This is a genomic window from Teichococcus globiformis, assembly GCF_042646265.1.
Taxonomy (GTDB): Bacteria; Pseudomonadota; Alphaproteobacteria; order Acetobacterales; family Acetobacteraceae; genus Pseudoroseomonas; species Pseudoroseomonas globiformis.
The window spans coordinates 1-57671 of sequence record NZ_JBHRTN010000011.1; the positions used below are offsets into that span (position 1 = coordinate 1).

Annotated in this window: 50 protein-coding genes (1 of these 50 running past the window's edge); 15 read left to right on the forward strand and 35 right to left on the reverse strand. The window is 64.9% G+C overall.

Annotated elements, in window-relative coordinates; genetic code table 11:
- The 4 genes from ACFOD4_RS12805 to ACFOD4_RS12820 all read left to right on the forward strand — a co-directional run.
- On the forward strand, window positions 1–1279 hold a 1279-nt coding region (locus tag ACFOD4_RS12805; protein WP_379596991.1), incomplete at its 5' end, for a glycosyltransferase family 4 protein.
- A complete protein-coding gene (locus ACFOD4_RS12810) occupies window positions 1276–2298 on the forward strand; it encodes a hypothetical protein (protein ID WP_379596993.1) in 1023 nt (340 codons plus the stop codon). The genes ACFOD4_RS12805 and ACFOD4_RS12810, both read left to right, overlap by 4 nt.
- Entirely contained in the window at window positions 2298–3443 is a 1146-nt protein-coding gene (locus ACFOD4_RS12815; protein ID WP_379596994.1) for a glycosyltransferase family protein, read from the forward strand. Before ACFOD4_RS12810 ends, ACFOD4_RS12815 begins: the two co-directional genes overlap by 1 nt.
- Window positions 3444–3487: 44 nt before the next feature.
- Entirely contained in the window at window positions 3488–4858 is a 1371-nt protein-coding gene (locus tag ACFOD4_RS12820; RefSeq protein ID WP_379596995.1) for a hypothetical protein, read from the forward strand.
- 91 nt (window positions 4859–4949) lie between these two features.
- Here the strand turns inward: ACFOD4_RS12820 and ACFOD4_RS12825 are convergent, their stop codons facing one another.
- The gene (locus tag ACFOD4_RS12825) at window positions 4950–5264 is read right to left on the reverse strand and encodes a hypothetical protein (protein ID WP_379596996.1); all 315 of its coding nucleotides are present in this window, start codon (window positions 5262–5264) and stop codon (window positions 4950–4952) included.
- Window positions 5265–5451: 187 nt separating this feature from the next.
- Here ACFOD4_RS12825 and ACFOD4_RS12830 point away from each other — a divergent pair, with 187 nt between their 5' ends.
- From ACFOD4_RS12830 to ACFOD4_RS12850, 5 genes are all read left to right on the forward strand, one after another.
- Entirely contained in the window at window positions 5452–5901 is a 450-nt protein-coding gene (locus ACFOD4_RS12830; protein WP_379596997.1) for a MarR family winged helix-turn-helix transcriptional regulator, read from the forward strand.
- Between the two features lie 276 nt (window positions 5902–6177).
- Window positions 6178–7335 carry an acyl-CoA dehydrogenase family protein gene (locus ACFOD4_RS12835; RefSeq protein ID WP_379596999.1) on the forward strand — a complete coding sequence of 386 codons (1158 nt, stop codon included), beginning with the start codon at window positions 6178–6180 and terminating at the stop codon, window positions 7333–7335.
- A complete protein-coding gene (locus tag ACFOD4_RS12840; RefSeq protein ID WP_379597000.1) occupies window positions 7332–7454 on the forward strand; it encodes a hypothetical protein in 123 nt (40 codons plus the stop codon). Before ACFOD4_RS12835 ends, ACFOD4_RS12840 begins: the two co-directional genes overlap by 4 nt.
- Window positions 7451–8440 (forward strand): Bug family tripartite tricarboxylate transporter substrate binding protein, encoded by a 990-nt coding sequence (locus tag ACFOD4_RS12845; protein ID WP_379597001.1) that lies wholly within the window; start codon window positions 7451–7453, stop codon window positions 8438–8440. The genes ACFOD4_RS12840 and ACFOD4_RS12845 overlap by 4 nt, the downstream gene beginning before the upstream one ends.
- A 26-nt stretch (window positions 8441–8466) precedes the next feature.
- Window positions 8467–9570: an LLM class flavin-dependent oxidoreductase gene (locus tag ACFOD4_RS12850; protein WP_379597002.1), complete on the forward strand. Its 1104-nt coding sequence runs from the start codon at window positions 8467–8469 to the stop codon at window positions 9568–9570.
- 7 nt (window positions 9571–9577) lie between these two features.
- On the opposite strand, the gene ACFOD4_RS12855 is transcribed toward ACFOD4_RS12850, so the two are convergent.
- Genes ACFOD4_RS12855 through coxB form a run of 3 tightly spaced genes read right to left on the reverse strand, consistent with a single transcriptional unit; the run spans window position 9578 to window position 12986 of the window.
- A complete protein-coding gene (locus ACFOD4_RS12855; RefSeq protein WP_379597003.1) occupies window positions 9578–9889 on the reverse strand; it encodes a hypothetical protein in 312 nt (103 codons plus the stop codon).
- Entirely contained in the window at window positions 9886–12378 is a 2493-nt protein-coding gene (gene ctaD / locus ACFOD4_RS12860; RefSeq protein WP_379597004.1) for a cytochrome c oxidase subunit I, read from the reverse strand. Before ctaD ends, ACFOD4_RS12855 begins: the two co-directional genes overlap by 4 nt.
- The gene (gene coxB / locus ACFOD4_RS12865) at window positions 12375–12986 is read right to left on the reverse strand and encodes a cytochrome c oxidase subunit II (protein WP_379597005.1); all 612 of its coding nucleotides are present in this window, start codon (window positions 12984–12986) and stop codon (window positions 12375–12377) included. Before coxB ends, ctaD begins: the two co-directional genes overlap by 4 nt.
- A gap of 66 nt (window positions 12987–13052) precedes the next feature.
- Here coxB and ACFOD4_RS12870 point away from each other — a divergent pair, with 66 nt between their 5' ends.
- Complete coding sequence (locus ACFOD4_RS12870) at window positions 13053–13586, forward strand: DUF2231 domain-containing protein (protein WP_379597006.1); 534 nt, start codon at window positions 13053–13055, stop codon at window positions 13584–13586.
- Here ACFOD4_RS12870 and ACFOD4_RS12875 read toward each other — a convergent pair.
- Genes ACFOD4_RS12875 through ACFOD4_RS12890 form a run of 4 tightly spaced genes read right to left on the reverse strand, consistent with a single transcriptional unit; the run spans window position 13553 to window position 17912 of the window.
- Entirely contained in the window at window positions 13553–14044 is a 492-nt protein-coding gene (locus ACFOD4_RS12875) for a CopD family protein (protein WP_379597007.1), read from the reverse strand. The two genes, ACFOD4_RS12870 and ACFOD4_RS12875, sit on opposite strands and share 34 nt — an antisense overlap.
- Entirely contained in the window at window positions 14041–14736 is a 696-nt protein-coding gene (locus ACFOD4_RS12880; protein WP_379597009.1) for a cytochrome c oxidase assembly protein, read from the reverse strand. The genes ACFOD4_RS12875 and ACFOD4_RS12880 overlap by 4 nt, the downstream gene beginning before the upstream one ends.
- 58 nt (window positions 14737–14794) lie before the next feature.
- The gene (locus ACFOD4_RS12885) at window positions 14795–15601 is read right to left on the reverse strand and encodes a formate/nitrite transporter family protein (RefSeq protein ID WP_379597011.1); all 807 of its coding nucleotides are present in this window, start codon (window positions 15599–15601) and stop codon (window positions 14795–14797) included.
- A gap of 40 nt (window positions 15602–15641) precedes the next feature.
- A complete protein-coding gene (locus ACFOD4_RS12890; protein ID WP_379597012.1) occupies window positions 15642–17912 on the reverse strand; it encodes an FdhF/YdeP family oxidoreductase in 2271 nt (756 codons plus the stop codon).
- Between the two features lie 310 nt (window positions 17913–18222).
- On the opposite strand from ACFOD4_RS12890, the gene ACFOD4_RS12895 reads away from it, so the two are divergent.
- Window positions 18223–18726, forward strand: a complete 504-nt coding sequence (locus ACFOD4_RS12895) for a hypothetical protein (RefSeq protein WP_379597014.1) — start codon at window positions 18223–18225, stop codon at window positions 18724–18726.
- 87 nt (window positions 18727–18813) lie between these two features.
- Here the strand turns inward: ACFOD4_RS12895 and ACFOD4_RS12900 are convergent, their stop codons facing one another.
- From ACFOD4_RS12900 to ACFOD4_RS12995, 20 genes are all read right to left on the reverse strand, one after another.
- Window positions 18814–19104, reverse strand: coding sequence for a hypothetical protein (locus tag ACFOD4_RS12900; protein ID WP_379597015.1), 291 nt, complete (start codon window positions 19102–19104; stop codon window positions 18814–18816).
- A gap of 4 nt (window positions 19105–19108) precedes the next feature.
- Window positions 19109–19744, reverse strand: coding sequence for an AAA family ATPase (locus ACFOD4_RS12905; protein ID WP_379597073.1), 636 nt, complete (start codon window positions 19742–19744; stop codon window positions 19109–19111).
- Between the two features lie 83 nt (window positions 19745–19827).
- On the reverse strand, window positions 19828–22914 hold the full coding sequence (locus tag ACFOD4_RS12910) for an efflux RND transporter permease subunit (protein ID WP_379597017.1): 3087 nt from the start codon (window positions 22912–22914) through the stop codon (window positions 19828–19830).
- 4 nt (window positions 22915–22918) lie between these two features.
- A complete protein-coding gene (locus ACFOD4_RS12915; protein WP_379597018.1) occupies window positions 22919–26017 on the reverse strand; it encodes an efflux RND transporter permease subunit in 3099 nt (1032 codons plus the stop codon).
- A complete protein-coding gene (locus ACFOD4_RS12920; protein WP_379597019.1) occupies window positions 26014–27291 on the reverse strand; it encodes an efflux RND transporter periplasmic adaptor subunit in 1278 nt (425 codons plus the stop codon). The genes ACFOD4_RS12915 and ACFOD4_RS12920 overlap by 4 nt, the downstream gene beginning before the upstream one ends.
- Window positions 27292–27309: 18 nt before the next feature.
- Window positions 27310–28719, reverse strand: coding sequence for an efflux transporter outer membrane subunit (locus ACFOD4_RS12925; RefSeq protein WP_379597020.1), 1410 nt, complete (start codon window positions 28717–28719; stop codon window positions 27310–27312).
- 4 nt (window positions 28720–28723) lie between these two features.
- The gene (locus ACFOD4_RS12930; protein ID WP_379597022.1) at window positions 28724–29191 is read right to left on the reverse strand and encodes a periplasmic heavy metal sensor; all 468 of its coding nucleotides are present in this window, start codon (window positions 29189–29191) and stop codon (window positions 28724–28726) included.
- The gene (locus ACFOD4_RS12935) at window positions 29191–29604 is read right to left on the reverse strand and encodes a hypothetical protein (RefSeq protein WP_379597023.1); all 414 of its coding nucleotides are present in this window, start codon (window positions 29602–29604) and stop codon (window positions 29191–29193) included. Before ACFOD4_RS12935 ends, ACFOD4_RS12930 begins: the two co-directional genes overlap by 1 nt.
- Window positions 29605–29609: 5 nt before the next feature.
- Window positions 29610–30260: a sigma-70 family RNA polymerase sigma factor gene (locus tag ACFOD4_RS12940; protein WP_379597024.1), complete on the reverse strand. Its 651-nt coding sequence runs from the start codon at window positions 30258–30260 to the stop codon at window positions 29610–29612.
- Window positions 30261–30416: 156 nt separating this feature from the next.
- Entirely contained in the window at window positions 30417–31739 is a 1323-nt protein-coding gene (locus tag ACFOD4_RS12945) for a hypothetical protein (RefSeq protein WP_379597026.1), read from the reverse strand.
- Window positions 31739–32863, reverse strand: a complete 1125-nt coding sequence (locus ACFOD4_RS12950; RefSeq protein WP_379597028.1) for a hypothetical protein — start codon at window positions 32861–32863, stop codon at window positions 31739–31741. The genes ACFOD4_RS12945 and ACFOD4_RS12950 overlap by 1 nt, the downstream gene beginning before the upstream one ends.
- 31 nt (window positions 32864–32894) lie before the next feature.
- The gene (locus tag ACFOD4_RS12955; RefSeq protein ID WP_379597030.1) at window positions 32895–33641 is read right to left on the reverse strand and encodes an HAD family hydrolase; all 747 of its coding nucleotides are present in this window, start codon (window positions 33639–33641) and stop codon (window positions 32895–32897) included.
- A gap of 12 nt (window positions 33642–33653) precedes the next feature.
- Complete coding sequence (locus tag ACFOD4_RS12960; protein ID WP_379597032.1) at window positions 33654–35780, reverse strand: phosphoribulokinase/uridine kinase; 2127 nt, start codon at window positions 35778–35780, stop codon at window positions 33654–33656.
- Entirely contained in the window at window positions 35771–36361 is a 591-nt protein-coding gene (locus tag ACFOD4_RS12965; protein ID WP_379597033.1) for a phosphatidylinositol-specific phospholipase C/glycerophosphodiester phosphodiesterase family protein, read from the reverse strand. The genes ACFOD4_RS12960 and ACFOD4_RS12965 overlap by 10 nt, the downstream gene beginning before the upstream one ends.
- Window positions 36362–36394: 33 nt before the next feature.
- On the reverse strand, window positions 36395–38062 hold the full coding sequence (locus ACFOD4_RS12970; RefSeq protein WP_379597035.1) for an NTP transferase domain-containing protein: 1668 nt from the start codon (window positions 38060–38062) through the stop codon (window positions 36395–36397).
- 14 nt (window positions 38063–38076) lie between these two features.
- A complete protein-coding gene (locus ACFOD4_RS12975; RefSeq protein ID WP_379597036.1) occupies window positions 38077–39180 on the reverse strand; it encodes a class II aldolase/adducin family protein in 1104 nt (367 codons plus the stop codon).
- 89 nt (window positions 39181–39269) lie between these two features.
- Window positions 39270–40502 (reverse strand): glycosyltransferase, encoded by a 1233-nt coding sequence (locus ACFOD4_RS12980; protein ID WP_379597037.1) that lies wholly within the window; start codon window positions 40500–40502, stop codon window positions 39270–39272.
- Window positions 40499–42211: a GMC oxidoreductase gene (locus tag ACFOD4_RS12985; protein ID WP_379597038.1), complete on the reverse strand. Its 1713-nt coding sequence runs from the start codon at window positions 42209–42211 to the stop codon at window positions 40499–40501. Before ACFOD4_RS12985 ends, ACFOD4_RS12980 begins: the two co-directional genes overlap by 4 nt.
- A complete protein-coding gene (locus ACFOD4_RS12990) occupies window positions 42208–43074 on the reverse strand; it encodes an aldo/keto reductase (protein ID WP_379597040.1) in 867 nt (288 codons plus the stop codon). Before ACFOD4_RS12990 ends, ACFOD4_RS12985 begins: the two co-directional genes overlap by 4 nt.
- Entirely contained in the window at window positions 43071–44360 is a 1290-nt protein-coding gene (locus ACFOD4_RS12995; protein WP_379597042.1) for a hypothetical protein, read from the reverse strand. Before ACFOD4_RS12995 ends, ACFOD4_RS12990 begins: the two co-directional genes overlap by 4 nt.
- A 475-nt stretch (window positions 44361–44835) precedes the next feature.
- On the opposite strand from ACFOD4_RS12995, the gene ACFOD4_RS13000 reads away from it, so the two are divergent.
- Complete coding sequence (locus tag ACFOD4_RS13000) at window positions 44836–47004, forward strand: GumC family protein (protein WP_379597043.1); 2169 nt, start codon at window positions 44836–44838, stop codon at window positions 47002–47004.
- 377 nt (window positions 47005–47381) lie between these two features.
- Here ACFOD4_RS13000 and ACFOD4_RS13005 read toward each other — a convergent pair whose 3' ends face one another.
- From ACFOD4_RS13005 to rfbF, 7 genes are all read right to left on the reverse strand, one after another.
- Window positions 47382–47972: a polysaccharide biosynthesis/export family protein gene (locus ACFOD4_RS13005; RefSeq protein WP_379597044.1), complete on the reverse strand. Its 591-nt coding sequence runs from the start codon at window positions 47970–47972 to the stop codon at window positions 47382–47384.
- 122 nt (window positions 47973–48094) lie between these two features.
- Window positions 48095–49570: an outer membrane beta-barrel protein gene (locus ACFOD4_RS13010; protein ID WP_379597046.1), complete on the reverse strand. Its 1476-nt coding sequence runs from the start codon at window positions 49568–49570 to the stop codon at window positions 48095–48097.
- A gap of 158 nt (window positions 49571–49728) precedes the next feature.
- Window positions 49729–50685 (reverse strand): replication protein RepA, encoded by a 957-nt coding sequence (locus tag ACFOD4_RS13015; protein WP_379597048.1) that lies wholly within the window; start codon window positions 50683–50685, stop codon window positions 49729–49731.
- 368 nt (window positions 50686–51053) lie between these two features.
- Window positions 51054–52340 carry an NAD(P)H-dependent oxidoreductase gene (locus tag ACFOD4_RS13020; RefSeq protein WP_379597049.1) on the reverse strand — a complete coding sequence of 429 codons (1287 nt, stop codon included), beginning with the start codon at window positions 52338–52340 and terminating at the stop codon, window positions 51054–51056.
- Between the two features lie 110 nt (window positions 52341–52450).
- Entirely contained in the window at window positions 52451–53017 is a 567-nt protein-coding gene (gene rfbC, locus ACFOD4_RS13025) for a dTDP-4-dehydrorhamnose 3,5-epimerase (RefSeq protein WP_379597050.1), read from the reverse strand.
- Window positions 53014–54099: an NAD-dependent epimerase/dehydratase family protein gene (locus tag ACFOD4_RS13030; protein ID WP_379597052.1), complete on the reverse strand. Its 1086-nt coding sequence runs from the start codon at window positions 54097–54099 to the stop codon at window positions 53014–53016. Before ACFOD4_RS13030 ends, rfbC begins: the two co-directional genes overlap by 4 nt.
- Window positions 54100–54104: 5 nt before the next feature.
- Entirely contained in the window at window positions 54105–54881 is a 777-nt protein-coding gene (gene rfbF, locus ACFOD4_RS13035) for a glucose-1-phosphate cytidylyltransferase (protein ID WP_379597054.1), read from the reverse strand.
- 383 nt (window positions 54882–55264) lie between these two features.
- Between rfbF and ACFOD4_RS13040 the strand changes: the two genes are divergently transcribed.
- From ACFOD4_RS13040 to ACFOD4_RS13050, 3 genes are all read left to right on the forward strand, one after another.
- Window positions 55265–56170, forward strand: a complete 906-nt coding sequence (locus ACFOD4_RS13040) for a glycosyltransferase family 2 protein (protein WP_379597056.1) — start codon at window positions 55265–55267, stop codon at window positions 56168–56170.
- Between the two features lie 214 nt (window positions 56171–56384).
- Window positions 56385–56654 (forward strand): hypothetical protein, encoded by a 270-nt coding sequence (locus tag ACFOD4_RS13045; protein ID WP_379597058.1) that lies wholly within the window; start codon window positions 56385–56387, stop codon window positions 56652–56654.
- A 108-nt stretch (window positions 56655–56762) separates the two neighbouring features.
- On the forward strand, window positions 56763–57671 hold the 5' portion of the coding sequence (locus ACFOD4_RS13050) for a glycosyltransferase family 2 protein (RefSeq protein ID WP_379597060.1). Its footprint extends 117 nt past the window's final position; 909 of the gene's 1026 nt are visible here — the first part of the coding sequence; it begins with the start codon at window positions 56763–56765; its stop codon lies beyond the right edge, outside the window.

Consider the following 57671-nt stretch of genomic DNA (forward strand, 5'->3'; position numbering starts at 1 on the left):
GCTGCGCGCCCTGCGGCAATTCCCCGGCCTGACCACCATCCACGACATCGGACTGTTCTATCTTTACGAGCTGGAGCGGCCCGGCATTGATGCCATGCTGGCCGAGATGGAGCGCGCCACGCCACGCCTCGCTCCCACCTATGGCCGCCACTGGAAGCAGCTCGGCATCAAGACCGGCGCCAACTACGCCCTGTTCGACATGCAACGGGAATTGCTGGCAGGCTCCAGCGGCGTCGTGGTGCATTCGCATTTCGCCAAGGCCAAGCTTTCCGCCATCTATGGCGAGGCGGCGACCCGCCATGTTTCTGTGATTCCGCATTTTGCACCGCCCCTCAACATGGCAGGGCAGCAGGAAGCACGGCAGAAGCTGGGTCTGCCGCAGGATGCCTTCATCGTCACCACCTCCGGCTTCGCCACCCAGGCCAAGCGCTTCGACTGGCTGATGCAGGCGCTGGAGGAGATCCTGGCCACCGGCACTGAGCTGATCTGGGTCCATGCCGGAGAGGAGCGCCCTTCCGAATACGCCCTATCGGCCGAACTGCGGCAATACCCGCTGCTGCGCGAGCGGGCGCGCTTCACCGGCTATATCGACGAGGACACGCTGAACGCGCAGATCTCGGCCTGCGATGTGCTGGTCAATCTGCGCTTCCCTTCGGTGGGCGAAAGCTCGGGCTCGTTGGCACGCGCCTTCTCGGCCGGGCGCTGCTGCCTGGTCACCGATACCGCCTCCTACCGCGAATTGCCGCGTGACGCGGTGGTGCATCTGCCGGTGCTCAACCCGGTGCCCGCTTTGGTGGCAGCGCTAACCGCGCTGCGCAGCGATCCAGAGTTGCTGCGCGGCATCGGCGAGAATGCCCGTCGGTTTGCCCATGGGCCGCTATCGCTGGAGGTGGTGGGCCGTCAGTATCGCGACGCCATCGAAGCGACCGCCGAGGCAGCGATGTCGCGTCCGGGTCTGTTGCCGCGGCCGAAGCCGCCCGCCACCCTGCCCTGCCTGACGGTGGATGGCACTGCCGGGCTGAACCGACAGGCGATCAGCCGGCTGCTGCATGGGCAGGATGGCTCCTGCCAGATCCTGCTACGCTTCGGCAGCCTGCAGGACATAGCCCATGCCAGCCAGCGGCAGGCCCCTCTGCTACGTGGCTTGCTGCCCGAACATGCAAGGCTGGTCGATATGCGGGTGCTTTCGGGAAGCGGCGGCGACACGCTGTTGCCGCCGGATATCGCCCGGCAATGTGGCATCTTGCTGCAATTGGATCTGAGCGGAGCCCGGGCATGAGCGACGTTCCGATCCCGGCCGCGACCTTCTCCGACACGCAGCTGCGGGTGCACGCGATTCGCCTGCTCGGACGATGGCTGGCGCAGGCCTGTCCCACCATGGCCGTGCTCGACCTGACTTTTCCACGTGCAGCCTTGGCCGGCGCCGTGCCGGGCGCGCTGCTCGGCATCGCCGATCCGGATGCACTGCCGGATGGGGAGCGGCGCTTCCTGGAACGTTTCCGCCCCGCAGGTGGGCGCTACGCGTTCAGCCTCGGCACGGTGCCGTGGGAGGCATCCGCGGAAAGCGGCTGGGACAAGCCCGGAGCGCTGCGCGTTGTTCATGCCGAGACCCCGCTTGCGCCTGTTCTGCTGCGCGACCTGCTGCTGCTGGCGCCCCGCCCCGCCTTTCTCGGCTGCGGTCGCTTCGACCCCGAGCCTTTGCGCCGCGAGGGCTACGCCACCCTGATGCTGAGCATCGGCATCGGCGGATGGACAGGCCATTTCGCTCTCATGCTGCCTGATGGCGGGGTGCAGGACATGGCCAGTGCCCTGGCCGAGGCGGGGCAGCGCCTGGGCATGGTCATGGCCGGGCCGGACCAAGTGCAACTGGCCGCCGATCCGCCCCGCGCATCAGCCGACATGCCGCTGCTGGCCGAGATCCCTGCTGCGGCCCTGGCGCATGACGGCGATTACCGAAGCGAGGCGGATGGCAGCTACACTTGGCTCTGGAGCGGCCCCGAACGGCATTTTCGCATGGCGCTGGGGAGCCTGCCGCCATTGGCGCGCTGGCTGAAGATCGCGGTGATCGGCGTGCCGGACAGTGCGCTGCTGGATGACCTGGCCGCCACGGTCAATGGCGCACGGGTGCCGCACCGGGTTGAGCGGTGGTCGGATACCAGTGGCGGCATCCTGGTGGATCTGCCGCGCGGACCGCCGGCCGACATGGTGCTGGGCCTCGCGGCCCGGCGGGTGATCCAGGAAAAGAACGGCGAGCGCCGTCTCGGCTTCTGCGTGCACAAGATCGAGGTGTTCTCCTGATGGCCGGCCCGCGCATCCTGGTTGTGTCGCCGATCCCGTCGCATCCGGCCGATCAGGGCAACTCCGCCCGCATCCAGGCCCTGGGCCATCAGCTGAAGCAACGCGGCGCGGTTGCCGACTTCTTCTACTACGGCATGGAAGGTCTCTCGGAGGGGCAGCGGGCAACCATGTCGGCCTTTTGGAACCGCTTCCACTTCATGCCGTCCCAGGCGTTGGCCAAGCAGCGTTTCGCGACCTGCTGGGGGCTCGATGACTGGTGCCCGGCCGAGTTGGTCGAAGCTGTGCGCAAGGTCTTTGTGGCCGGCCGCTACGATGCAGTGGTGGTCAACTACGTCTGGATGTCACGCATCCTGGAAGGGATCGAGGGCGCCGTTCGCATTCTCGACACGCATGACTTGTTCGGCGACCGGCACCTGATCTCGCAGCGCACCGGGTTGGAACCGCGCTGGTTCTTCACTTCCGCCACCGAGGAGGATCGCGGCTTCGCCCGTGCCGACATCGTCATCGGCATCCAGGATGCGGAATCGGCCATCATCCGGCGCCGCTTCGGCGGCACGGTGCTGACGGTCGGCTACCCCATGGCGCCCCGCTTCCTGACCGATGATCTGCCGGCCGAGCCGCCGCTGATGTTCGGCTATCTGGGCAGCGGCAATCCGTGGAATGTCCGCTCGATCGGGGCGCTGGATACGGCATTGGCGCTGGAAGGGCAGCATGCCGAAGGCCGGATGGATTGGGCAATCGCCGGCACCATCCTGCGGCGGAACCCGGATTATGCGTCCCGCCCCATGCGGCTAGGCGTGTTGCCGACGGTGGACCAGTTCTACCAGAAAGTCCGCTGCGTGCTGAACCCGATGCTGGGTGGCACCGGGCTCAAGATCAAGACGGTGGAAGCACTGGCCTATGGCCGCGCCACCATCGGTACCGAGGATGCGTTTGTCGGCCTGCCGGCCCGGCATCCGGCACACCGGCTGACCGACATGGCCGGCATGGTCGCGGTGATGCGCGACTACCAGCGGTCAGTGGCGCTGCGGCAGGAACTGCTTGATGCCTCGATGGGCCTTTACTTGGACTATCTGGCCCATGTTGGCGGCGAGTATGATCAGCTTGTTAAAGCTTGCGGTGGTGATTTCCGTGATGCAGCCTAACCCTAAGTTGTCCTGTCTGCGGAGCAGCCGTTAAGATGACTTTCATGACCGAGCGCCCCCAGACCAGCCTCCTGTTCCAACCGGAAGGCAGCGTCTTTCAGCAGATCACCTTACGCTGTGGCGCCGATTGCACGGTGGACGACACCATTACCGCCTATGTGCTTGGCATCGAGATCGGTCGGCGCCACATCGTTGGCCAGTTCCGCGCCGGCGAAACGATCGGCCTTCCGGTACGCTACCTGCCGCTGGTCGATCTGCCGGCCACCATCCGGCTGAGCAGCGAGAAAGGCTGTATCGCCGACGGCACCGAGATTCCGGTGCGCAGCGCCGATGATGCGGTGCGGCTGGTCGGCCCGGGCACGGTGGTGGTGGAGCGGCTGCAATTCAGCCAGGGCCTGCTGCGCGGCTTCGCGGTGAACCGGGTCAACGGCCTGAACACGCCGGTACTGTTCGCCCGCATCAACCGGCTGGCGACGCGGCAGGTGACCATGGACAGGCCGCGCCTGCTGGATGATGGCGGCTGCTCCTTCGGCTTCGTGGTGCAGCTCTACCCAACTGATCTGGGTGAGAACGGGTTCAACGTCGATCTGCACATTGTCGGCGACGAAGCGCCGCTGGCCAGCTTCCAGTATGCCCGCGCCGATGGCGACGACGCCACGCGCAAGCTGCTGGAGCTGGAAGGCCGGCTGGCCCAGATGCAGCAGATGACGACCTTGCAGATCGCCGCGCTCAACAGCGACTTCCGCCGCCGCATGGACGCGCAGCAGGAGCGGATCGACGCCTTCATCGACTATGCCTCCTGCCTGTTGTTCGATCAGGTGGCGAGCGATGCCATTGCCGGGGCGGGCGGCGCGGCGCTGGAGCCTGACCCGGCGATGCGGCAGAAGATCGACAGCTTCCGCGAGATGATTGCCGCGGCCACCCGCAAGGGCAAGCCGGCCCAGGGCGCGCCGCGCCTGGCCCGCACCCTGCAGGTGACGCCGCGTGCCGAGAACTTTTCCTTCGGCTGGTACGATGTGGAGACCGATCCGCGCGGCAGCTTCCGCTGGATGGGGCAAAGCGGCATGGTGCTGAACCCGGCGCCGACCCGTGCGCTGCGCGGTCTGTGCATCGCGTTGCGGCACCTTTTCAAGACCGAGCGGCCGATGCTGCGCGTTTTCCTCGACACGGCCGAGGTTGAGGCGCGTATCGAGGCGGCCGGTCCCCCTCACGTCTTCAACGTCCTGATCGAGCAGCCCAAGGATGGGGCGCCGCTCGGTGCCTTCCAGACGGTGCGGATCGAGAGCTTTATCGCCGGCCGGCCGGCCGACGAGGACAATGGCACCGACCAGCGCCTGCTGTCGATCGCGGTAGGCGAGGTGGTGTTCACCTATGCCGACGGAGAGGACAGTGTGCAGGTGGTCGGCGAAAGCTGAGGCTTCGGCCAGAAACGTGAAAAGGCCGGGTGGCCCCGCGCAGGGCACCCGGCCTTTTTCATGCGGCGCAGTGGCCCGGAGGGGCCGCCGTTCAGCGGGCCGCCAGGGTGGTCGCGCTCGGCGCGGCTGGCAGGTAGACAACGTTCCCCTCGGAACCCCCCTCGAAGACCGGCACACCGGCCGAATGGCGGGCATACCGGGCATCCTCGTGGATGATGCGGAGGTTGTTGCCGTTGCCGCGGGTTTCCACCTGGCCGCCGCCAACGATGTTGCCGCTGTAGCTTTCATCGTAGGTGACGGTGAAGTTCTCGCCCCGGTCCGTGACGGCCAGGGGCTGGGCGATGGCGGAACCGGCGGCAAGGCCCAGCAGGGCGGCGGCGGCGAGGAAGGTACGGGAAGCGTTCATGGTCGTGATCCTTTGAGCTAGGCGCCGCACCGGTGTGGTGGGCGTCGTCGTTGGCGAGTAGATATGCCGCGATTACATCGTGTGCGACTATTTATTGTGCATGGCTGCCCTGCGTTATGTTCTGGACGATCTGATCGCGTGCGATTTAAATAGGGTTCATCGCAAAGCACCTTCAGGAGGCCCACTCATGAGCGCCCGTGACGATCTGTCGCTCGATAATTTCCTCTGCTTCGCCATCCACTCGACGGCGCATGCCATCCAGCGCGCCAACAAGCCGCTGCTGGAAAAGCTGGGGCTGACCTATCCCCAGTATCTGGTGATGGTCGTGCTCTGGGCGGAAGATGGGCAAACGGTGGGTGCCATTGGCGAGCGTTTGTTCCTGGAAAGCAGCACCCTGACCCCCTTGCTGAAGCGGCTGCAGGCTGCGGGGCTGATCCGTCGCGCCCGCGATGCGGCGGATGAGCGGCAGGTCCGCATCCACCTGACCGATGAGGGCCGTGCCCTGCGTGACAAGGCTGCCAGCATGCCCGGCTGGTATGAGCAGAATTGCGGCGGCAAGGCGGAAGAAACGCAAGCGCTCCATGAAGCAGTGCTGAAGCTGCGCAGGATGCTCACGGACAAGCAGCAGCGCGACTGAGATGACGGGCGCGAGTTGGCGCCAAAAAACCTTATAACGATATTGTATGGTGCTTTTCTGAAAAGCCTGCGTTCCGATGGAGGGCAGGCCTTTCTGTTCTCTTGGTCATGGCACGGAATGGCCCAGCCAAGCTGATCTGCATATTAAACCTTTTCTGTAGTGTTTTTTCCTTAAAGCGATATAGTTTGGTGAAATTGGTGGCTGATGGTGGCCGCCATGCTCTGCCATCCGCTGTCCGTCGTGACAGGCGTCCTAAGCCGAAGGGAAACACGCCGCATGTCCCTTGCCCTGCACCAGGATCAGGCCACGGATCTTGAGGCGCTGAGCACCGCCTTCGCCACGCGAGCCGCGGAGCATGACCGCACCGCGCGCTTTCCCCATGTGAACTTTGCCGCGCTGCAGGCGGCCGGGCTGATCGGCCTAACCGTGCCCCGTGCCCAGGGTGGGCAAGGGGAAGGACTGACAGCCGCCATCGAGGCGATCGAGGCCGTTTCACGCGGCTGTGCCTCCACTGGTCTGGTCTTCGCCATGAACCTGACGCATCAGGCGGCGCTGGCGCGTGACACTGCCTTTCCCGAGGCACTACGGACACGGGTGGGAGCGGATGCGGTGCGCCATGGCGCGCTGATCAACGCGTTGCGGGTGGAACCGGAGATGGGATCGCCCTCGCGCGGCGGGCTGCCTCAAACAACCGCCCGACGTCAGGCGGACGGCTCCTGGCGGCTCTCGGGGCGCAAAATCTATTCCACGGGTGCGCCGGGTCTGGGCTGGATGCTGGTCTGGGCACGGGACGATGCCGATGAGCCCCGGGTCGGCCCGGTGCTGGTGCCGGCCCGTGCGTCAGGCATCACGGTTGAGGAGAGTTGGGACCATCTCGGCATGCGGGCCACAGCCAGCCATGACGTGGTGTTCGAGGATGTGCGGCTGGAGGATGCCCACCTCGCCGCGCTTCGCCCGCCCGCCGCCTGGCGCAGTCCGGATGCCGTGGGGCTGGCGTGGAACGCCGCTGGGCTGGGCGCCATCTATACCGGCATTGCCCGGGCCGCCGCTGCCTGGATCGCCACGTTTCTGCGGGAGCGCGTACCAAGCGGCCTCGGCAAGCCGCTGGCCACCCTGCCGCGCATGCAGGAGAAAGCCGGCGGTATTGAGGCCCTGCTGAACGGCAATGTGAGACTGCTGCGCGGTCTGGCCGCCGAGGTGGATGCCGGCACTCCACCCCCCGCATCCGAAAGCGGGCTGCTCAAGACCACGATGATCGAGAATGCTGCCCAGGCAGTGGAGATCGCGGTTTCGCTGGCCGGCAACCATGCTTTGTCGCGCCGCAATCCGCTGGAACGTCATTGGCGCGACGTCCAATGCGGCCGGGCGCATGTTCCCACGGTCGATTTCGCCCATCAGGCCGCCGGCCGAGACTGGCTGGAAGGCGCGGCATGAAGCGGCTCGCCTTTCGCACTGGGCTGGCCATCGGCGCGGCCCTGCTGGCCGTGCAGTGGCTCGGCCTTTCCACCCTTTCCGAACCGACCGATGCCCTGCCCCAGGAGGCCTCCCGATGACCACAAGACGCACGCTTCTGGGCGCCGGCCTGGCCACGCCTTTCATCCTCTCCAGCATGGCTCACGCACAGGGGAGTTCCCAAACGGGTGGCGAAGCCTATCCGAACCAACCCATCCGGCTGGTCTGCCCCTACCCGCCCGGCGCCACCAGCGACAACGTCACCCGGGTGATGGCGCGCGCGCTGTCGGCACGGCTCGGCCAGACGGTGGTGGTGGATAACCGTGCAGGGGCGGGCGGCGCCGTCGGCACTCGCCATGTCGCGGATTCCAGGGCCGACGGTTACACGTTGCTGACCGCCTCGGGCGGCAACCTGCTGATCTCGCCCTATCTCAGCGATGTGGGCTACGACCCGCTGCGCAGCCTGGCGCCGGTTGCCATGGCGGGTGAGGCTTATTCACTGGTTGGCATCAGCGCTGCCCTGCCCGTGAAGACCCTGCCGGAACTGATCGCCTATGCGAAGCAGCATCAGGGTGAGCTGAACTATGCTTCGTCCGGCATCGGCTCGACCGGGCATCTGCGGGGTGCGCTGCTGGCCGAAGCGGCCGGCTTCGAGGCGGTCCACATCCCCTTCCCGGGCAGCGCCGCGGCGGTCAACAGTGTGCTCGCCGGCGATTGCCAGATCCTGATCGACCCGGTGGTGGCGCCGCATGTGCAGGGGGGCAAGATCCGTCCCCTGGCCGTGGTCGGCACCGGACGCTGGGAGGATTTCCCCGATGTGCCCAACGTCACCGAACTGGGCATCGGGCAGGAATGGCCCTCTAGCGGCTGGTACAGCCTGTTCGCCCCCGCCGGCGTGCCGCAATCCGTCATTGCCCGGCTGAACGCCGCTTACAACGATGCGCTCGCCGACCCCGAGATCGCTCTGGCGCTGCGCCGCCTTGGTCTGAAGCCGGAGCCGGTCGAGCCGGGTCAGCTGCGCCAGCGCTTGGCCCGTGAGTACGCCGCCAGCGGCGTCACACTGCAACGCCTGCGCATCACCGCCTGAAGCCGCCAGAAACGGAGGAACACGACATGGCGCATCCCCTGCAGGTCATCGGCATGATCGCGCACCGGCCGATGTCCGAGATCCATCCGCCCAGTGGCCCGGTCTTCGATCCCGGCTACATCGCCCGCTTCGCGCAGGCGCATGAGCAGGCCGGCTTCGACCGCATCCTGGTGGCGTGGAGCGGCTCCTCGCCAGACTCGCTGCTGGTGGCGCAGCACGCGGCGGCCTCGACACAGCGCATCGGGCTGATGGTGGCGCACCGGCCGGGCTTCATCGCGCCCACCCTGGCGGCGCGGCAATTCGCCACCTTCGACCATCTGAGCGGCGGCCGCGCCGGCATCCACATCATCAGCGGCGGCAGCGATGCCGACCAGCAGCGCGATGGCGACTACCTGTCCCATACCGAGCGCTATGCGCGGACGGACGAGTATGTCGGGCTGTTGAAGCAGGTCTGGACCAGCACCGGCCCCTTCGACCATGAAGGCCGATACTATCGCATGACCAATGCCCGCACCGATATCCATCCGGTGCAGAAGCCGCATCTGCCGGTGTTCTTCGGCGGCTCCTCAGACGACGCCATCGCCTTTGCCGGCAAGCATGCCGACATCTACGCCTTCTGGGGCGAGACGCTGGATCAGGCGCGTGAAACCATCGGCAAGGTGCGTGCCGCCGCCGAGGCAGCCGGGCGCGATCCGGACAGCATCCGCTTCAGCCTGTCCTTCCGCCCCGTGCTGGCGGAAACGGAAGCGGCAGCCTGGGACCGGGCACGGAGCATCCTGGCGCGCATCCGTGAATTGCGCGGCGAAGGCATTGGCGCCGCCCCGGGCACCAGCTCCAAGCCGCAGAGCGTCGGCTCGCAGCGACTGCTGGATGCGGCCAAGGGTGGCGCTGTGCGCGACAAGCGGCTCTGGACCGAGGTGGCTGCAGCAGTCGGCGCCGGTGCCAACACCACCGCGCTGGTCGGCACGGCGGAGCAGGTAGCGGAATCTCTGCTGGAATACCGGACTTTGGGTGTCGATACCTTCCTGATCCGCGGCTTCGACCCGCTGGAGGATGCGGTGGAGTTCGGCCGCAGTCTGATCCCGGCGCTGCGGACCCTGGACCAGGCACCCAAGGCCCGCGCGGCCTGAGCCGGCTTCACACGCAGGCGGAGGCAATGGTCACCGGCACGCCGGTGATCACTGTCGCTGCGCAGCCGACCACACTGGATGCCAGGCTCAGCCGTTTCTCAAATCCGACGGACGCGGTTCTTGTCCACCAGATAAGGATCGCGCCCGCCGCGCTAAGCAGGATCCAGGTCGAAACCATCACCCAGCGAAACAGCGTGCTTCCGGCGATCCGGATCTCATGCCACCCGCTCTCGCAGCCAAACCCGTGCAGCGCATAGAGCAGCGAGAAGCCAAAGGCCCAAAGCAGCAGCCCGGCGCTGATCCGTGCCAGAAACATCATGACATCACCACCGGCACCAGCACGCACAACAGCACGATCAGCGTGGCGACACCGGCATAATCGCCAAAGAGCTGCGCCACCGAAACCTCCAGCGTACGGGTGCCAGAAACATGTCCGGAAGCAATGCGGGCGCGGATAAAGGCGGCGCATAGCAGCGCAATAAGAGCATGGACTGCGGCGTAGACCAGAAGCGCCCAGCAGATCGCGGCATAGGCGTGACCGCTTGGTGATGGCAGTTCCATGATGCCCAGAGCCACCAGCACGCCAATTACCACCGCCTGCAAGCCCGCAGCGATGCTGGCTGAGCGTGATGCGGAAGCGGTCGATCCTTTCCTGCTGGCCGATGCAGCGTGGCGCGTCAGGAGGGTGCCGGCTATCGCTGCCAGCGCGGCTAACAGCCCTAGGAGAACTCCACCGCCAATCAGCTCGGGCGGCGGCCAGTTGGGTGCCACGACCCAGAGAAAGGCGTAGCCGAACAGCAATGAACCTAGCAGCGTTGCATCGGAGATCAGTAGGAACACGCTTCCCCACCATCCCGGCGCACCGGTTGTTTCGCGATGGGTCAGCGCCGTTTCGCCGGGACGGATTGACACCTGGCCAAGATCTTCCCGCCAGCCCAGAACCCAGGCCCAGCGCCAGCCCAGTGCGATAACACCCGCCAGGGGAACCAGTGCCAGCCAGTAAAAGCCGAACAACAGGCACAGAAAGAAGCTTCCCGTCACCGCGGCGGTCATGATCGGCAGCCCCGTATTGCCGGGCAGCACAACAACATGGTCCACCGTGCCGGTAGTGATATCGACGGCCATGGTTTCGCGCCGCCCATGACGCGCCTCCGCCAGATAACCTTCGCCCCGCGCGAGCCGCAGCCCGAGCTCGGGGTCTGTGACCAGCGGATCGCGATCCTCGACATGCGGCTGACTGGCGAAATTGTAGGCGGAGGCAGGAATCGGCATGGCCCATTCCAGCGTACTGCTTCCCCAGGGATTGCGGCGACTGCGGCGCGACAGAAAGATCTGCAACGCAACGTCGATGGCGAACAGCGCGAAGCCGAAGGCCATGACGAAGCTCCCTACGGAAGACAGCAGGTTCAGCCACGTCCAGCCCATTCCGTCGGGATAGGTGTAGATCCGGCGTGGCATTCCCAGCAGCCCGGTCAGGTGCATCAGGAAGAAGGTGACGTTGAAGCCGACGAAGATCAGCCAGAACGCCGCTTCGCCGAGCTTCGGCACCCGGGCACGGCCGGTGAAGTGCGGCAGCCAGTAGTAAGCCCCTGCCAGCATCGGGAAGATAAAGCCACCGACCAGCACATAGTGCAGATGTGCGACGACAAAATGGGTGTCGTGCGCCTGCCAATCGAAGGGCACCATGGCCAGCATCACCCCGGTCAGTCCGCCGAGGACGAAGATCAGGAAGAAGCCCAGCAGGTAGAGCATGGGCAGCTTCAGCTCCGGCCTGCCGTTCCACAGCGTGCCAAGCCAGGCGAAGATCTGCAGCGCCGTCGGCACCGCCACCAGCGCCGAGGCGGCGGAGAAGAAGCCCAGAGCCATGTGCGGGATGCCGGTGGTGAACATGTGGTGCACCCACAGTCCAAAGCTCAGAAAGGCCAGGGCCAGCAACGCGGCCACAATCCACCCGTAGCCCAGGATGCGGGTCCGGGCCATCACCGGCAGCACGGTGGACACCACACCGGCGGCGGGCAGGAAGATGATGTAGACTTCCGGGTGGCCGAATAGCCAGAACAGGTGCTGCCACAGCAGCGGGCTGCCGCCACGATCGGGATCGAAGAACGGCCAACCAAAGGCCCGTTCCACCTCCAGCAGGATCGAACCCAGGATCAGCGGCGGAAAGGCGGCGATCATCATCAGCGCAGTGATCAGCAGATACCAAGCGAAGAGCGGCATCCGGTCCAACCGCATGCCCGGTGCCCGCACCTTCAGGATAGAAACCGTGATCTCAATGGCCGCGGCAACTGCCGAGATCTCCACAAAGGTGATGCCGAGCAACCAGACATCGGCATTGATGCCGGGCGTGTAGATCTTGGATGACAGCGGCGTGTACATGAACCAGCCGCTATCCGGCGCAACGCCAAACGCCAGCGACGCGATCAGGATCGTGCCGCCGAACAGGTAGCACCACCAGCCATAGGCTGAGAGGCGCGGAAAGGCCATGTCGCGGCTGCCCAGCATCTTCGGCAGCAGATAAAGCGCCAGTCCCTCGAACATCGGAATGGCGAACAGAAACATCATGATGCTGCCATGCATCGTGAAGAGCTGGTTGTAGATCTCGGGCCCCACGAAGGCGCTGCCGGGAGTTGCGAGTTGCGCCCGGATAAGCATCGCCAGAACCCCGCCAATGGCGAAGAAAGCAAAGGCGGCGATGATGAACCTGCGGCCGATATCGGAGTGATTGACCGAGATGGCTGTTCCGCGCCAGCCCCGTGGCGAACCCCAGATTGCGGTCAGCACGCGATGGCGTTTGAGCGCGTTCATGGCCTTTCTCCGAGCTGAAACGCGGCCCAGCCGGCCTCGTCATACGCCATCACGCGAAAGCTGTGCGTGGTGTGCTCCAGGCCGCAGAACTCCGCGCACAGGCCTTCAAACTCGCCAGGGCGGCTGGCCTCGATCCGCAGAACGTTCACATGCCCGGGGATGGCGTCCATCTTCCCGGCCAATCTGGGCACCCAGAAGCTGTGGATCACATCGGCGGCGGAGATGCGCACATCGACAGGCCGACCCGCGGGGATATGCAGCACGTTCTGCGTCTCGATCGCGCCTGTCGCACCCGGCTGACGGAAATTCCAGAACCATTGATGGGCAGTGGCCTCAACCGTGATGGCTTCCGGCACCGGCCGCGCGATCGTGCGTTCACCGATGCCGAGCGCAAAGCCCAGCAGGACCATCAGGATGGTGGTCGGCATGGCGACACCCAGCCAGCCGATCCACAACGAGGTTCCGGGCGCCCTCCGAGGACGACGGATGAAGGCCATGGCGAGCAGCGCCATCACCAGCAGCGTCAGCACCGCGGAGCCGGCCAGCATCGCCCACCAGAGGGTCGCGACAGAGGCGGCCGCGGGTCCTGCCGTGTCGAGGGTCGACAAGGGGCCAGAGCAACCCCCAACAGCCAGCGCTGTTATCGTGGCGCGCAGCCGGTATAGCATAGGGCGATGGCCTCAATTTCCGAAAAATCCAAAGGTTCCACGAAGGGCGACACGCTGGTCGACCCTATCTCGGCGCATCCGGCCTTCAACCGGACCGAATCGCAGATCGCCGTCGCGGGACATCCGATCCACGCCATGCTGGTGGCCTTTCCGATCGCGCTGGCCATGTGCACCCTTGGCGCTGACGGCTTCTATTGGTGGACAGGCGATGTCTTCTGGGCGCGGGCCGCTCTCTGGGCGAGCGGCATGGCGTTTCTGCTGGGGGTGACGGCCGGCGTGTCGGGAACGGTCGAGCTGCTGATGGTGCGGGGCATCCGCATCCGTGCCGCGAGTTGGACGCATTTCGTGCTGGCCGTGATGCTGCTTTCCATTCTGGGCGCGAACTGGGGCTATCGCCTGACAGGCTACGAGCAGGCGGTGCTGCCCTGGGGCATCATGCTGTCGCTGTTCGCGGCAGGCTTCACTGGCCTGACCGGCTGGCATGGCGGAAAGCTGGTCTTCGACTATCACATCGGCACCTCGTCCACCGGCAGGGACTGACCTCGCGGCTCAAGCAGCCATGCGGGGCCCGGCCATCCGTCGATGAGGGGCTTGCCGAGAACCAGGACCAGGATCGCCAGCATCGCCACCAGAGACGCGGTAACCAGCGGCATGGCGGTCGGCGGAGTATAATCTCCCTGCTGCTCGCCCATCTGCAGCGTGATGTGTCCGATCCAGGCATGGACGATCACCAGCACCCCCACTGCCACCAGCTTCACGAACATCCAGGGGACGAACACGCTCCGCATGAAGATCAACGCAGTGCCCACTGCGATCGCGATAACGGCAGCGGGTGTGATCAGCCGCACATAGGATTGGTGCGTCACCACCCTCAAGCGCGTGAAATCGATCTGATCACCGTCAGGGCCATGCCGTGCCAGCAGCAATGGCAGGCCGACGAGTCCCGCGCACCAGATCGACAGGGCCGCGATATGGAGGAACTTAAGGGTGGCGATCATGTCGCAGCGGCGATCCGGACCCAGGCACGCCGGGCCACAGCCGCCAGGACCACCGCATAGGGAATGATCCCCGGCACCCACATCACCAGCCCGGCAAGTTGCTGATCGGCAACTTGCTCCAGGCCCCAGGGCAGCGTGGTGCCGAAATGGGCGGCATAGAGAGGGGCTGGGGCAAAGGTCAGCAGCGCGCCCAGCATGCCCATCTGCGCCATGCCCAGGATGGCGGACATCGCCGCCGTCACAGGGGGCGCCGCGAACAGGGCGCGCCAGAACCAGGCTGCCGTGCCCAGCAGGCTGACCTGCATCAGCCAGTACATCGCTGTATCGGCCAACGCCCAATCGTAGAGCGAGGGGAGATGCCACGCCCACAACGTGAGGGTGGAGATTGCGAAGGCCGCGCCGAGATAGCCCGGGCGACGGGCTGGAAAGGCCAGGGCGATCAGGGGCGCTGCCACCGCGACGATCAGCAGATGATGCACGGCCCGCGCCGAGAACAGGGCGACGCTCATGGCGCAGATCGGGGACACGAAGGCCAGAGCCAGTACGCCCAGCGCCGCCCAGACCAGCCGTGGATGTTGCGACCGTGGTGCCATGATCGCCGCGATGCCCAGTGCCAACAACAGCACCGGGTCCATGTTCCAGCGATGGAGCCATTCGGATGGGTCTGGCGGCGTGCCGCAGTAGCTGGTCATGAGCGAGGTACCTCGGCGTGCCGGCGAATGTGTCAGTGGGTCAGGGCGCAGCGCATTGTCAGGCTTCCTGCCGCAATGCGTTGTGGCCATAGGCAAGGCCGACTGCCAGAAGAGCCCCGCCTACAAGATTGCCCAGGCTGCTCAGCAGGAGGTTCTGCAAGCCGGCAAGCCAAGCCACGCCTTCGGACGGCATGGCGAGCCAGCCCAGGGGCAGGATCGACATGTTCGCTACGGAATGCTCCAGCCCCGCGGCGACAAAGATCATGATGGGACCGGTGATGGCGAGGATCTTGGCCGGGATCGTCGTTGCGCCCATCGACATCCAGACCGCCAGGCACACCAACATGTTGGCCAGGATGGCGGAACAGAACACCGCCAATGGCGACTTGGCCAGCTTGCTCTCGACCATGCTCGCCGCCGCTTCTCCCACCCCCTCCTCCAGCCCGCCGCCGGCCACAAAGAACAGGGCGACCGCCACACTGCCGGCGAGATTGCCGATCCACACGATGGTCCAGGCCCGGATCATGCGGCCGACCGGCAGTGCGCCTGTGGCCGCTGGCAGCACCATCATCGTGTTTCCGGTAAACAGTTCCGCGCCGACGATCATGACCAGGATCAGCCCGACGGAGAAGGCAAGGCCTGAGAGGAGCTGCACCGCTCCCATCGCATCGCCCGCTCCAAGCCCGGTCTGGGCCAGCCCCGACTGGGCCACCATGGAGATCACCGAACCGAAGGCGATGAAGGCGCCGGCGAAGCTGGCCAGCACCATCATCCGCATCCAGGGCTGCTGCGCCTTGGCGGCCAGCGCTTCCGGCGCCGCCTGCGCGATCGCGCCGCCCACGGGATCCTTGCGGGTGTCGCTCATCGATGCTCCCTGGCGCGCTTCCTGCCCGCAGCGAACCGCATCATGCGGCCGCTTCGATCCGCACCGGCACGGCCTTGCAGGCCGGGGTCTTGGATTTACGGTCGTGATGCTGAAGCGGGATCAGAGGATTCAGCTCGGGATAGTAGCCGGCGATGCTGCCATCCGGCAGGTCGAAGGGCACCACCTCCAGCGCATCGATCCGCCGTGCCAGCCCATCCTGTGCATCGCCGACCAGCGACACGCGCTGCCCGGCCACAAGTCCGGCGCGGCGCATCTCCTCCGGATTGATCAGCACGACGTCGCGCTTGCCTTCGATGCCCCGCAGGCGATCGCTGTAGCCATACACAGTGGTGTTGAACTGGTCGTTGGAGCGCAGGGTGATCAGGCGATAACGACCCTCGGCATCCGGTACATCGGTCGCGGCCAGCATGGTGGGTGCCGTGAACTGCGCCTTGCCGCTTTCCGTTTTCCAAATCCGCTCCCGCGCCTTGTTGCCGCGGTAGAAGCCACCTGGCTCGAACATGCGTTCATTCATCCGGTAAAACTCTTCCGGATAGGTTTCGGCGATCAGATCGCGGACCAGGCCATAATCCGCTGTCCATTCATCCCAGCGCACCTTCGGATTTGGCTGCAGCGTTTCCTTCGCCATGCCGGCGACGATTGCCGTCTCCGACTTCAGACGCTCGCTGGCAGGTTTGCGGTGGCCCAGCGAGCCGTGAATATGGCTGAAGCTATCCTCGATGGTCACGGTCTGCGGTCCGCCTGATTGCAGGTCCTCTTCACTGCGGCCGAGGCAAGGCAGCAGATAGGCGACGCGACCGTTGAAGAGATGGCTCCGGTTCAGCTTGGTGGCGATCTGAACCGTCAGTCGCATGGTCTGCCAGGCAGGCTCGATCCGTGACTGGTCCGGGATAGCCCGTAGGAAATTGCCCCCCAGCCCGATGAAGGCCTGCACCTTGCCCTCCAGCAAGCCCTCGCACATCTCGACGGTGTTCATGCCCTTGTCGCGCGGCGGCTCGAAGCCAAACAGTTCAGCGAGCTTGTCGAGCGGCACCAGCTCAGGCTTCTCGGCGATGCCGACAGTGCGTTGGCCCTGCACGTTGGAATGGCCGCGAACCGGGCAGATGCCTGCGCCCGGCCGGCCGATATGGCCGCGCATCAGCAGCAGGTTGACCAGCATAGCGATGTTCTCAAAGCCGTGCACATGCTGGGTCAGGCCCATGCCATACACGCCGATCACACGCTCCGCCCGCAGGTAAACTTCGCCGGCCGCTTCGATATCGACCCGGCTCAGGCCGGAATCACGCTCGATGCTGTCCCAGGATGTTTCCCTGACCTTGGCGCAGAAGGCATCGAAGCCGGTGCAATGCTGATCGATAAAGGTTCGGTCGATCACCGCCCCGCCGCTGCGTTCATCCTCGGCGAGGATCGTCTTGCACAGCCCCATGATGGCCGCGATGTCGCCGCCAGGCCGCAGCTGGAGGTACTGAGAGCTGATCGGCGTACCCTTGCGCGTCAGCATCTGCACCGGACGTTGCGGATTGATGAAGCTGGTCAGCCCCTTCTCCTGGATGGGGTTGAAGGTCACGATCTTGCAGCCGCGCTCGGCGGCCTTTTGAAGCGGGTGAAGGAAGCGCGGGCTGTTCGTTCCGGTGTTCTGCCCAAAGAAGAAGATGGCATCGCATTGCTCGAAATCGTCCAGCACGCAGGTGCCCACAGGCGAACCGATCAGCTCCTTGAGGGCCACCGATGTTGTCTCGTGGCACATGTTCGAACTGTCAGGGAGGTTGTTGTGGCCGTAAAGCCGGGCAAAGAGCGCATAGAGATAGGATGTCTCCAGGCTTGCCCGGCCCGAGGCGTAGAACACCGTTGATTTCGGGTCGACGGCCTTCAGCTCGGCGCCAATCGCCGAGAAGGCCTCCTGCCAATCGCAGGGAACATAGCGGTCGCTGGCCGCATCGTAGCGCAGCGGATGGGTCAGGCGCCCCTGCTGCTCCAAATCATAGTCGCTCCAGCTCCGCAGCTCCGCCACGCTGTGCTGGGCGAAGAATTCCGGCGTGCAGCGCCGGCTGGTCAGTTCCCACAAGGTGGCCTTGGCGCCGTTCTCGCAGAACTCGAAGGCATGGGGATGCTTTGGTTTGCCCCAGGCGCAGCTGACGCACATGAAGCCGCCAGGCTTGTTCTGCTTGCGCAGCGTGTTCAAGGCCCCCGGCGACGACATCTCCCGGGCGGTGGTTTCGACAATCCCGCGCAGAGAGCCCCAGCCGCCCGAAGCGCCGTCATAGGTAACGGTGTCGGACTGCACTGCCATGGTATGCCCCCTCGCTGATGGTCCGCATCGATAAGGGCAGGCCGGTTATGAGGTTGCAAAAGATTAACAATTTCTGTGATTCTGTTTAGTTGAGTAACACAAGGTCCCCTTGGGTCCGTGCCATCGCATCCGGTAAGGGGGGATTATCGTAAAGTAAAGCTTACGCTAAAGTTCGCGCCAAACGGGTATGGCCAAAAAGACGCAACCTACAAGTGTTGTTGCTATGGGTCGCAAACCCTCTTGCCGGGCTCACCGAACCCATAGTAGATGTTGTTCATCACGAAATCGTGAGCAACGATCGGGGGCCAAGATGGCGCTTCAAGCTTCGGCGGATTTCTCCTCTGCGGTTCTCGACATCACTCAGGCGATGCTCGACGACATTCCGTCGCGCGGCGATGTCCGGGAAATGGAAGGCGCCTATCTGCGGATCAGCGTGATCCACGGGGTTTGCGTCGAGATCGAGCCGATGCTCGACAAGGACGGGCTGGTGCCTTCCGCCATTCTGAACGGCCTGGTGATCCGTTGCCTGATCCCCAAGGGTATCGACCTCGAGAACCTACGGGATAGCCTGCAAGGCGGGGATGCCGGCCGGCTGGTGCGGGCCGTGTTGAGCGGCCACCAGGTGGAACTGACGCATCAGGGCGGCAAGGGCTGGCTATCGCGGCGCGCCGAATTTGCCCGGCTTGAGCTGTTGAACGTTCTATGGCGGCTGGGAGAAATGCCGCGCCGGCATCGCTCCCTGGAACTATCCGTTCCCCTGCTCGGCCTGCCCGTGGCGTCCATGCAAGCCGAAGGCATCGGGGCTGCCTTCTGAGCATGCTGGCGTCGGGCCATGGCGCCGACTTGCGGCGCCGGCCGCTTCACGCAACTCCTTTAGGTAGATAGCTAGCTATCTACCTAGCTAATCTGTGTTGTCGGCCAAACCAAGGTCACGGAGCTTTTCTGTGGCCCATGCTTCCAGGGCTGCTTCCATCGCGTCCTGCTTCCGCATCCCGAGGCGCATAGCCAGGAAGCTGTACTTCAATGCCAACGGCTCCGGGATTTTGGTATTTACCTGCACACGCAGATCAGGCCGCACCTTGGGATCAAGCCAAGGCAGATGGGCCCGCACCGGTGTGGCCGGTGTGGCCGTGGCACCGGATACGAAATCCTCTTCGCTCTGTGGCCGCCGGCCCGGCATCTTGATCGGCATCGCCTCAGACCCCGAACAATTCGTCATGCAGGAAGGCGATCTCGGTGAAGGCCTTGGGATCGCGGCGTGGCATCTCTCCCACCGTCAGTCCCTCCCCCGCCGAATGATTGAATGCCGCGCGGAACACGATCATGGACTGAAGCAGCCGGAAGCGCGGCATGTCGGACAACACCTCAGTGGCCTCGCGTCGGGCACGGTCGCTGGCTGTGGGGGGAACCTGGGACAGGCACACTACCGCCTGCAGCTTGTCGTTGAAGCCTTCAGCCAGGGCGATCACCTCCTGCATCTTCAGGAGTGTCCAGAAATCGAAGGAGCCCGGACGCAGCGGCATCAGCAACGTGTCGGCGGCCAGCATCGCCGAGCGGAATTCCTGGCTATCCGCGCCGCCTGTATCCACCACAATGTCATCGTAGTGCCGAGCCAGTTCCTTCAGTTCCACATGAACCTTGCCACCTCGCAGCGTGACGCAAGGCAGTTGCGGTACTTCAGGGTGCTCCTTGCGGGCGTCGCTCCAGGTGGAGGACGTGCCCTGGCTGTCGGCATCGACCAGCACCATGGAACGGCCGACCGCCTTGCGCGCCACAGCCAGATGCGTGGCCAGCGTGGTTTTGCCGACACCGCCTTTTTCCCCGCCCACCATTAAGATCAATATCTTAGCTCCTAGCTCACCTAGCTATCTAGCAAGCTAGATATAGGATAGCTACCTTTCTAGGTAGCTATCTTCTACTCGGCCGGCTGTGGAGCGACATGCTTCTGGCGGCGGAACCGATCGAGCAGCAGAAACGTCACCGGGGTGGTGTAGAGTGTCAGCACCTGCGAGACGGCAAGCCCCCCAATGATGGCAATGCCCAGCGGCTGGCGCATCTCCGCCCCCGTGCCAGTGCCGACTGCCAGCGGCACGGCACCGAGCAGGGCTGCCAGCGTCGTCATCAGGATCGGGCGGAACCGGTCTCGGCAGGCAGCCAGAATGGCAGCCTGGCTGCCGAGCCTTTCCTCCCGCTCATGCTCCAACGCGAAATCCACCATCATGATGGCGTTCTTCTTGACGATGCCCATCAGCAGGATGACGCCGATCAGCCCCATGACCGAGAAGGGCACCCCTGTTACCAGCAGCGCCAGCAGCGCGCCCAGCCCGGCCGAGGGAAGCGTGGAGATAATGGTCAGCGGGTGGATGTAACTTTCGTAGAGGATGCCGAGCACCAGGTAGATCGACACGAGCGCTGCCAGGATCAGCATGGGCTGGGAGCGGTTGAAGCTCTGGAAGGCCGCGGCGTTGCCGCCATACTGCGAGCGAATCGTGCCCGGCAGCATCGCTTCCCGCTCGGCCTGCTGCACCAGCGCCGTGGCGTCGCCAAGTGCTATGCCTTCGCCCAGATTGAAGCTGATGGTGGTGGCCGGAAATTGCCCCCGATGCGTGACGCGAAGCGGCGCTGTATCCCGTTCCACCCGCGCCAATGCCCGCAGGGGGATCTGGTTGCCATCGCCAGCCGGGACGAAGATGCGGTCGAGCTGCGCGGGCGATTGCTGCAGCGCCGGATCGATCTCCAGCACCACCTTGTACTGATTGCGGCTGCGGTAGATGGTCGAGACCTGACGCTGCGAATAAGCGTTGTTCAACGCCGCGCCCACATCATCCATCCCGACGCCAAGCCGCGCCGCCGCATCGCGATCGATCACCACGCGGTTCACCAGCCCGGCGCGCTCCTGGTCGCTGGAAACATCGCTGAGGCCATCCACGGTGCGCAGCTTCTCCACCATGGTATTCGTCCATGTGCGCAGCTCGTCGAGATCGGCGCCGAGCAGGATGTAGGAGTAGGTGGCGTTGCCGGGACGGCCGCCGATGTAGATGTCCTGCTGCGTGCGCAGAAAGGCACTGGCGCCCGGGATACCTGACAAGGCAGGGCGGAGCCGCGCGACCACCTGCTCGGCCGAGACGCCGCGTTCCTCCTGCGGCTTCAGCTGCACATAGAGTTGCCCGGAATTGGTGCCGCCGCTGAAGCTGCTGCCGCCGACCTGGGCGCCGACGCTGGCCACGGCCGGATCGGCGGCGATGATGCGTGTCACTTCCTGCTGCAATCGTGCCATGGTGGCGAAGGAGGTGTCGGGCGCGGCCTGAACATTGCCGGCAAGCAGCCCCGTATCCTGCTCGGGGAAGAAGGCCTTGGGAATGAGGATGTAGAGCCAGACGGTGAGCGCGATGCAGCCGAAGCTCGCTATCAACGCCAACCAGCGGAAGCGCAGCACCACCGCGAGCGAGCGCATATAGGCCGAGATCACTGCATCCATCGCCGCGTCGAAGCCGCGGCTGAAGCACCCGGGCGGGCGTGTCGCGGGACGGTCCATCCGGGCGGCAATCACCGGCGTCAGGGTAAGCGCCAGCACCGCCGAAATGGCGACGGCTACGGCAAGCGTCACCGAGAACTCGCGGAAGAACCGTCCGACCAGCCCATCCATCGCCAGCAGCGGAATGAACACGGCGATCAGCGAGAGGGTGATGGAGACGATGGTGAAGCCGATCTGCCGCGCGCCTTCCAGTGCGGCTTCGTGCGGGGGAAGGCCACGCTCGCGCATCCGCGCCATGTTCTCGATCATGACGATGGCGTCGTCCACCACGAAGCCCACCGAGATGATCAGTGCCATCAGCGAGAAGTTGTTGAGCGAATAGCCCAGCAGCCAGATGACGAAGAGCGTGCCGAGCAGCGAGAGCGGCACCGTGGCGCAGGCGGCCAGCGTGGGGCCGAGCCGCCGCAGGAACAGCGCCACCACGCCGATCACCAGGGCGATGGTGAGCAGCAGGGTCAGCTCGACCTCCTCGACGCTGGCGCGGATGGTGCCGGAGCGGTCACTCATCACATCGATGCTGATGCCACCGGGTACCCACTTCCCGAGCTGCGGCAACTGCTCCTTCACGCCGGCGACGACATCGAGCACATTCGCGTCTGCCTGCTTGAACACCATCATCAGGATGGCCTGGCGGTCGTTGAACCAGGCCGCCTGGCGGCGGGAGCGCGTGCCATCGGTAACGTCGGCCAGCTGCGACAACCGCATGATGCTGCCATTGGCTGTCTTGACGGCCAGCCCCGCATAGTTGGTCGCGGCACCCATGCGGTCATTGACGTGCAACTGCGCCGACTGCTCCTCGCCCTCGATATGGCCGACAGGCTGGGTAACGTTGGCGCTGGTGATAGCGGTGCGGATGTCGTCGAAGGAGATGCCGGCCGCGGCCGCCGCATCGGGATTGATGGAGACTCGCACCGCCGGCTGATCGGCACCACCCAGCTGCACCTGCGCCACCCCCGGCACCTGCGACAGGCGCTGCGCGACGATGCTGTCGGCAACGTCGTAGAGCGCGGCAGGGCGCAGCGTGGAGGAGGTCATGGCCAGGATCAGCACCGGGGCATCGGCCGGGTTGATCTTGCGGATGGTGGGCGGGTTGGGCATGCCGGAGGGCAGGTCCTGCCGCGCAGCGTTCACCGCCGCCTGCACGTCGCGTGCCGCATCCGCCTGGCTGCGCGAGATGTCGAACTGGATGATGATGTTGCCGGTACCGGTAGAAGCGAAGGCCGTCATCTCGGTGATACCCGAGATCTCGCCGATACGGCGCTCCAGCGGCGCCAGCACGGTCGCCGCCAACGTCTCCGGATTGGCGCCGGGCTGGCTGACGCTGACGAAAATGGTCGGGATATCGACGCGCGGCATGGATGAGACGGGAAGCCGCCACAGCGCAACCAGCCCCGCCAGCGCGAGGCCAAGCGCCAGCAGCATCGTCGCAACGGGCCGGCGCAGAAAGGGTCCGGAGATCGAGAACATGACGTTACTCGGCCGCCGCCGGCTGCTCGCCGCGGTGCCACCAGCGCTGGAACCGCGCCCGCACCGCCTCCAGAGCCAGGTAGATGGCGGGCGTGGTGAACAGCGTCACCAGCTGGCTCAGCAGCAGCCCGCCAACAATGGAAACGCCGAGCGGTAGGCGCAGTTCCGACCCCGTGCCGGATTGCAGCACCAGGGGCAGGGCGCCCAGCAGCGCCGCCGCAGTGGTCATCATGATCGGACGGAAACGCAGCAGCGCGGCCTCGACGATGGCCTCGTGCGGGGGCAGCGCGCGGTCGCGCTGCGCCTCCAGTGCGAAGTCGATCATCATGATCGCGTTCTTCTTGACGATGCCCATCAGCAGGATGATGCCGATCAGCCCCACCACGGACAGGTCCAATCCCCAGAATTCCAGCGCGAGCAACGCGCCGATGCCGGCCGAGGGCAGGGTGGAGAGAATGGTGATGGGATGGATCAGGCTCTCATACAGCACGCCCAGCACGATGTAGATCACCACCACCGCGGCCAGGATCAGCCAGGGCTGCCCCTGCAGCGATGAGGCGAACTCCGCCGCGTCGCCGGCGAAGCGCCCGGCGACGCTCTCGGGCAGGCCGATCTCCCGCTCGGCGGCCCGGATGCGGTCCACCGCCTCGCCCAATGACACACCGGGGGCCAGGTTGAAGCTGACTGTCACGGCAGGGAACTGGTTCTCCCGTGTCACCAGCAGCGGCGCGCGCTCGCGGGTGAAGCGTGCGATCTCGGCCAGGGGTACCTGGGCGTTGTCGGTGCCGGCGACGCGCAGCTGGCCGATGGCGGTAGGATCGGTGCGGATCCGGTCCGAGGCTTCCAGCACCACGCGGTACTGGTTGCTCTGCCCGTAGATGGTGGAGATCTGCCGCTGGCCGAAAGCGTTGTAGAGCGCGTTGTCGATGGCCTGCATGGTGACGCCGAGCCGTGCGGCGCGATCCCGATCCACTTGGATGGAGAGGCGCAGACCATCTTCCCGCTGGTCGGTCGCCACATCGCGCAGGCCGGGAACTTGCCGCAGCCGCTCCAGCACGCGCGGCGCCCAGAGCGACAGAGTGGCGGCATCGGCATCGGTCAGCGTGTACTGGTATTGCGTGGTGCTGACGCGGGCGCTGATCTGGATGTCCTGCACCGCCTGCGGATACGCCACGGCGCCGGGGATGGCGGCGAGCCTGGGTTGCAGCCGGGCGATAACGCCCTGGGCATCGAGGTCGCGCTCTGCGCGCGGGCGCAGCACGGCGGTGATGCGGCCGGTGTTCTGCGCCGGGTTCAACGGCCCAGCCCCGGCGATGGCGGTGACGGCAGCAACGGCCGGGTCCGCCCGCACCACCTCCATCACCTGCTGCTGGATGGCGGCCGAGCGGGTGAAGGAGCTGTCCTGCGGCGTCTCGGTGGCGATGGTGATCAGCCCGGTATCCTGCAGCGGCAGGAACCCCTTGGGCATGACGATGTAGAGCCAGGCCGTCAGCGCCACCGTGGCCGCGGCGATCAGCAGGGTCAATGCCTGATGCCGCATGGTCACGGCCAGAGCCCGGCCATAGGCCAGGCGCAGCCGCTCGAATCCGTTCTCGAAGCCGCGCGCCAGCCAAGAGGGCTTGTGCTCGGGCTTGAGGACAAAGGCGCACATCATTGGTGTCAGCGTCAGCGACACCACCATGGACACCAGCACGGCGGCGGTCAGCGTTTCGGCAAATTCGCGGAACAGCCGGCCGACCACGCCCTCCATGAACAGCAGCGGAATGAACACCGCGATCAGGGAAAGCGTCAGGGACACGATGGTGAAGGCGATCTGCCGCGCGCCCTCAAACGCCGCCTGCAGCGGCTTTACCCCCTTCTCGATCAGCCGGACGATGTTCTCGATCATGACGATGGCGTCGTCCACCACGAAGCCGGTCGCAATGGTCAGTGCCATCAACGACAGGTTGTCGAGCGAGTAGCCCATCACGGCCATGACGCCGAAGGTACCAATGATGGAGAGCGGCAGCGACACCGCCGGCACCAGCGTCGCCCGGGCACTGCCGAGAAAGAAGTAGATCACGCCGACCACCAGCGCGACCGACAGCACCAGGGTGAACTGCACCTCATGCACCGAGGCGCGGATCGTTTCGGTGCGGTCCGACACGACGGTCAGCCGGGCGCCGGCGGGGATGGAGCGTTGCAGCTCGGGCAGCAGGGCCTGGATGCGCTCCACCGTTTCCACGATGTTGGCGCCGGGCTGGCGCTGCACGTCGATCAGCACGGCGGGGTGGCCATTGAGCCAGGCGCCGTTGCGCTCGTTCTCCAGCGCCTCCACCGCCTCGCCCACATCGCGCAGCCGCACCGGCGCGCCGTTCTGCCAGGCGATGATGATGTCGTTGAACTCGGACGCCTTGTTGATCTGGTCGTTGGCCAGGATCGAGGAAGCCTGGCGTATGCCGTCCAGCGAGCCTTTCGGCGAGTTCTGGTTGGCCGCGGCGACGGCGGTGCGCACCGCCTCCATGCCGATGCCGTAGGCGGCGAGGCGCAGCGGATCGACGCGCAGCCGCACAGAGGGCCGCATGTTACCCTGCACGGTAACGCGACCGACACCTGTGGCCTGGGACAGCTTCTGCGCCAGCAGCGTGTCCGCAGTGTCCGACAGCCGCATGATCGACAGCGTGTCGGAAGTCAGCGCCAAGGTGATGACCGGCGGGTCGGCCGGGTTCACCTTGGAATAGACTGGCGGGTAGGGCAGGGTCGAGGGCAGGGTACCGCGCGCCGCGTCCAGCGCCGCCTGCACATCCTGCGACGCTTCGTCGAGGCTCTTGTCCAGCCGGAACTGCAGGGTGATGCGGTTTACCCCCGGCCCGCTGACCGAGGACATGACCTGCAGCCCGGCGATCTGCGCGAATTGCCGCTCCAGCGGCGCCGCGATCAACAGTGCCGCCGTTTCCGGTGAAGCGCCGGGAAGCTGGGTCGAGACCTCGATGGTCGGGAAATCCACTTCCGGCAGGGAGGAGACCGGCAGGCGCAGATAGCCGAAGATCCCTGCCAGCAGCACGGCAATGGACAGAAGCGTGGTCGCGACCGGACGGGCAATAAAGGGGGCGGAAACGTTCATGGCGCGGCATCCGCCGATTGCCGACGCCGTCCCTGCCTTGGCGCGTCGGAGGGCGGCGCCGTGTTGCCGGCGCCATTGGCGAGGGCAATGGCGCTGCCCGGGTTGAGCCGAAGCGCGCCGGAGGTCACCACCTGCTCGCCGGGTTGCAGCCCTTCGCGGATGGCGGCCTCGTTCTGGGTGACGGCCCCGAGGGTGATCGGCCGCTGCTCCACCGTGTTGTCGGATTTGGCAACAAAGGCGAAGGCGCCGCTCGGCCCCTGCTGCACCGCCACCAGTGGCACCACTGTGGCATCGGGCAGGGTCTCGATGCCGATGCGCAGACTGACAAAGGCGCCGGGCCACAGCCGCGTCTCGGCATTGGGGAAGATGGCCTTCACCCTGACCGTGCCAGTGGTCTGGTCCACTTGGTTGTCCACCGTCAGAACCGTGCCGCGCTGCGGCGCCTCGTTTTGCGCGATCGGCTGGTTGGGCGAGCCGCCGCTGGCCGGCACGGTCTCCACCGGAACAGGCCCGGCCGCCATGGCCCGCATCAGCCTCGACAGTTCGCCCTGCGGAACGGTGAAGCTGACCGCGATGGGCCGCATCTGGGTGATGGTGACGATGCCCGTGGTATCGCCCGCGGAGACGAGATTGCCCGCATCCACCTGCCGCAGCCCGACCCGGCCGTCGATCGGCGCACGGATGGTGGTGTAGTCGAGCTGGGTCTGTGCCGTGTCGATGGCCGCCTGGTCCTGTGCCACCTGCGCTTCCAGCATGGCGACCTGAGCGCGCTGCGTATCGACCTGCTGCCGCGTCACCCCACTGGCCGCCAGCAGACCCTGGTAGCGGCGGAGGTCGGCCCGGGCATTCTCCAGCTGCGCCTGGTCATAGGCCTTGCGGCCCTGGGCCTGGGCCAGGGCCGCGGCATAGGTGCGGTCGTCGATGCGGACCAGGATGTCGCCGGCCTTCACCTCCTGGCCCTCGCGGAACAGCACCTCGTTCAACGTGCCGGAGACCTGGGAGCGCACGGTGATGTTGTTGAGCGCCTGCACCGTGCCCAGCGCGTCCAGCGTCAGGCGCAAGTCGCGGCGCTCGGCAGCGGCAATGGTGACCGGGATAGGAATGCCGCCTCCCATCCCACCGGGCGGCCCGCGCCGGCCGGGCATACCGGGTGCGGTCTGGGCAGTGCTGAGCTGCGCCTCATTGCCCGTCTGCCGATGCTGCCAGAGATAGTAGCCTGTTCCGGCACCGGCCAGGACCACCAGGGAAAGAACAATGGAGCGGGTGCGGGCCATGGGTCAGGGGGATCCGGATCAGGTGGATTGCCAGCCGCCGCCCAGCGCGCGGAACAGCGCGACGGCGGCCTGCAGCCGGGCGAGCCGCGCCTGGACCAGGCTGACGCGGGCGGAGAACAGGGTCTGCTGCGTGTTCAGCAGGGTGATCAGGTTGATGGTGCCGGCACGCAGCTGCGCCTCGGCGATGTCATAGGCACGGGAGGCGCGGGACAACGCCTCGGCGCGCAGTGTCTCCTGCACGGTGCCTTCACGCAGCGCGACCAGCGCATCCTCGGTGTCGGCGAGCGCCTGGATGATGGCGCGGCGGTATTCCACCAGCAATTCCTCCGCCTGGGCCTGGCTCAGCGACACCTGCCCGCGCCGTGCCCCGCCATCGAAGATGGTCTGCGCCAGCCCGCCCACCAGGGAGAAGAACTGCGATTCCGGCCTGAGCAGCGTGCCGATCATGTCGGACTGGAAGCCGCCCGACAGGCTGAGGCTGATCGTGGGCAGCAGTGCCGCCCGTGCCGCCGCCACATCGGCGTTGGCGGCTGCGAGAGTGGCCTCGGCCGACAACACATCCGGGCGGCGGGCGAGCAGGTCGGCGGGCTGGCCGGGCGCGGCGGCGGGGATGCGCAGATTGTCGAAGCGCCCGGTTGCCACGGTCAGCGCGGCAGGCGGCTGGCCGGTCAGCACCGCCAGCGCGTTCACCCCCTGCTCGGCGCTTTGCCGCAGGGCGGGAATGCCGGCCTGCTGCTGCGCCACCACCGTTTCCTGCTGGGCCAGATCCAGCCCCGTGGCGGTGCCGAAATCCACCTGGCTGCGAATGATGTTGAGGATGCGCCGCGCCGCCGCCAGGTTCTCCTCCTGCACACGCAATTCCTCGCGCGCGGCCAGCACCTCGAAATAGGTGTTGGCGATGGAGGCCTCCGTGGTCAGCAGCACCGTGCCCTGATCGAAGCGACGGGCCCTGGCATCCTGGGCCACAGCCGCACGGAGGTTTCTGTTGCGGCCCCAGAAATCGATCTCGTAACTGGCCGAAAGGGTGGCGTCATAGCGCGTCGAGTTGCGGTCGCGGCTGAAGGCGCTGCTGTTGGCGGTGGATCGGCTCTGCGTCACGCCCGCATCCGCTCCTATGGCCGGCAGCAGGGCAGCACCGGCGATGCGCAGCTGCGCATCGGCCTGCCGCACCCGGGCGGCGGCGGCGGCAAGGTCGAAATTCCCTGCCATGGCCGCCTGCATCAACTGGTCCAGCTCCGGCGCGTTGAAGCCCTCCCACCATTCGGGCACGGGCCATTGCACGGCGGATGCCGCGTCGGCGTGGCGAAAGGCGGCGCCGGGGTCCAGCGCGGAAGCCACCGGTTCGGGGCGCGGACCGCAGGCGGCCAGGGAAGCGGCCATCGACAACAGAAGGGCGGCGGCAGGCCGCCGGATCATCGGCATGGCCATGCCCTCAATCCTGCCCTTCGCGGCGGCGGCCATCCTTGCGGTGCTCGCGCTGACCACGTTCTATGTCCTGCGCCACCAGCGCCCGGCCTTCTGCCGAGATAGCGCCGAGGGCCTGGGTCAGGCTTTCCTCGTAAAGGCGGCTGAACTCGCCCCAGCGGGTGCGGCCGGCGGCCATGGCGGCGCGCAACCGGGCGGCGTCGAAGGGCTGCTGCCGCAGCGCCGCCTGGATTTCAGCGAAACCCTCGCGCAGCCCGGCATGGGCCGGCTCGTATTGGGCCCGGCCCGCCTGCATGGCGCGGCGGAAAGCCTCGCGATCGGCCTCGGGCAGCAGGCGCTCGATCCGGGCCTGCATGCGGCTGGGGCCATGCGGGTTCTGGGCAGGCTGCCACCACAGCACCCCAGCCAGCACAAGATTCAAGGCCAGGGAGGCGCCGAGCGCCCCTTTCAGGATCATCGGGGAACTGAGCCGCATCAGGGCAGGGTGTCCATCATGGCCATCAGGCGCGGGGCGCCAAGGATCTCGTCGGATTGGGGTGGCAGGGGACGGCTCATCCAGAGCGCACAGACCGCCAGCGTGACCAGCGCGCCCGCCCCCATGGGCGCCCAGGGGCGCAACAAGCGCAGCAGGCCGGCCTCGGCACGGGGCAGGGGCTCGCGCGCCACGGCCCGGGCCAGCTTGCCGCGCATCCGGGCCATGGCCGCTGCATCGGGTCCGGGCAGGCTGACATCCAGGGCGTTATCTAGGAACCGGGCGCTGTTGTGCAGGGCCTGAGCCCCGGGTGAGACTTCCAGCAGCGCCTGCGCCGCCATCCGTCGCGCTTCGGGCCAGTGTGCCGGATCGGCGCCATAGGTCTCCAGAAGGCGCGAAAATTCATCGAGCCGCATCGGCTTCATTCCTCATGCCCACGCAGACGGCCAGCCAGGAACTGCCGTGCGCGGCGCAGCAGGCCTTCCAGTGCGCGGGTGGAAACGGACAACGCCGCCGCGGCCTCGGCACCGCTCAGCCCTTGATCGTACGACAAGGACAGGGCGGCGCGCTGACGTGGCGGCAGATCCTGCAGGGCAGCGGTCAACAAGGCCTGGCGCTGCCGCTCGGCCAGGATCGCCTCAGGGCCGGGAGCGGGATCGGGCAGCTCGGTCACCCATTCTTCCACGGCCGGTGGGGCAAAGCGGCGCACCCGGTCGATCGCCAGGTTGGCGGTGATGCGATAGAGCCATGTGCCCAGGCGAGCACGCTGCGGATCGAAGCGGGCGGCATGACGCCAAAGCCGCAGCATGGCCTCCTGCGCCACCTCCTCCGCCTCCGAGGGATCATGGGTGATGCGCAGCGCCACACGGTAGAGCAGCGGTAAATGCCGCGCCGCCAGATGGTCGAAAGCACGCCGGTCGCCCGCTGCGGCCCAGCGCAGCAGCGTCAGATCATCTGCCGCCGGCAGATCGCGCGCCAGCCGCTCCTCGGCGCCCTGATCCGGGATCCATTCGGCGATGAGAGCCTCCTCCCAGGCAGGGCTGGGGTGGGCAAGGGTCAGGATCTCCGGCATGGCTCTCGCTTCATCCGGTCCTGATACGGGCCCAACGACGCGATCCCACGCGGAGGCGCAGGAAAATCTTTCCGGCACGGATGCCGGGTACCGGATTGCGCCGGGTTTCGCCAGCGCGGCTTGTTTCAACTGCGCCGGGAGATGAATGGCCTGGCTTCAGGCAGGGCTGGACGCCGCGGGTATCTTCGCGTTGCGGCCAATCTCGCGGAACAACATCAGCATCGACCAGAAATAGCCAAAGGCCTCATAGGCATAGATGGCCACATAGCCGGCGATGAACTGCTCGATGCTGATGGTCTGCAAGCCGGAAAAGGCGGAGAAGACCAGCATGGCGACCAGCGTGGTGGAAGCCCGCTTGGCCAACACCGAGAGCCGGCCGATGCCGGCCAGCATGGCGCCGCTGATGGTTTGCACCAGCATCAGGAACAGCATGACGCAGATGGCCAGGCGAATCTCCGGCGTCACCACATCCGCATGGCCAAGCAGGATGCCGAAGAACCGGTCGCCGAAAATGCCGATGATGCCGATGGCGCCGAGCATCGGCACCGAGGCCAGAGCAAAGCCGAGCAGCATCATCTTGCGCAGCAAGGCCACATCGCCTGCGTGATAGGCACGGGTCTGGTGCGGCAGCACCGTCTCGCTGACCGTTAGATAGGCGGTCGTGGCAAAGCGCGTCACCTTGTAGAACATGTCGAAGGCGACCAAGGCTACCGCGTCCCGATGCGTCATCGGGATGACGTAGTAGGGGTGGATGTAGATCAGGAACTCCGACAACGACAGCACCGCCGAGGCGGTGATGCCCTGAAGGTCACCGCGCAGCACGGTGAAACCGCGCCGGATGCTATGCCCGGTGAGAATGGCAACCCGCTTGCGCGCCATGACGAACAGCACGGCAAGCGCCACCAGCCACAGTAGCACGAAGCTGACCGCATAGACCATCAGCGGCAGGCCGATCACCAGGGCACCGGTCAGCACCAGCAGCAAGGTGCGGCGGACGCAGTCAATCGCCTCTGTCATCACGTAATGGTCAAAGGCATTGGCCGTCAGACGCAGGATCATCCAGGGCAACGGCAGCACCGAACCTGCGAAGAGCAGCAGGTAGATCGGGTGATACTGCGTGGTGCCGAGATCGAAGCCCCAGACCATGACGCCGAAGATCACGGTGGCCAGCACCGCGATGCCGGAATAGGAGGCGAAGGCCGCGGCCACCGCGCTGCCCAGCGCATCGCGCGAGCCGGTCTCGGGATGCAGGAAGTTCTGCCGCAGTTGCCCGAACAGGCGGATCGATATGCCAAGATCGGCCTGCAGCACCAGCGAGGCAAACGCGATCACGGTGGCGAAGAAGGCATAGCTCTCGAGGCCGACGATGCGCACCAGCGCATAGGCCAGCAGAAAGCTCCACACCGAGGCCAGAACGGTGTTGCTCATCTTCAGCAGAAAGAAGACCGCAGATTTCTTGGCCGCCTTGTTTCGAAGCATCAGCGCCGCCCCATCCAGCGTTCGGCGCGGTCACGCAGCCGGTGTCGGGCAGCCTGGATGGCGAACTTGCCATTCCGTAGCCGCCTCATGATCCGGGGCGACACTGGCAACGAACCGAGTTCACCCACCGCCGAGGCCGCCTCGGCTTCCGGCGCCAGGTCGATCAGCAGGCCTTCCGCCAAGGCGCGGCCGCACCATTCCAGATCCTCCGCCTCATCCCAGGCAACGGCCTCGTTCAGCGGACAACGTTCATGAACATCCTTGCGCAGCATGAACACCCCGCCATCCACATAAGGCGGGCCTTGCTCATAAAGATCCAGATAACGCCCTGCCGGAACGCGCCGCAGATTGGAGGGCACAAGGCGCGGCGCATAGCCCGGCATCAAACTGTCATGCACGCCGAGAGAAAGATAATCCTCCCGTCCTGACCGGGTCTCAACAAGGACGCGGGGCGTCGTGATCTCAAATTCATCGGGAACATGGCGGAGCGTGTCGGGCGCTAGCTGGATACGGCTGTGCATCACGATAATACGGGGGCCCTTCAGAGCACGGATCAGAGCGTTCTTCTTGCCGCAAAGCAGCACCCGCGGACCAGACGGCATCTCGTAGGGCAGGTATCGGATCGAAGAATAGCTATCTAGATAGCTAGCACTCTCGGCAGGGCCGCATACCGTGATCTCGCCATCCCGCTCCGGCGACAATTCCGGCTGGAGCAGCAAGGCATCGAGACATCGCCTCAGTTGCGGCAGTTCGGCCTCCCGGCCGGAGAAAACCACCCCCGCGCTCCAGCCGCAGGGCGGGACAGGCCGGGTACGGCGGAACTCGATCTCTCCGGCCTTGATGTCGAGCCGCAAAGGCTCCGCATCATATGCCAGCAACTTGTGGCTCCATTGCCGCACCGTCTTGAACGACACGAAGCGCGGCCAGAGATCAAAAACATTGGGTGAGGCATCGCGCACCAGCAGCGTCCCACCGGGTCGCAATGCCCAGATGCCGTATTTCAGGGCATGCGGCAGCAGGTTGCGATAGGTGAAGCACCGCGTCTCGACGACGACGCGCGACAAGCCGCGCAACCGTTTAAGGCGGTAGAGATCTTTCCGTGTTGCGGCAGTGAAATCCGTCATGCTGCGGCCTCCTTGGCCTGCGGGGCGCAGATCAGCCCTGCCCGATGGCACCCCGTGCCCAGTCACGAAAAGCAATGAAATTGTGGAAACTGGCATCCACCCCGTCATGCAGGGGGTGGTTGCCGCCATCATGCACCTTCTGGAATGTGGCGGCGTTCAGCACCTGCTTGCTGGCAACCACGTCGCAGGCGGCATCGCCCACGAACCAGACGCGCTCCTCGCGCGTCAGGCCCAGCTTCTCCGCCGCGATCTCGAAGGGGCGCAGGCCGGGCTTGTCCACCCCGGCCTCTTCCGAGGTGACGATGGCGTCGAAATACCGGTCGATGCCGAAGTAAACCAGCTTGCGATACTGGATCTGCGCGGTGAGGTCGGTGACCAACGCCAAGGGCAGGCCAGCGGCGCGCAGTTCGATCAGCATGTCCTCAGCCCCAGGATAAAGCCGGGCCGTGGTCAGCAGGGTGCGCCAATAGGTTTGCTCCAGATCCAGCGCAATGGCCGGCTGGCTGGACAGGCCCAGCATCTCGATCATGCGGCTGAAGTAAAGCAGGCGGTTATGAGCGCTGGCTGTCTGGCCCAGCATCGCCTTCACCGTCTTACGGGCACGCGCAAAGGCCTCGTCAAACTGTGCCGCGGTGACTTTCAGCGAGCTTTGGACCTTGCCCCGCACCGCTGCCATCGCCCGCTCATGCGGACCATGATAGGCGTAGAGCGTGTCATCCAGGTCGAACAGGATGGCGTGCGGCTTCTCCTGCAGGGCGGCGGCGTTCAGGATCTTCATGGAGGCGCGACCTCAGCGGCGTTTCGGGCGCAGCTCGGCCAGCTGCAACAGGATGATGAGCTGCATGATGCCGGTCATGCCCGCCTGCCAGTTGGGGCGGCGCGCCAGCAGCTCCTCGAGATGCGGCACCATCTGCTGCGCAGTGAGCTGGATGTCCTCGGCCTGCACGTCGCTGCCATCGATCACCAACTCAGCCATCCGATGGCCGACTGCCTGCGTCACATCGACCTGCGTGCCGCACAACGCGATCAACAGCCGTGCAAGCCGGTCAATGTTGACGGCACTGCGGATTCGCACGCGCAACTTGAGGGGCACCGGGCCCAAGTAGTCGGGGTTGCGGATCAGTTCCGGGTCAGCCGGCAACAGCGAGAACACCACGTCTGCATGGTCGCGCTGCGGCCGAATAAAGGCCTCGAAATCCGGCATGCGTCGCTCGATCGAGGCCAACACCTTTTCCATCGCATGGCCGCGCTGGCGCACATCGCGACGGATCTTGAAGAAGCGGCGCAACGCCTCGTCCATGTCGAGATAGGCGGCCAAGTCGAGCCGCTCCCGCAGCTGCGGCGGATAAAGCGCGTGAAGACCGGTCACCATCACCACATCGCTGGCCTGGATGCGGCGGGGTGGGGTGAACAGGCCGGTCGCGTGGTCGTAGTGGCGGCAATGGATTGGCCGCCACTCGATCAGCGACAGCGCGTCCCGGGTGAAGCCCTCCAAGTCGTTGGCGCGCGGATCAAGATGGGTGAAGGCCTGCCACAGCTTTCCGCGCCGCTCGAACAAGTGATAGTCGTCGCCAGAGATGCCGGTCACCGCCCCCTCGGCAAACAGCCCGGCAAGCGACAGGGCCAGCGTGTCCTTGCCGGTGCCGCTGTCGCCGGCGATGCCGATAGCGACCGGATGCTGCGACAGGCCGAAGAAGTCGTTCTCCTCCAGCCCACGGCGTAGCATGGTCAAGGCCAGCACCATGCCGAGCGCCGTCAGCATTGAGAAGAGCAACGAGGACAGCCTGAGATCCGCCTCGGCATCGCCGAGCAGGAAGGGCATTGCCCCTGACTCCAGCCCCAGCAGGGGCAGTCCCGGCATCGGCGTCATGATCAGCTTGTGCAGCACAAAGGCGGCGGAGAAAGCCAGCACGAGCAGCATGCCGCGCCGTTCGGCCCGCAAGCGGTAGGCGACCAGAAAGGGCACCAGCCACAGATACCATCCAACCGCCGAAGGGGTGAGCAGCAGCACCACAAGAAAGGCGACGCCGAGCACGATGGACAGAAGGCTGAAGCTCATGCGTCCCACGGTCCAGGCGCCGTAGAGGCCGAGCAGATATACCAGCGGCATCAGATACAGCTTGTGCCCGGCGCCCACCGCAACATCGATATCGAGGATCGACACCATGCCTGGGCTGACCAGCAGCAGTTTCGGATTGTGCAGCAGCATCTGGTGCAGCGCCGGCGAGAACAGCAACGGGGGGCCGAGCAACAGCAGAATGGTGGCAAGGCTGCCCACCAGGAAGCGCGGCAGCCGGTCACGATGCCGCCGGTGGGTCCACAGGAACACGGCCAGGAACGGCAGCAGTGCGATCATGACGAGCTTGGCGCCAATCGCCAGGCCGAAGACGATGCCGGCCCGCGCCGTCATGCCCTGCTTCAGCAGCAACAGACCCAGCACCATCAGCAGCGCCGGCACCACATCCGTGTCGCCGTACCAGTAGGTGATGAAGAGCACGATCGGCGACAGCCAGTAGATGCAGAGGACATGGCCCTCCGCCCCCTGATGCAGGCGCCGCAACGCTCTCAGCAGCAGGTAATCCACCATCAGAAGCGTGGCGCCGAGCGCGACCTGGGCTCCAGCCGCCGCGTTCCCGGCAAGGCTACCAGCCAGCATACCGAGGCCAACAAACGGAGCCTGCACCAGCAGCATCACCGGTCCGGCGAAGAAGTCTGGTGGATATCCTGTTTGATTCAGAAAGCCGGTCCACGGATCAAGTCCCGGCGCGGACAGGGCCCGCACCATGAAGGGCGTATACCCATCGGACTGCAGATCCGGCACCAACAGCAGGACTGCCGCGATGCGGATCGCCAGGCCGAAATGGAACCAGGGATTGCCGCGCAGATCGGCGGGAAGCAGAGCGGAGGTCAATGCCACAACTCGGGGGTCTTGGTGCAGACGGCTTCGGCGGCAATGCCCTGCTCCGTCAGCAGCGCGCGCATCGCGGCGATCTCCGACGGGTCGGTGCGGCCCTGCAGTTCCGGCGAAACGAGGCAGAGCTTCATGCCCGCCGCCTTCAGCCGATTGGCCTGGACGCGATCCAGCGGAAAGCGGGTGAAGCAATCCACCCATATCCAATCCACCTGGCCCGCCAGGGAAAGGGCGGTCTCCACCGTCTCGAACTCGGAAACGCGCACGGCGCAGCGGCGCTCGCCGCGCTTCGCGGTGCGGATCAGAAAGGGAAAGGACTGATCGAGGAAAAAGAATTCTTCGATGCCGCGCGCCTTCATCAGCTCCAGCAGCCGATCCTCAAGCCCTTCCTCCTTGACGTTCAGGATCAACATCCTGTGCCGGTAAGCGGCCAGCCATTCCTCAAAATCCAGCGCATCCGCCACGAAGGGATCGTGATGGATGATGAGCCGTGAACCCTGGCTGCGAAGATCCACCTCGACGCCCTGATTGATAGGTGTCGCTGCCAGCTGCTCAAGCGTGTTGCGGCGATGCGCAATGGAGATCATCGGAAGGTTCCGGGCGCGTCGAGGGAGGGTCGATTACCAGTTGTCCGCACGACGCGGCGCTGGGCGCGGCGGCGTGGGTGCGGCGTAGCGCACCTCCAGCCCAGCCACGGCGTCGGCAGGGACGCGGCGGTCATGCTGCAGCCGATAAGGATGGCGTGCCCATTTATGAAAGCAGGATTGCCAATACTCGAAGGTGTACAACTCATCCGGCGTACCCCAGCCAAGATAGTGCGACACCTCAAACAGCCGACAATCAAGTCCAAGCCCGACCGCATCGTTGATGCAGGTATCGATGTAGAACTCGCCATTCACCCGCGCATCGCGGGCGATCATGCGCTCCGCGGCGGCGATGAAGTCGCGCGCGCGGCGGAAGGTGAAGGCGCCGATGACAATGGGGTCGGCCGCCGGGTTGGAGAGCGGCTCTTTCACCGCGACACGGGTGATCGTGCCATTCACCCCAGCCTCGATCCAGCCATAGGAGGTTGGGCGCCGTTTGGCTGCCGGATGGCCCCGCACGCCCCAGACCAGTACATCCGGCCCGCCTTCTGCCATCAGCGCATCAAAGGCGGCGGCGTCGAAGATCACGCCATTGTCGCAGGCGCCGATGGTCAGCGGTTGGTCGAGTTCGATCCCTTCCATGCCGGCCAGGCAGGTGCTGGCCTGGCCCTCCGTCAGCTTCTCCAGCATCGTCGTCTCGGTGCCGGAGATGCCGTCCCGAAGTGCGGCGATGATGCTTTCCACTCCAGGCAGGTCACGGCGCAGGATGAAGCGGCTGCGCGGTGCGGCGGGCAAATCGGTTGCGGCCTGCACTGCCATGGCGCGACCGGACACTTCGATCAGCGGCTTGGGCAGAGCGTGGCCGGCCTCCCTGAAGCGCTGCCCGGCGCCAGCCATCGGCACCAGAACGGTGCCATCCTGAGCGGGCGGCTCAGGCGCATCGGCCAGGGCGCAGAAGGCGTCTGACCAGCGCTGGTATTCCTCCAGATCGGCGGGTGTGCCCCATTGCATGAAGTGCTGTAACTCATACACCGCGACCGGAAGCCCATCGGCGAAGATGGGCTTGTAGACGAGGCTTGCGTAATATTCGCCATTCACCGCGATCTGCTGCCGCAGCGTCTCGCGGCAGTATTTCTCCATCAGCGCGGCGGAGGCGAAGTAGTAGGTACCGGAGGAGGCGTACTCCTCCATCGGCCGGTTGGTGAAGGGCTGCTTCTCCTGGATGTCCTTCACCCAGCCATTCTCGTGCCGCAAATAGGCATAGAAGGTCGAGCCCAGGGAATGCGGGTGAAAGCCGCGATAAGCAGGAATGGCACCGGCGCAATTCGTCTCTGCAACAAAGGATGTGAAATCCTGCCAGTCCCAGAAGCAGGTGAAGTCGCAATAATTCACCACCACAGGCTTCTCGGGATCGAGCCCCGGCATTGCTTGCAGCACGGCGTGAACAGGCCCGAGCTTATGCGGCGCGATGCTCAGGATGCGCCCTGTCGGGCACAGCTCACGCAGGATGTCTTCCATGCGATAGGTGGGCTCGGCCAGATGATCGGCATTGCAGATAAAGGTGACGTCCGTTTCACCAGGAAAAAGATCCAGCACATGGGCGATGATCGGCTTGCCATCCACTTCGATCAGCGGCTTCGGTACGGGGTATCCGGCACGGCGGAACCGCTCCCCAAAACCCGACATGGGGATGACGATCTGCATGGTCTGGCTATCCATCAAGACGCGGCGTTGAGCGACTGGCGGTACTTCTCGGCATCCCAATCCAGCAACTCGGCCTCCTGTTCCGCCGACAGAAAGACAAGCGGCGCCGCAGGGTCGATGCGGGGCAGCACCAATCCCAGACACGCTGCCATCTCTTCCGCTCCGGCTCCCAGGTCAGAACGTATCAGAACGCCCAGGTTTTCAACCAACACGATAGTTGGAGCAAAATATTCTCTATTTTTAGATAGTGCGCTCTCTGCTTCCCTTGTCGACATGACCGGCTGTGGAGACACGCCCAGGAACACCACATGATCCGGGTAGAGAGCTCCCTGGCTTGCGATGCGGGCCGCCGCCGGATCCGTGGCAGCGGCATGCGCCACGGCTAGCTTTGCCGGTCGATACCGGCCCGACGAGCAGGCTGCCAGCCGGTGCAGGGCCACCAGATCTGCCGAGGAGCTGGGGCGAGGCGCCCAACACAGCCGCTGCTCCACTTCGGCCAGCAGGGCCTCGGCGGCCTCTGCATTGTCGCCGCCCACCACCAATCCGTGATTGCCCAGCAGCAAAATATCGGGACGAGCCGGCATCACGACTTGCACGGCGCGAGTGAGCGGCAGGCCCGGCTTGGCGTAGGGCACCCAGGCCCAGCGCAGTCCTGCAAGCCGTTCCGCTACCAAAGCCCTGCCATCGGCCCGGACGGCAAAGGCGATGGCATTGACCGAATGCACATGCAGCACCACGCAATGCGGCAGCAGCGCATGCAGGGTCGCTTCGATGGAAGGCCGCAAGGTGCTTCCGGGTTCAAGGCAGGCCGGCAAGGCAGGTTCTGCTTCGCCATTTGCCAGACGGTGGCGCAGGTCGCGTAGATCCAAGCCAACGAAAATCGGCTTCTCCATGGCCGCAGAAAGCCAAGTGCCTGAAGCCTTGACCCAGAGCTCCTTTTCATTCCGCTTAATGGAGGTGTTGCCACCAGCGCCCTGGATCAGGTGGCGATCGGCGCCAAGCCTCGCCGACAGCCTTCGCAGCGGCTCCAGCAATGCTGCCAATTCCTGATCCGCCATGCCGTGCCCCTCCAGCGCCTGCGCCGCGCTGCCGGGACAGGTTTCCAGCCTCCAATCCATCCTGGTTGAAAGCCGGACAGGAGAGGCGGGCCCTACTTATCTCATAAGTATAAAAATATTCTGTTTATCACGATTTTTTGGTTAATCTTCTAAGCCGCAGTGCTGGCGGCGGCATAGGTTTGTTGGCCATCCATGGGGGAGGAGGCCGCACCGCGCCGCTCCTGGATGGCATCGCAGAGAATGCGTCCCCGCTCGCTCCAGTCGAAAGCATGCTCCGCGGCGATGTAGGCGCGCTGCTGCTGTGCATTGAGCACCGCCATGTCATCGATCCGCTCCAGAACCGCCCGCAACAGGCCGGGCATCTCCGGCTCCAGCAGCATTTCCGACTGCACGGAATCTGGCAGGCCACTGGCGCAGACCGTGAGACCTGCCACTGGCACACGGTTGAACACATATTCCAGCAGCTTCATCTTAAAGCCGCCGCCAATCGGCTCAGCCACCACCGCCATGCGGGCGGCCGCCAGGTAGGGCGCCGGATCATCAACAAAGCCGGTGAAGCGCGCCGCCTTGTAGCGGCCTTCCAGTGTGCGGCGGAAATCCTCCGGCATGTCGCCGACCACCAGGATCTCGACCCCCGCCGCCGCCAGAACCGGATCAGCCTCGTCGAGGAAGATCTTGAGGTTGGCCTGCTTGGCCGACCAGCGATAGGAGCCGAACAGCACCACAGCGCGTGGCGTCTCCGCTCCGATCACCCGCTCAGCAACCCGGGTGCCGTCATAGCCAGGCACCAGCGGCAGCATCGGCACGCCCGGCGCGTTGGCGGCGAAGAGGTCGGCATCGTGCTGGGTGATGGTGGTGACCAGATCGCTGTTGCGAGCGATCCAGCGCTCGAACCAGCGGGTCTTGAGGTAGTTCTGGCCCATATAGGCGCGCTTGTGCAGCGGTGCCGTGGCATCGCGCCACTGCATCCCAGTGACGCTTTCCTCGTGGTCATGCGTGACGAAAACAAAGGCAGGACGGCCGGCAAAGAGGTGCTTGTGCCGCAGCACCCAGCCCATACCGTACTGATCCACCACCACCGCCTGCCAGGAGCCCTGGCTCGCCAACGCTTTCAGCGCGTCATGGTAGGCCGATGTTTCATGCCGCGCCGCAACCAGCGGCATGGCGCTGAGCAGCGAAGGAATGCGCGCACGCGGCCCGCCCGGCACGATGTGCCAGGTGACGCCCGGCATGGGCTGCGGCGGCGCCTCGCCCGCATAGCCAGCGAAGGTGACATCCACCCCTGCGCCAGCCAGCGCACCGGCCAGCTTCGCCGTGTAGATCCGGTCCCCCGCCGTCCAAGGAAAGGGCATGGCGCGGGCCAGCCACAGGCAGCGCATCATCGGGCAAGCTCCGCGACATTTTGTACGGGCGCGGCGTCACGCGCCGCTTCGGACTTCAGGTGGTCAGCCAGGCGCAGCGCCAAGGCAACAATGGTCAGCGTCGGATTGGCGTGGCTGCAGGTGGGGAACACCGCGGCGCTGGCAACAAACAGGTTGGGGACGCCATACACGGCACAATTCGCATCGACCACACCATCGCGCGGCGTCTCCGACATGCGCGCCGTGCCGATATGGTGCCCACCCACAGGGGTGGAGGCACGCACCTCAGCCTCGATGGTGCTGTCGTCGAAATCGAGGCGTGCCGTGCCGGACCGGGCAAAGGCGTCGCGTGCGACGCGCATGGTGCGCACTAAACTGTCCACATCCACCGGATGCAGCCGCCAATCGACCTTGAGGCGCGGCAATCCATAAGCATCGCGCTGATCGGACAGGGTCAGGCGGCTGTCAGGGTTCGGCACCTGCTCGGCGTTGATGTCGAGCGGGTAGCTGCCATCGCGGCTCCGCACCACTACGAAGGGTAGCTTGCGGCTGGAGAACGTTCGCTTGCGCAGCCATTTCTGGCCGAACATCAGCACGCCCGGAGAATCCAGTACCACATTCGCCATGTGCCGGGCCCAGAAGCCGGCATCGCGCTTCATCTTGCCGCGATTGGCGATCTCGATGGTGGCGAGCTTGCGGCGGTACTCGGGAAGGATGGCGTCCTTCACCAGATACATGGCCGACAGCACGCCGCTGCCATGCGCAGGATCGGCGATCAGCGGGTAATGGAAGCGGAAAATGGTGTTGAGCAGCCTTTCGCGCCGCTGCGCCGTACCGGTGAGCGCCATCTTGCGCCGGACATAGGCGCCATCCGGCGTCATCTCGAAATCCAGCGCGAGAGGGCGGTCGCCCGGTGTCAGGCGCAGCCGGCCCAGCGTGTTCTCGGCATGGCACATGTAATAGCGGCCTAGCGCACCGCCCTCATTGCCGAGCCCACCGCGCCGGCTGGCATCCGAGGCCATCAGCAACCGCGTCACGTCGAAGCCGCCTGCCGCCAGCACATAGCGCCGCGCCCGAACAGTGAAGCCACGCCCCGGAGCGCTCGCCGCCTCCAGTCGCTCCACCGGCCCACTCTCGGCCGCCAGATGCACCGCATGCGCGTTCAGCACCAGCTTCACGTTGGAAGAGGCCGCCAGGCGGTCATGGTGGAACTTGCCGAAATCAGTCGGGCGGCTGAAGCGCTCAATGCGGGTGGCATCGACATCCGGATCAGCAAATCCGTCGATGGTCTGCGGTGCCCCGGGACCAAAGGCCTCGCCCACCGTATAGGCATAGGCGCCGGCCTCGAAGAAATCATGCGCCTTGGGGTAATAGGCGCTCAGCGTGTCCCAGTTGATCGGCCAGCCGCTATGCGGCACCCAGTCGCGTTTTTCCAGGTCGATCGGATCGAAAGGCACGCAGCGCCCGCCCCAGATCGAGGTCGCACCACCCAGCACCCGCCGACGATACATGTGCGGCGGCGAGTGAACGGAGCCCTCGGCAACCTCGCCGTTCAGCCCATCCTGCTGCTTGGGGTCGAATTTGCGCCCACCCGCTTCCAGCACCAGCACCGACAGGCCGCAGCCTTCCAGTGCAGAGGCCAGGGACAGCCCGGCCGCACCGCCGCCGACAATGCACAGATCGGCCTCCAGCTCAGCGCCAGGGGCAAGGGTCAGGGCATCAAGAATCAAACCGTGGTCTCCGGAATAGGCGTGCCGCGCAGATGGCCCAGCGCCTCGTCCAAATGGGCAGAGGAGGTGGTGCCGACCAGCGCCATCGCCTGCGGAAAGAACAGGGATGCATGGATCGCCGCTGCCCGTCCGCCCGGCTGGGTGGCGGCTCCGGTGAAGATCTCGCGCATCATGAATCCGATGCCTTGTGCGGCGCCGGCCTCCAATGCCGGGCGCATCTCCCGCGCCACGGCCAGCGGGATCTGCAGGGCGGCAACAGAAGGCACGGCCAGAGCCGCTTCCGCGCTTGCCACATCATCAACGGAAATGCCCCAGGCACGCAGCTTACCGGCCCGCACCAGACCATCGAGCATGGTGAAGGTCTCGCCACGGCGGATCGCCTCGGCATCGGGGCTGTGCAAAAGGAACAGGTCGATCCGATCGGTGCCCAGGCGCCGAAGGCTGGCCTCGACCGAACTTTGCACATGCCCGGGCGAGAAATCCCGCGGCAAAGCGCCGGCACGCCGATTGGCGATGGCTGCGCGCAGTGAGGGGACCCGCTGCGCCAGCATGCGCAGCGGCGACTTGGCCAATGCCACCACGCGCTGCGCCGCGGTGAAGCGCTGCCCTGCCTTTGTCACCAGTGTCACCTCATCCCGCCGGCCATGGATGGCACGGCCAATGAGCCTTTCGCTTTCCCCCTGACCGTAGATGTTGGCGGTGTCCAGCAGGGTGACTCCAGCATCCAGTGCGTGATGCAGAAGCTTCTCGGCAACTGGACCGGTGCAGCCGCTCAGCGTTGAGCCGAGGCGGCTGCAGCCCAGGCCGATGGCGGAAACACGGAGATTGCTGCGCTGGCCCAGAAAAACAGGCGGAAGCGTCATGAAGCCGGCCGGATGTTGAGCGGGGGTAGCCAATCCTGATTCTCCTGCTGCAGGGCGGGGGCGCGGGCGGGGCGCTTGGTCAGCACACAGAACAGCAGCAGCAGAACCTGCAACCTCGGATCGAGAAGCATGCCGCCGAAGGTGAAGAAGCCGATCAACATTGCCCAGCTGATCCAGCGCGAAAACGTGTCGCGGAACAGCGCAATCAGGAAGTAGGGCCAGAAGATCATGGAACCGATCAGGCCGTACTCGAACAGCATCTTCGCCCAGGCCGGATCATGGGCCTCGTAAGTAACGATTTTTGCGTGTTGCGCATAGGAGCCCGGCCCAAGGCCGAATACCACGTCCCGAGCGCTGTCGAACAGAAAGGTGCCGATCAGCCAGGCACCGGCCACGAAGCGTGCATTGGCGCTGGAATTTTCCGACCCGAACTCGTTCACGCGGCTGAACAACGCATCGGCGTTCCACATGCTGCCTGTGGCAATGACGATGATGCCGAACACCATGGCACCGAAGATCGCGCCATAGGCACGCCTCTGCAGCATGACCCAGGGCGTCAGCAGCGCCAGCAGGATGATGCCGGTGCCGGAATAGGAGGTGGGCAAGGCAAGGCCGTAGATCAGCAGCCGCAGCGTCGCTCCGCGATAAAGCAGCTCCAGCACAATGGCGATGGCCAGATACTGGGAAAAGGTTGAAGGCTCGACAAGAAAGAAGCCGTTGCTTTTGAAGTAGGGTGAATCCCAGGACAGCGGGTTCGCCGTGTTGAAGCCGGTGAGCAGGATCTCGTCCGGCAACAGGCCGCGGAAAGTGAAGGGAATGGCCGAGCCCACCACGAACTGCATGACGAACTGCAGGATGCCCATCAGCGCCAGCACCACGACCATCTTCTGGAAGGCGCTCACGCAGGCCTGGAACACTTCCTCCGTCCGCTCGGTACCGAGCGAGAACATGAAGGGGATGTACATGATCAGGAATAACACCAGCGACGGCATCGATGCCGCGCCAGCATTGATGGCGGCACTGAGCGCCACCGTGGCCGCCAGCAGGAAGAACAGCACGGTCCGCACAGGATCGAGCGTCAGCGAGCCGCGCAGCGCCAGGGCCCCGATGCCGACCAGAGTCACCAGCAGATTGATGGCAATGCCGTCAGGTCCGATCGGGATGGCGAAGCGCTGCAGGAAGATCGAAGCGAAGAGGATGGCGATCAACCATCGCGAAACGCTTCGCACCTCCTCGGCCGCCCGGCTCTCGGCGTTGTGCGGCAGAATATCGAGAGGCGAATTCACGGGCCGCAGCCTTTCCTGTGCGTGTTCATGACGGGAAAAACCAGCCTGTCACTCCACAACCCTATAGCAATCCTGCTAGACAAGACGAAGCGCGGCGTAGACAAGGCAGGCGTTCGGGAAGGAAATGTTCTGGCCAGACACATTGCGGCCATGACCGAAGCCAAGAACAACATCTGATCGTCCTCCGGCAACGGAGTGGAACCCTTAACTTCCACGCGAAGAGCAGTCCAGCAACGCGCAGACGAATTGGAGCCCCTTAAACGTCTATGGAGGCGTGCTCCCTCTCTAAAGTGGGGATTTGCACTCCTCCAGCCACTTTTGTGTGAGTATAGGCTGATTATTTGGACAGACTATCGCGCTCCAGTTTAAGAAACTGCACACCTTCCCGGTTCGCGGATGCCTGTTTGGCTGCGCGCGGACATCCACGGGACATCAACCAACGAGATGGTCGAACCGGCCCCATGAGGCAGAACATATGCGCCTGACCGATCTTCTGAGCCTTCTCTGGCAGCGGAAGTTGCCACTGCTTCTGGCCGCGATGGTCGCCGGCGTGCTCGGCTTCGTCGCGACCAAGGCAATGCCTGTTCGCTTCACCAGCGAAGGGCTGCTGCTTGTGGAGGCCCGTGACCAGGCCATCCCGGAGCTGAACCAGATTGCCGCTGCCCAGCCGCTGGGCATGCAGCGCATCCGCACCGAGGCGGACATCCTGCGCTCGCGCCAGCTTTCAGCCGACGTGGTACGTGAGCTCGGCCTCGACCAGAAGCCCGAGAAGGAAGGTTTCGGTGCCGCCATCGGCGCGCTGATCGCCCCCGTCACGGAGTGGGTGCGCGACAGCGTCGCCTCCCTGATGTCCACCGGACCCGAAAGCGATCAGGTGCCCGGTGCTGCGCCGCTCGACAAGGTCGCGTTGGCGGTTGAGGGGCTGCAGAAGAACCTCTCCATCGGCGTTTCCGAGAACAGCAACGTTGTTGTGGTGCGCTACACCGCCGATACGGCCGAGGAATCTTCCAACGTCGTCAACGCGTTGATGGGCCGCTACATCAATCAGGAGGTGAACGCCAAGCGCGACACCACCATGCAGGCCAACGAGTGGCTGACCGAACGCCTGAACGTGCTGCGCCAGGAGGTGGATTCCGCCGACCGCAGGATCCAGGAATATCGTGAGCGGACTGGCCTGCTGGAAACCTCGCAGGGCAGCATCAGCACCCTGCAGCTGGGCGAGCAGCAGAACCGTGTTGCCGTGGCGCGCCAGGAGCTGGCCCGCGCCCAGGCCGCGCTGGACAGCGCGTTGCGCTCCGGGGGCCGTGGCAGCGCTGCCAGCGAGGCGCTGAGCTCGCCCGTGGTGCAAAGCCTGCGTGACCGGGAGGCCGAGATCGGTGCCCGTGCCGCCAGCATGGCGCAGCGCCTGGGCCGCAACCACCCCGATCGCCTAGCCGCCGAGGCCGAGCTGCGCGACGTGCAGCGGCAGATCGGCTCGGAAATCGGCAAGGTCGTTACCTCGCTGCGGCGCGAGGTCGACGCGGCCCGCGATCGCCTGGCCGAGGCGCAAAGCTCGCTGACCAGCACCACCCAGACCGCGCGCACCGGTGCCCAGGCCGAGGTCGGCCTGCTGGCCCTGACGCGTGACGCCGATGCCAAGCGCCAGATCTACCAGACCTTTCTGACCCGCGCCGAGCAGACCCGCATGGCGTCGGCCCAGTTCCCGCTGGCTCGCGTCATCTCCCCGGCCGTGGCGCCTTATCGCCCCAGCGGCCCGCCCGCTTCGGTGGTCGCCGTGTTCTGCGCCTTTGTCGGCCTGTTCATCATGGGCGGCATCCTGGTGCTGCGTCGCCTGACCCATGGCGCCTTCAACTCGGTGCAGGATCTGGTGCAGCTCACCGGCATCCAGAACGTCGGCAGCCTGCCCGCCCTGGGCCGCGGCCGCCGCAACAAGATGCCGGCGCTGGTGCTTGACCAGGGCCAGTCCGGCATCGCCGAGACGCTGCGCGCGCTGCGCCTCAACATGCAGTCCGTCGCAGGCGGCGGGCCGGCCAACACCGTGCTGGTGACCTCCTCGGCCATTGGCGACGGCAAGAGCACAGTGGCTTCCTCCCTGGCGCGGCTTTCCGCCGCCGATGGGCTGCGCGTTCTGCTGATCGAGACGGACATGCGCCGGCCGCAGCTGTCGCAGATCTTCGGCGCACCCTGGCCGGGCCGCTCGATCGAGGCGGTGCTGAACGGCGAAACCCGGCTGGAAGACGCCATCCAGGTGGATGAGCGCTCGGGGCTGCATGTGCTGCTGTCCGACCGCTCCTCGAACAACCCGCAGGCGCTGATCGAATCCCGCCAGTTCGCCGAGCTGATCAACCGGGCCCGCCGCGAATACCGGCTGGTGATCCTGGACAGCCCGCCGGTGATGCGCGTGGCCGATGCCGTGGTGCTGTCGCAGCACAGCGACGCCGTGCTCTTCGCGGTGGGCTGGGAGCGGACCTCGCGCACCGTGGTAATGGAGGCGATGCGCCGCCTGCCGCGCTCCATGCGGGCCCGCATGGCTACCGTCATGACCCGCGTGCGTCCGGGCCGCCTGGACCCGCTGGGCTACTACGAGGGTTATGCCAAAAGCAGCGCCCCCGACCTCAAGCGCCTGCCTGCGCCGGGCGCCTGATCGCAGCACCTCTGTTGCGGCACTGAATGAAGGGGGCGGGTTTCCGCCCCCTTTTTTCGTGGCTCGATCGCAGGGAACAGAGAAGAGCCTCAGCACTTTCCAGGGTGGATGGGCACCTGGATCACCACGGCTCGATCACCGTGGACTTCTGGCGGAGCCGATGACTCCCTGTTCCTGCACTCAGCCTGTGACGTTGAAAAACCATGCCGCCCACGGGCAACGCTTCCCCTGGTTGCACCAGCGATGCCGGTTCAAAGCCTTGGCGTTCCCTGGGCAAAAGGAGCAGATTCCTTCCCTTATACCAGCCGCACGAAAAAAGGCCGGGAGCTGAGCTCCCGGCCTTCTGACTGGCTGTCTGGCCTCTTAGGCCAGGGCGATCAGAAACGGCGCTCGTAGACCGTCACGACGTCGCCAGGCATCAACAGTGCATCGCGGCCAGCGCGGAATTCCTGTGCCGCGCCTCCGTTCGGGCTGACCCGGGTGACGGAAACGGTGTCGGTGATGGCGCGGTAGTTGAAGCCACCGGCCACGGCCACGGCGGAAAGCACCGTCATGCCCGGCTGATACGGCGTCTGGCCACCGCGCTCGACCATGCCCAGCACGAAGATCGGGCGATACTCCTGCACTTCGACCGCCACAGAGGGATCATTGAACAGGTTACGGCTGCGCAGGGCGCGCTGAATGGCGTTCTCCGCCTCGCCCGTGGTGCTGCCCGCCACCGGAACGGTGCCGACCAGCGGCAAGGCGATCGCCCCCGCATCGCTGATGCGGAAATCCCCCGTCAGCCGCGGGTCGTTGAAAACGGTGACCCGTAGCTGGTCACCGGCGCCCAGCTTGTAGGCCGAGGCGGTCGCTTCCGGCAGGGGAGGCAGGTTGGCCCCTGGAGAAGCGCAGGCCGCCACCAGCAGCGCCGCGCTCAGCGCCATTCCGCGCAGGGTAGTGGAGGTCAGAGAAGCCGAACGGAACATCGCGTAACTCCCAGGATCAAGGCTTTTGAGACAAAGCGATGGATTGTATCCGGGCTTGGCCGCAAGGTGAACGCGGCAGGTTCAAAGGAACCGCCGCTTTCGCCAAATCGTTACAGACTGCCTTACAGGGCAATCCGCAGGCGCACCTGAACCTGGTTGATACCGTACTCACGGAAGCCCGATGGCGCGCTCAGCCGCTCGGTGTGCTGGTAGTCGGCAATCAGGGACAGATTCCGGTTGATCAGGTAGCGTGCCCCGATCAGCCCGATCCCGTCAGTGACATTGCCCACATCCGGGTAATCCCGGTGTTCCGCCCGAATCTCGCCGGTGAGGATGACGTTGCGCAGTAACTCGTGGTCCACTGTCACGCCGCCGGCGGTGCGGGTGTAGCTGACGCTGCTTTGGCGGATTGATTCCTCGATGGTCCGCGAGGCGGCCAGGGTAACGGTGGTGAGCTGACTTGGCAGCCAGACCAACTGGCCCTCGAAGGCCAGGCCTTCCAGATTCTTTCGGCTAGGATCCTCGTAATTGCGTTGCCGGTATCCCACCAGCAGGCGGGCCTGCCACAACCCGGTCAGGTCGTAGTTGAAGCCGCCCTGTACCTCCCAGGTGAAGGAGTCCCGGCCGCCTTGGCCCTCGGATGTGTAGTTGATGTCCTGCACTCGCACGAGACCGAGCAGGCTGCGGCCAGGGACCAGGCTGTACTCGGTTTCGACCTCGCCCAGCAGGGAGTCATAGTCGTTGTTGGAATTGTTGGTCCGCTGGCCGTTGATCGTTTCCTCCTCGTAGCGGATCGTCGAGAAGGTGGCGGAAGGCCGGATGGCGAGCCGGTTGAAGGCTGCCACACCGTTCAGCGTGAAGATGTCGCTATCGTACGGGATGGGGCGCTGAATGCCCTCGCCCTGCAGGTCGAAATTGTCGGTGGCCAGATGACTATGCACCCGGCGGTAGCTGGCGCCGATTGAGGAAGCGCGGCCTATGTCATAGCGACCGTTGATGCCGGCGCTGTAATCCAGCCAATTCTGGTCGTTGTACTGGACATATTGCCGCGTCTGCTGCGAGGCGGTGATACCCAGCGCGTGCCGCGTCCAGGTGCTGGCGGCGGAAAGGTTGACGCCTTGCACAAAGAAGGCGTCGCTGTCCTTACCTGCATTGGCAGGTTGCAGATTGTCATCCCAGCCCATGCCGAGATCGAGCGCTGCATCGTAGCGGAAGCCTCCGATGCGTACGCCCGCTGGATCGTAATCTGGACGTTGGCGGCTTTGCACCGTGACGCTGCGCGCGGTGGTTTGCGCTGTGATCGCCTGTGGGGTTTGGCCAGGCCCGCCTGGATAGATGCCCTGGGTGGTCTGGGTCACGCCGCCCGCCGGAGCGATCGATTCCATTGTCTGGATCTGCGTCGCGGCCGGCTGCCCGGGCAGAGCCGGCACCCCGCCGGGAGGCGCGATCTGCTGCGTTGTGGGTGCGGTGTTGAGGGGGGTCTGGTTTGGCGCCTGAGCAAAGCCCGCTGCCGGGGCCAACAAGGCCATGGCTGGCAAGGTCAGGGCCAGATGACGGATCGCCGTCTTCGTCGTCATCGTTGCGTTGGTCCGGCGCATCCCGCGTTCCTACCCAATTCGATCGTGATCCATGCCAGCCTGAGCGCGGCACTGGATTGTCTCATGAATGACCCGGCGATCAAGTCTCAGGAGACAGCCGGCAAAACCCGATAGGGGCTGTGTCTTTTAGGTTGCACCCCTGTCTTCCAGGTGGGGGGTTAACTCCGGGCCGCGCTGATGAGTCGAACTGATACGGGCGGGCGGGAAGGGTGCAGAAGAACACCATCTTCGTTCAGCTCGACCTTGGCTTCAGGATAGGCTGCGACCGCAGGGGCCAGGGATTTCCGGAAATCCCGCCGGAACGTGTGCAGCTCGGAATAGCCGGAGCCGAATTGGTCGCGTAGCGCGGCCCAGCGCACTGGTGTCGGGTGCCTCAGCGTATGCAGGCGATACGCCAGCCAGATGTAGAGGTCGAGGCTGGCGCTGCGGTTGCCAAGTTCGCGAAGTGCTGCTTCCTGCAACGGAACAGGGTGCTGGCGCATGGCATCGAAGAACACCTCGTCCAGTACCACGCGTTCGTCCCACAGTTCGCCCTGCCGTGTATCCTCGCTGCTGCGGTCGGAGAAGCGCAGGCCCGAACGGACAAACCGCCCGGCGGCCCAGCCTTCCATGTCCTCGTCTTCCCAGAAGAATTTCAGCGAACAGGCAGCGATCCGCACCGCTTGTTCGCGCAAGGCCTTGCCGGTTTCGCCGCCCCAGGAAAGACCCATCCGTCCCAGCCAGTCGCGCATCGACCGTCCCAGCTCGACCTCACGGCTGTTGGTCCGCGCCGCCTGTGTCTGCAAGTAAAGCAGGATCATGCGGGCACGGGCGCCATAAGGCACACCATACATGCGGGTCGGCCTGTTTGCCGCCTTGAGCCGGCCAGGCTCCACCAACAGGGTCACGCGATGTCCGCGCTTTTCCCAGGCGGCGTCATCGTCCAGCCGCTTGTGGGGCAGGGAGGTTAAGCAGAAACCGGTGTAGGTGATGCCGATCCGGCTCGCATCATCGGCGAGAACCTCGGCAGCGATGTCCACCAACGCCTTGCGCTCAGGCGGCACCATGGCGCGAGCCTGATCGCGTCCATGCAGCAACACAAGTTTTCGGACGCCATGCGCCGCATCTTCCTGCATGGCCCGCTCCATCACAGTTCTGTCCTGATAGGTGCCTTTTCCTGCTGCCCTCAGTCAATGGGGGGATAACTCCGGACTCTATTAGGAAACTAGTTGAGTCTATTAGTTGAAGTAAGGAGTTAACCCCCCGGGAAAACCACGGTTTTCGGAGTTAACCCCCCAGATAACGGAGTTAACCCCCCAGGATATCTCGCTTTGCTTGTGGATGATTTGGCCCGGTCCGAGGGCACGGAGTTAACCCCCCGGGACAATGTGGGCGAATCGGGGCTTTGCACCAAGGACGCGCAAAGGCAGCCCGTTCCGGGTTAAGAACGGGCTGCCTCGGCATCATTGAAGGATGAGGAAGGGAGGGCTGCTCGCCCTCTCACTCAGGCGGGGAAGGTCTTGTCCTGCTCCGCTCGCAGCTGGTCGATCAGTCGGTCGGCGGGAATTTCTACATCGTCATAAGTCAACACGGTGTCCTTCGGCACGGCGCGCCGCAGGCGGCAGCCTTCCGCGAGGCCCATCGGCAGCAAGCGCTGCTCGCGCGAGATGGCGTAGGTCTCGCACTGACCATAGCTCTTGTAGCCGCCGAGCGTATCGATCACGTCGCCTTCGGCCAGATCCACCTTGGCGGTCGCCACAACATCGACCATCGGCCCGGCAATAGGCTGGATCACTGCATCCTGGCACAGCACCAGCCGGGCGACCGAGAGCGGCACTTCGAAGTGGCACAGGTGATAGGGGGTGTAGAAGCTGTAGAGGGGGCCGGTGCCGAGCTTGTACAGGTTCAGATAGTGCTGCTGCTTCGGGTCGTCATGCGCGGCCAGCACGAAAACGCCGGGGCCAGGCTTGGAGCCCACCGTGTAGTCGACGATGCCGCCGAGCTTGCGCAGCTCCTCCACATCGTAGGATTGCGTCAGCTCATCGATATGGCCGCGATGGTCACGGCCGATCATGCCGCGCTTATTCACCGTCATGCCGGTGGCATTGGCGACAATGGCCTGCTCGAAGCTGATCTTGGTGCCGTCGGCGAAGCTGGTCACCATGTAGGGGTCCTGCCCCCACTGCTTGGCGAAGCCCTCCTGCGTCGTCGGGTTGCGATAGGGATCCTGCAGCCCCTTGATGTTGCCACAGACCAGCGGCGTCAGGCCGATCGACTTGACGAAGCGGTAGAGGTTCATCTCGACGCCGGGCTGGTCGCCGTCGCAGCCGGTGAAGATGACGCCGGCCTCGTCGGCCTTGCGCTTCAGCAGCGGCCCCACCGTGGCATCCAGCTCGGCATTCATCGATACCATCGACTTGCCGTTCTTGAAGGCGGCCAGGGTGATGGAGGCGCCGTACTCAATCGCGCCCGTGGCGTCGATCAAGCAGTCCAACCCTTCAACCTCGCAGAGCAGCATCGGGTCGGAGGTGATGGCGGCACGGCCGGCGCGGATGCAATCAGCCAGCGCCGCCGTGCTCGTCACCTCGGCGATGTCGGTGATGCCGGCCTCTTCATAGGCGCGGCGGGCCTTCTCCAGGTTGCGGTTGCAGATCACCGACAGCACCATGCCCGGCACCGAATGAGCGATCTGATTGGTGATGCCGCGAGCCATGAAGCCGGCGCCGAACATGCCGACGCGGACCGGATTGCCGTCGGCCTCGCGCTTCTTAAGCAGCGTGTCGTAGATCATTGGGGATTCTCTCGTCTCAGGGCATGGGCCGTTGCGGGCCTTCGCGAAGCGGCGCCGGCCACGTCTTCCTGGGGTTCCCGGCCGGTTCGGCGCCGGCCGGGAAAAGGTTCTCAGCGAATGCCGCGCAGCTGCTCGACGCCGTGATACTCGGGATCGAAGGCTGGCCAGTTCTGGTCCTTCTCCGAGATCAGCTCCGGCTTGATCGGCCATTCGATGGCCAAATGCGGGTCGTCGTAGCGCAGGCCGCGCTCACCGCCCGGCATGTAGGCGTCGCTCACCATGTAGAAGGCCTCGGTATTCTCGCGCAGCGTGACGAAGCCATGCGCGAAGCCCCGCGGCACGTAGAGCATCTTGCGATTGTCTTCGGTCAGCTCAACGCCGAACCATTGGCCGTAGCTCGGCGAATCCGGCCGCATGTCGGCGATCACGTCGTACAGCGCACCGCGCAGGCAGCGGACCAGCTTCACTTCCGAGGCCGGCGGAAGCTGGTAATGCATGCCCCGCAGCGTGCCCTTGGTCACGCTAAGCGAGTTGTTGACCTGGGCATAGTGATGCACGAGACCGGCTTCGCGAAACTCATCTTCGCAATAGGCCCGGGCGAAGAAGCCACGCTCATCGCCGCGCGGCTCCATCTCGATCACATAGGCATCCTTCAGCGGGGTCGCGTTAAACTTCACGCGGCCTCTCCCTGGAGCTGCTGCTGCGGCAGCTCACGCAGCTGTCGCAGATGCCCGTCCACCGTGCCGGACTCAATCAGCTTCTCCAGCGTCACGAGGCGGATGGCATAGGACTTCCGGTAGTTCGGATCGGCGAAGCCCTGCTCACCTAGCTGGTCGCGCAGTTCGGCAATAGCGCCATCCAGCGTTTCCTGCGGCTGGTGGCTCGGCGCCAGCTTGGCGAAGAGCGAGAAATCCACCTTGTAGGAGCGCTTGTCGGGCGGCGCCGAGGTCGCGATCGACACATTGGCTTCCGGCATGGCACGGCCCACGGCCTGTGCCAGGTCGCGCACCTGGTAGTTCCAGCGCTCGGTGCCGACATTGACGGTGAGGAACTTGCCGCCGTTCTCCGGCTTGCGCCCCACGGCCCATTCGATGGCGCGCGCCATGTCGCGGACATGGATCAGCGGACGCCATGGCGTGCCGTCGGACAGGACGCTGACTTCCTTGTTGGCGATGGCGCCGGCCACGAAGTCGTTCAGCACCAGGTCGAGCCGTAGCCGCGGCGACATGCCACAGGCGGTCGCGAAGCGCAGGCAGGAAATTACCATGCCACTGTTGTCGAGCGCGCGGAGCGAGTTCTCCGTGTCGATCTTGGAGCGGGCATAGGCAGTCAGCGGATTGAGCCCGTCGCTCTCGATGCGCGGCGCACCGTCGCCGGCGATGCCGTAGACCGAGCAGGAGGAGGCGAAAACGAAATGCTTCACCCCAGCCTCGGCGGCGGCCTTGGCGATGGCCACGCTGGCCTGGTGGTTGATCTCGTCAGTCACCGCCTCGAAGCGCTGGCCCATCGGGTCGTTCGAGATGGCGGCCAGATGCACCACGGCGTCGAAGCCGCGCAGCTCATCAACCGTGATGTTGCGCACATCGCCGAACTTCTGCTCGTTGAGCACGGTTTCGGGAAGCGGGCCCGTTGTGGTCAGGCAATGACCGAACCAGCCACGGTCATAGCCGACCAGCACAGAATCGGGCATCACCCGGCGGAAATGGGCGGCAACGACCGGGCCCACATAGCCCATGTTGCCGGTGATCAGGATACGCATGGTGTTCAACCTTTCCAGACGCGCCAGGGGGCCTTGCCCGAGGCCCAGAGCTTTTCCAGGTGGCTCCGGTCACGAATAGTGTCCATCGGATGCCAGAAGCCATGGTGGTGATGCACACTCATCTGGTTGTCGGCCACCAGTTGCTCGATCGGCTGGTCTTCCCAAGTCGTGGCATCGCCCTCGATATAGTCGCCGACACGCGGGCTGAGCACGAAGAAGCCGCCATTGATCCAGCCGCCATCGCCCTGCACCTTTTCCTTGAAGGCCTTGACCTGGTTGCCCTCGATCTGCAGCGCGCCGAAGCGGCCAGCAGGCTGGGTCGCCGTCATGGTGGCCAGACGCCCTTCGCGCTTGTGCAGCGCAACAGTCTCGGTGATGTCGACATCACCCACACCGTCGCCATAGGTCAGGCAGAAGGCTTCCTCATTCCGCAGATAAGGCAGCACGCGCTTGATGCGGCCGCCGGTCATGCTGTCCTCGCCGGTCTCCACGAGCGTTACACGCCAATCTTCGGCCCGGGCGTTGTGGACCTCCATGGTGTTCTTCTGCAGATCAAAGGTCACGTCGGACATGTACATAAAGTAATTTTTGAAGTAGTCCTTGATCACGCTGCCCTTGTATCCGAGGCAGACGATGAAGTCATTGATGCCATGGGCACTGTAGATCTTCATGATATGCCAGAGAATGGGCTTGCCGCCGATCTCAACCATTGGTTTCGGGCGCACGCTCGTTTCTTCTGCGAGCCTGGTGCCGAGACCGCCCGCCAAGATGACTGCCTTCATACTGGAACCTTTCGTCTGCCAGATAAGTCCACTTCGGGGGAGGCGTATCTTTTTCCCGCGACAGTTTCTCAGTGTGAGAACTTCTTGCCGTTTTGTATAGATACGACGGCTATCACTGCTTAGTTACTCACCATTTCGCGTCTGCTTTCACAATCGTGAGCAGAGCGCTTGGTGAATGATTGTCACAAAAGCCGGGGGATTGTTTAACCTCCCGCGATGCACGACGCCTCTACACTGTGCCGCCAGCTGATTCGCAATATCTCGATTTTTTGTTCACGAAATTCTGCAAAGCACTCAAAATTTTTACAAAATACTGAATTGTTGACAGAGAATGACTGGCGTTAATGATGCTCCACAACTTCACGCCCGTCGGGATGCGCAACATGATGGATGAGCCCCAGGTCACGATCGGCATGCCGGTCCGCAATGGCGGACAGCAGATCAGAACCGCGATCGATTCACTCCTGGCGCAGACGCACCGGAACATCAGGCTGGTGATCTCCGACAATTGCTCGACAGACGAGACGCGCGAGATCTGCCGCGAGTATGCCGAGCGCGACAGCCGCGTCACTCTGCATGAGCAACCGGTCAACCTTGGCATCTGCGGCAATTTCCGCTTTGTGCTGATGCAGGCCAAGACGCCCTATTTCCTGTGGGCGTGCCATGATGACATCTGGTCGCCCGAGTTCATCCAGCGGAACCTCGAGAACCTGATGGCGCATCCCAGCGCCGTGTGCAGCACCTCGCGCGTTGCCATGGTGTCGCTGGAAGGCGATCGTCACCTCTCCAATGGCACCTTCGCACTGCAAGGGGACAAGGTGGAACGCCTGCGCCGCTTCCTGTGGGATCCGGGCGAGGTGTCACGCTTCTACGGGGTTTTCCGCACCGAGGCCCTGAAGCGCAGCTTCCCTGAGGATATCGACGTCTTCGGCTATGACTGGATCGTCATGGCGCTGAACCTGCTGGAAGGCGAGCATCTCGAACTGCCGGAGGTCCTGCTGACGCGGGAGGATCATACGGTTGATCATTACCAGAAGACCCTGGTGCGTTGGGAGCCGCGTCGCCTCTACCGCTGGATGCCGCATTTGCCGATGTCGCGGATCCTGCGCGACCGCCTGCCGGCCGAGGTCTGGAAGGCCAGCCGCCGTGGTGTGCTGCGCCGCAATGCCATCCAGACCTTGATGTACGCGAAGTACCGCATTCCGGTCATGGCGCCACTGGTCAATGGCTTGGCTAGCCTTGAGCGTGCCCGCAGCCGTACCCGGAGCAATATTCGCGTCGGAGCCTGACGCGGCGGCTTCCAGCCCTACGCCCATTTTCCGATAGGCCATGCTGGTAACGGCATGGCCTTTTTGGTGTCTCCTACAGGTTGAATCTAAAAATCAGCATTTAACTTTTCAAAAAATCAATCTATGGTTGATAGCGAAACTCCTGCTGAGATGCGGGTTTAATCTTACGGAAGCTCACAACTCACGATACCGTGCGCTTCAGGATGAACTTGGCGTGCTGCCGGCAGAGTCCAGAAAGGTCGCTGCAATGCGTGTTGCTTCGGTTGGATCCAAGCTTTCTTCCATGTCCCGGAAGCCCGCTACAGGAGCTGATGCTCGGGCATTGAAAAGCCCGTCGCAGAGCTGGGACGCGGTGGGCGCCTTAAGCCGATGCCTTGAACATCTTGCGCAGACCCGTCCTTCCGTTGCGCGCGGCATCATCTTCGGCTTCGGGCTTTCGCTGCTGATCTGGGCTGCCATCCTCGGATTTATTCTGGCTTTGTGAAAAGAAGCGGACGATTCCCCTCTTCTGCGCCGGCATTTGCGGGAAGCTTTCAAGTCGCTCCTGCAGTATAATCTATGTGGGCCACTTCATAGGACTGATCTGCCGGCCATGACCGCCTCGCTTGATTTCTGTTCATCTGAGTTGATTGCCATCGCCGTTCCCGTCCTGAACGAGGAAGCTTACATCGCCGAATGCCTGGCTTCTCTACTGGAGCAGGCAGAAACACACCGGCTGGAAATTCTGGTGCTGGATGGCGGCAGCACTGACCGCACGGCGGAAATCGTACGCGGCTTGCAGGCCCGACACCCCGAGATCCGGCTGGTGCCAAACCCGGCCCGGCTGCAATCGGCTGCGGTTAACCTTGCGGCGCGCCTGGCCACGCCCGAAGCGAAGATCCTGTTGCGGGCCGACGCTCATGCTTGGTACCCGCCCGGCTTCGTGACCCATGTTGTTCGCGCGATGAAGGAGCAGAACGCCACCTCGGTGGTGGTGCCGATGGTGACAGTGGGCAGCCGCGGCATGCAACGCGGCATCGCCGCGGCGCAGAACAGCAGGCTCGGTAATGGCGGCTCAGCCCACCGCTTGGGGTTGCGGTCGGAATGGGTTGACCATGGACATCATGCCGCTTTCGATCGTGCGTTTTTTCTCTCGATCGGCGGCTATGACGAGAGCTTTACCCATAATGAGGATGCCGAACTCGATCACCGTGCGCGGCAGGCTGGGGGGCGCATCTGGCTCTGCGCAGAGGCCCCTTGCACCTATTATCCGCGCAAGAGCCTTTCATCCCTGGCTCGGCAATACGCGAAACACGGGGCTGGACGGGCGCGGACCCTGCTGAAGCATCAGCTGCGCCCAAAGCCGAGACAGATGGCGCCGGTTGTTGTTCTGCTCGGCAGCCTGGGAGCGCTGATCCTGGCACCCCTTTGGCCAGCCTTGTTGCTTGCCCCGCTTCTCTACGTTTTGCTCTGCATGGGATGGGGTGTGGCGATTGCCCTGCGTGGACGAGATCCATGGCTG

Excerpts from the sequence above, each read along its gene's own strand:
- ACFOD4_RS12810 (WP_379596993.1), top strand. The coding sequence starts at position 1,276 with ATGAGCGACGTTCCGATCCCGGCCGCGACCTTCTCCGACACGCAGCTG.
- ACFOD4_RS12815 (WP_379596994.1), top strand. The coding sequence starts at position 2,298 with ATGGCCGGCCCGCGCATCCTGGTTGTGTCGCCGATCCCGTCGCATCCG.
- ACFOD4_RS12820 (WP_379596995.1), top strand. The coding sequence starts at position 3,488 with ATGACCGAGCGCCCCCAGACCAGCCTCCTGTTCCAACCGGAAGGCAGC.
- ACFOD4_RS12825 (WP_379596996.1), bottom strand. The coding sequence starts at position 5,264 with ATGAACGCTTCCCGTACCTTCCTCGCCGCCGCCGCCCTGCTGGGCCTT.
- ACFOD4_RS12830 (WP_379596997.1), top strand. The coding sequence starts at position 5,452 with ATGAGCGCCCGTGACGATCTGTCGCTCGATAATTTCCTCTGCTTCGCC.
- ACFOD4_RS12835 (WP_379596999.1), top strand. The coding sequence starts at position 6,178 with ATGTCCCTTGCCCTGCACCAGGATCAGGCCACGGATCTTGAGGCGCTG.
- ACFOD4_RS12840 (WP_379597000.1), top strand. The coding sequence starts at position 7,332 with ATGAAGCGGCTCGCCTTTCGCACTGGGCTGGCCATCGGCGCGGCCCTG.
- ACFOD4_RS12845 (WP_379597001.1), top strand. The coding sequence starts at position 7,451 with ATGACCACAAGACGCACGCTTCTGGGCGCCGGCCTGGCCACGCCTTTC.
- ACFOD4_RS12850 (WP_379597002.1), top strand. The coding sequence starts at position 8,467 with ATGGCGCATCCCCTGCAGGTCATCGGCATGATCGCGCACCGGCCGATG.
- ACFOD4_RS12855 (WP_379597003.1), bottom strand. The coding sequence starts at position 9,889 with ATGATGTTTCTGGCACGGATCAGCGCCGGGCTGCTGCTTTGGGCCTTT.
- ctaD (WP_379597004.1), bottom strand. The coding sequence starts at position 12,378 with ATGAACGCGCTCAAACGCCATCGCGTGCTGACCGCAATCTGGGGTTCG.
- ACFOD4_RS12870 (WP_379597006.1), top strand. The coding sequence starts at position 13,053 with ATGGCCTCAATTTCCGAAAAATCCAAAGGTTCCACGAAGGGCGACACG.
- ACFOD4_RS12875 (WP_379597007.1), bottom strand. The coding sequence starts at position 14,044 with ATGATCGCCACCCTTAAGTTCCTCCATATCGCGGCCCTGTCGATCTGG.
- ACFOD4_RS12880 (WP_379597009.1), bottom strand. The coding sequence starts at position 14,736 with ATGACCAGCTACTGCGGCACGCCGCCAGACCCATCCGAATGGCTCCAT.
- ACFOD4_RS12885 (WP_379597011.1), bottom strand. The coding sequence starts at position 15,601 with ATGAGCGACACCCGCAAGGATCCCGTGGGCGGCGCGATCGCGCAGGCG.
- ACFOD4_RS12890 (WP_379597012.1), bottom strand. The coding sequence starts at position 17,912 with ATGGCAGTGCAGTCCGACACCGTTACCTATGACGGCGCTTCGGGCGGC.
- ACFOD4_RS12895 (WP_379597014.1), top strand. The coding sequence starts at position 18,223 with ATGGCGCTTCAAGCTTCGGCGGATTTCTCCTCTGCGGTTCTCGACATC.
- ACFOD4_RS12900 (WP_379597015.1), bottom strand. The coding sequence starts at position 19,104 with ATGCCGATCAAGATGCCGGGCCGGCGGCCACAGAGCGAAGAGGATTTC.
- ACFOD4_RS12905 (WP_379597073.1), bottom strand. The coding sequence starts at position 19,744 with ATGGTGGGCGGGGAAAAAGGCGGTGTCGGCAAAACCACGCTGGCCACG.
- ACFOD4_RS12910 (WP_379597017.1), bottom strand. The coding sequence starts at position 22,914 with ATGTTCTCGATCTCCGGACCCTTTCTGCGCCGGCCCGTTGCGACGATG.
- ACFOD4_RS12915 (WP_379597018.1), bottom strand. The coding sequence starts at position 26,017 with ATGAACGTTTCCGCCCCCTTTATTGCCCGTCCGGTCGCGACCACGCTT.
- ACFOD4_RS12920 (WP_379597019.1), bottom strand. The coding sequence starts at position 27,291 with ATGGCCCGCACCCGCTCCATTGTTCTTTCCCTGGTGGTCCTGGCCGGT.
- ACFOD4_RS12925 (WP_379597020.1), bottom strand. The coding sequence starts at position 28,719 with ATGGCCATGCCGATGATCCGGCGGCCTGCCGCCGCCCTTCTGTTGTCG.
- ACFOD4_RS12930 (WP_379597022.1), bottom strand. The coding sequence starts at position 29,191 with ATGCGGCTCAGTTCCCCGATGATCCTGAAAGGGGCGCTCGGCGCCTCC.
- ACFOD4_RS12935 (WP_379597023.1), bottom strand. The coding sequence starts at position 29,604 with ATGCGGCTCGATGAATTTTCGCGCCTTCTGGAGACCTATGGCGCCGAT.
- ACFOD4_RS12940 (WP_379597024.1), bottom strand. The coding sequence starts at position 30,260 with ATGCCGGAGATCCTGACCCTTGCCCACCCCAGCCCTGCCTGGGAGGAG.
- ACFOD4_RS12945 (WP_379597026.1), bottom strand. The coding sequence starts at position 31,739 with ATGCTTCGAAACAAGGCGGCCAAGAAATCTGCGGTCTTCTTTCTGCTG.
- ACFOD4_RS12950 (WP_379597028.1), bottom strand. The coding sequence starts at position 32,863 with ATGACGGATTTCACTGCCGCAACACGGAAAGATCTCTACCGCCTTAAA.
- ACFOD4_RS12955 (WP_379597030.1), bottom strand. The coding sequence starts at position 33,641 with ATGAAGATCCTGAACGCCGCCGCCCTGCAGGAGAAGCCGCACGCCATC.
- ACFOD4_RS12965 (WP_379597033.1), bottom strand. The coding sequence starts at position 36,361 with ATGATCTCCATTGCGCATCGCCGCAACACGCTTGAGCAGCTGGCAGCG.
- ACFOD4_RS12970 (WP_379597035.1), bottom strand. The coding sequence starts at position 38,062 with ATGCAGATCGTCATCCCCATGTCGGGTTTTGGGGAGCGGTTCCGCCGT.
- ACFOD4_RS12975 (WP_379597036.1), bottom strand. The coding sequence starts at position 39,180 with ATGGATTGGAGGCTGGAAACCTGTCCCGGCAGCGCGGCGCAGGCGCTG.
- ACFOD4_RS12980 (WP_379597037.1), bottom strand. The coding sequence starts at position 40,502 with ATGATGCGCTGCCTGTGGCTGGCCCGCGCCATGCCCTTTCCTTGGACG.
- ACFOD4_RS12990 (WP_379597040.1), bottom strand. The coding sequence starts at position 43,074 with ATGACGCTTCCGCCTGTTTTTCTGGGCCAGCGCAGCAATCTCCGTGTT.
- ACFOD4_RS13000 (WP_379597043.1), top strand. The coding sequence starts at position 44,836 with ATGCGCCTGACCGATCTTCTGAGCCTTCTCTGGCAGCGGAAGTTGCCA.
- ACFOD4_RS13005 (WP_379597044.1), bottom strand. The coding sequence starts at position 47,972 with ATGTTCCGTTCGGCTTCTCTGACCTCCACTACCCTGCGCGGAATGGCG.
- ACFOD4_RS13010 (WP_379597046.1), bottom strand. The coding sequence starts at position 49,570 with ATGCGCCGGACCAACGCAACGATGACGACGAAGACGGCGATCCGTCAT.
- ACFOD4_RS13015 (WP_379597048.1), bottom strand. The coding sequence starts at position 50,685 with ATGCAGGAAGATGCGGCGCATGGCGTCCGAAAACTTGTGTTGCTGCAT.
- ACFOD4_RS13020 (WP_379597049.1), bottom strand. The coding sequence starts at position 52,340 with ATGATCTACGACACGCTGCTTAAGAAGCGCGAGGCCGACGGCAATCCG.
- ACFOD4_RS13030 (WP_379597052.1), bottom strand. The coding sequence starts at position 54,099 with ATGCGTATCCTGATCACCGGCAACATGGGCTATGTGGGCCCGGTCGTT.
- rfbF (WP_379597054.1), bottom strand. The coding sequence starts at position 54,881 with ATGAAGGCAGTCATCTTGGCGGGCGGTCTCGGCACCAGGCTCGCAGAA.
- ACFOD4_RS13040 (WP_379597056.1), top strand. The coding sequence starts at position 55,265 with ATGATGGATGAGCCCCAGGTCACGATCGGCATGCCGGTCCGCAATGGC.